General features: G+C 52.9%; 55 protein-coding genes and 1 riboswitch (1 of these 56 running past the window's edge). Of the genes, 32 read left to right on the forward strand and 23 right to left on the reverse strand.

Going from position 1 to position 57,671, the window contains the following annotated elements; all coding sequences use genetic code 11:
• Positions 1-642: 642 nt before the first annotated feature.
• The 4 genes from croR to FC43_RS04070 all read left to right on the forward strand — a co-directional run bounded on the left by croR (position 643) and on the right by FC43_RS04070 (position 3,897).
• Positions 643-1,332, forward strand: coding sequence for a response regulator transcription factor CroR (gene croR / locus FC43_RS04055; RefSeq protein WP_019206619.1), 690 nt, complete (start codon positions 643-645; stop codon positions 1,330-1,332).
• Between the two features lie 23 nt (positions 1,333-1,355).
• Positions 1,356-2,498 carry a sensor histidine kinase gene (locus FC43_RS04060; RefSeq protein WP_040470095.1) on the forward strand — a complete coding sequence of 381 codons (1,143 nt, stop codon included), beginning with the start codon at positions 1,356-1,358 and terminating at the stop codon, positions 2,496-2,498.
• 191 nt (positions 2,499-2,689) lie between these two features.
• Positions 2,690-3,484 (forward strand): AzlC family ABC transporter permease, encoded by a 795-nt coding sequence (locus tag FC43_RS04065; RefSeq protein ID WP_081583837.1) that lies wholly within the window; start codon positions 2,690-2,692, stop codon positions 3,482-3,484.
• Positions 3,484-3,897 (forward strand): AzlD domain-containing protein, encoded by a 414-nt coding sequence (locus tag FC43_RS04070; RefSeq protein WP_056954339.1) that lies wholly within the window; start codon positions 3,484-3,486, stop codon positions 3,895-3,897. The genes FC43_RS04065 and FC43_RS04070 overlap by 1 nt, the downstream gene beginning before the upstream one ends.
• Before the next feature lie 83 nt (positions 3,898-3,980).
• Here FC43_RS04070 and FC43_RS11550 read toward each other — a convergent pair whose 3' ends face one another.
• The 7 genes from FC43_RS11550 to FC43_RS04105 form a co-directional block, all read right to left on the reverse strand.
• Positions 3,981-6,272 (reverse strand): amidase family protein, encoded by a 2,292-nt coding sequence (locus tag FC43_RS11550; protein WP_056954341.1) that lies wholly within the window; start codon positions 6,270-6,272, stop codon positions 3,981-3,983.
• 195 nt (positions 6,273-6,467) lie between these two features.
• A complete protein-coding gene (locus FC43_RS04080) occupies positions 6,468-6,851 on the reverse strand; it encodes a DUF956 family protein (protein WP_019206624.1) in 384 nt (127 codons plus the stop codon).
• An 84-nt stretch (positions 6,852-6,935) separates the two neighbouring features.
• The gene (locus FC43_RS04085) at positions 6,936-7,859 is read right to left on the reverse strand and encodes a PTS system mannose/fructose/sorbose family transporter subunit IID (RefSeq protein ID WP_019206625.1); all 924 of its coding nucleotides are present in this window, start codon (positions 7,857-7,859) and stop codon (positions 6,936-6,938) included.
• Between the two features lie 19 nt (positions 7,860-7,878).
• Positions 7,879-8,682 carry a PTS mannose/fructose/sorbose transporter subunit IIC gene (locus FC43_RS04090; RefSeq protein WP_019206626.1) on the reverse strand — a complete coding sequence of 268 codons (804 nt, stop codon included), beginning with the start codon at positions 8,680-8,682 and terminating at the stop codon, positions 7,879-7,881.
• 11 nt (positions 8,683-8,693) lie between these two features.
• Positions 8,694-9,695: a PTS sugar transporter subunit IIB gene (locus tag FC43_RS04095; RefSeq protein WP_019206627.1), complete on the reverse strand. Its 1,002-nt coding sequence runs from the start codon at positions 9,693-9,695 to the stop codon at positions 8,694-8,696.
• A 247-nt stretch (positions 9,696-9,942) separates the two neighbouring features.
• Entirely contained in the window at positions 9,943-10,788 is an 846-nt protein-coding gene (locus tag FC43_RS04100; RefSeq protein ID WP_019206628.1) for a hypothetical protein, read from the reverse strand.
• 3 nt (positions 10,789-10,791) lie between these two features.
• Positions 10,792-11,205 (reverse strand): helix-turn-helix domain-containing protein, encoded by a 414-nt coding sequence (locus FC43_RS04105; protein ID WP_040470099.1) that lies wholly within the window; start codon positions 11,203-11,205, stop codon positions 10,792-10,794.
• 121 nt (positions 11,206-11,326) lie between these two features.
• Here FC43_RS04105 and FC43_RS04110 point away from each other — a divergent pair, with 121 nt between their 5' ends.
• The gene (locus FC43_RS04110; RefSeq protein WP_040470074.1) at positions 11,327-12,292 is read left to right on the forward strand and encodes an alpha/beta hydrolase; all 966 of its coding nucleotides are present in this window, start codon (positions 11,327-11,329) and stop codon (positions 12,290-12,292) included.
• Between the two features lie 65 nt (positions 12,293-12,357).
• Here FC43_RS04110 and FC43_RS04115 read toward each other — a convergent pair whose 3' ends face one another.
• From FC43_RS04115 to FC43_RS04140, 6 genes are all read right to left on the reverse strand, one after another.
• A complete protein-coding gene (locus FC43_RS04115; RefSeq protein WP_056954343.1) occupies positions 12,358-14,295 on the reverse strand; it encodes a cation:proton antiporter in 1,938 nt (645 codons plus the stop codon).
• 61 nt (positions 14,296-14,356) lie between these two features.
• Complete coding sequence (locus FC43_RS04120; protein ID WP_019206632.1) at positions 14,357-14,722, reverse strand: hypothetical protein; 366 nt, start codon at positions 14,720-14,722, stop codon at positions 14,357-14,359.
• Between the two features lie 55 nt (positions 14,723-14,777).
• A complete protein-coding gene (locus FC43_RS04125) occupies positions 14,778-15,431 on the reverse strand; it encodes an energy-coupling factor transporter transmembrane component T family protein (protein WP_019206633.1) in 654 nt (217 codons plus the stop codon).
• Positions 15,428-16,813: an ATP-binding cassette domain-containing protein gene (locus FC43_RS04130; RefSeq protein WP_019206634.1), complete on the reverse strand. Its 1,386-nt coding sequence runs from the start codon at positions 16,811-16,813 to the stop codon at positions 15,428-15,430. Before FC43_RS04130 ends, FC43_RS04125 begins: the two co-directional genes overlap by 4 nt.
• A 2-nt stretch (positions 16,814-16,815) precedes the next feature.
• A complete protein-coding gene (locus FC43_RS04135) occupies positions 16,816-17,376 on the reverse strand; it encodes an ECF transporter S component (RefSeq protein WP_019206635.1) in 561 nt (186 codons plus the stop codon).
• A 91-nt stretch (positions 17,377-17,467) separates the two neighbouring features.
• Positions 17,468-17,555, reverse strand: a riboswitch (TPP riboswitch).
• Positions 17,556-17,964: 409 nt separating this feature from the next.
• Positions 17,965-18,924, reverse strand: coding sequence for a nucleoside hydrolase (locus FC43_RS04140; RefSeq protein ID WP_019206637.1), 960 nt, complete (start codon positions 18,922-18,924; stop codon positions 17,965-17,967).
• 170 nt (positions 18,925-19,094) lie between these two features.
• On the opposite strand from FC43_RS04140, the gene FC43_RS04145 reads away from it, so the two are divergent.
• Positions 19,095-20,093 (forward strand): NAD(P)/FAD-dependent oxidoreductase, encoded by a 999-nt coding sequence (locus tag FC43_RS04145; protein WP_056954345.1) that lies wholly within the window; start codon positions 19,095-19,097, stop codon positions 20,091-20,093.
• Between the two features lie 35 nt (positions 20,094-20,128).
• Here the strand turns inward: FC43_RS04145 and FC43_RS04150 are convergent, their stop codons facing one another.
• On the reverse strand, positions 20,129-22,255 hold the full coding sequence (locus FC43_RS04150; RefSeq protein ID WP_019206639.1) for an LTA synthase family protein: 2,127 nt from the start codon (positions 22,253-22,255) through the stop codon (positions 20,129-20,131).
• A 274-nt stretch (positions 22,256-22,529) separates the two neighbouring features.
• On the opposite strand from FC43_RS04150, the gene FC43_RS04155 reads away from it, so the two are divergent.
• Positions 22,530-22,733, forward strand: a complete 204-nt coding sequence (locus tag FC43_RS04155) for a hypothetical protein (protein WP_019206640.1) — start codon at positions 22,530-22,532, stop codon at positions 22,731-22,733.
• Positions 22,734-22,736: 3 nt separating this feature from the next.
• Here FC43_RS04155 and FC43_RS04160 read toward each other — a convergent pair whose 3' ends face one another.
• The 3 genes from FC43_RS04160 to FC43_RS04170 all read right to left on the reverse strand — a co-directional run bounded on the left by FC43_RS04160 (position 22,737) and on the right by FC43_RS04170 (position 27,580).
• On the reverse strand, positions 22,737-23,648 hold the full coding sequence (locus FC43_RS04160; protein WP_019206641.1) for a proline-specific peptidase family protein: 912 nt from the start codon (positions 23,646-23,648) through the stop codon (positions 22,737-22,739).
• A 64-nt stretch (positions 23,649-23,712) separates the two neighbouring features.
• Complete coding sequence (locus FC43_RS04165) at positions 23,713-26,112, reverse strand: Xaa-Pro dipeptidyl-peptidase (protein WP_019206642.1); 2,400 nt, start codon at positions 26,110-26,112, stop codon at positions 23,713-23,715.
• 73 nt (positions 26,113-26,185) lie between these two features.
• Positions 26,186-27,580 carry an APC family permease gene (locus FC43_RS04170; RefSeq protein WP_056954347.1) on the reverse strand — a complete coding sequence of 465 codons (1,395 nt, stop codon included), beginning with the start codon at positions 27,578-27,580 and terminating at the stop codon, positions 26,186-26,188.
• Between the two features lie 193 nt (positions 27,581-27,773).
• On the opposite strand from FC43_RS04170, the gene FC43_RS04175 reads away from it, so the two are divergent.
• The 8 genes from FC43_RS04175 (at position 27,774) to FC43_RS04210 (ending at position 33,726) form a co-directional block, all read left to right on the forward strand.
• Positions 27,774-28,199 carry a bis(5'-nucleosyl)-tetraphosphatase gene (locus FC43_RS04175; protein ID WP_019206644.1) on the forward strand — a complete coding sequence of 142 codons (426 nt, stop codon included), beginning with the start codon at positions 27,774-27,776 and terminating at the stop codon, positions 28,197-28,199.
• On the forward strand, positions 28,192-28,761 hold the full coding sequence (locus FC43_RS04180) for a guanylate kinase (protein WP_019206645.1): 570 nt from the start codon (positions 28,192-28,194) through the stop codon (positions 28,759-28,761). The genes FC43_RS04175 and FC43_RS04180 overlap by 8 nt, the downstream gene beginning before the upstream one ends.
• Entirely contained in the window at positions 28,762-29,199 is a 438-nt protein-coding gene (locus FC43_RS04185) for a Fur family transcriptional regulator (RefSeq protein WP_019206646.1), read from the forward strand.
• Between the two features lie 112 nt (positions 29,200-29,311).
• Complete coding sequence (locus tag FC43_RS04190) at positions 29,312-29,707, forward strand: hypothetical protein (protein WP_019206647.1); 396 nt, start codon at positions 29,312-29,314, stop codon at positions 29,705-29,707.
• Positions 29,708-29,718: 11 nt separating this feature from the next.
• Positions 29,719-30,549 (forward strand): DUF6681 family protein, encoded by an 831-nt coding sequence (locus FC43_RS04195; protein ID WP_019206648.1) that lies wholly within the window; start codon positions 29,719-29,721, stop codon positions 30,547-30,549.
• A gap of 211 nt (positions 30,550-30,760) precedes the next feature.
• Positions 30,761-31,405, forward strand: a complete 645-nt coding sequence (locus FC43_RS04200; RefSeq protein WP_056954349.1) for a GntR family transcriptional regulator — start codon at positions 30,761-30,763, stop codon at positions 31,403-31,405.
• A 572-nt stretch (positions 31,406-31,977) separates the two neighbouring features.
• Positions 31,978-32,769: a 2-keto-4-pentenoate hydratase gene (locus FC43_RS04205; RefSeq protein ID WP_019206650.1), complete on the forward strand. Its 792-nt coding sequence runs from the start codon at positions 31,978-31,980 to the stop codon at positions 32,767-32,769.
• 9 nt (positions 32,770-32,778) lie between these two features.
• Complete coding sequence (locus FC43_RS04210; RefSeq protein ID WP_019206651.1) at positions 32,779-33,726, forward strand: 2-dehydropantoate 2-reductase; 948 nt, start codon at positions 32,779-32,781, stop codon at positions 33,724-33,726.
• A 161-nt stretch (positions 33,727-33,887) separates the two neighbouring features.
• Here FC43_RS04210 and FC43_RS04215 read toward each other — a convergent pair whose 3' ends face one another.
• From FC43_RS04215 to FC43_RS04230, 4 genes are all read right to left on the reverse strand, one after another.
• Entirely contained in the window at positions 33,888-34,991 is a 1,104-nt protein-coding gene (locus FC43_RS04215) for a glycerol dehydrogenase (RefSeq protein WP_019206652.1), read from the reverse strand.
• Between the two features lie 122 nt (positions 34,992-35,113).
• Complete coding sequence (locus FC43_RS04220; RefSeq protein WP_056954351.1) at positions 35,114-36,064, reverse strand: LacI family DNA-binding transcriptional regulator; 951 nt, start codon at positions 36,062-36,064, stop codon at positions 35,114-35,116.
• Positions 36,064-36,894: a Cof-type HAD-IIB family hydrolase gene (locus FC43_RS04225; RefSeq protein WP_019206654.1), complete on the reverse strand. Its 831-nt coding sequence runs from the start codon at positions 36,892-36,894 to the stop codon at positions 36,064-36,066. Before FC43_RS04225 ends, FC43_RS04220 begins: the two co-directional genes overlap by 1 nt.
• Before the next feature lie 104 nt (positions 36,895-36,998).
• Entirely contained in the window at positions 36,999-37,826 is an 828-nt protein-coding gene (locus FC43_RS04230; protein WP_019206655.1) for an HAD family hydrolase, read from the reverse strand.
• Positions 37,827-38,034: 208 nt separating this feature from the next.
• On the opposite strand from FC43_RS04230, the gene FC43_RS04235 reads away from it, so the two are divergent.
• From FC43_RS04235 to FC43_RS04305, 16 genes are all read left to right on the forward strand, one after another.
• A complete protein-coding gene (locus FC43_RS04235) occupies positions 38,035-39,843 on the forward strand; it encodes a heavy metal translocating P-type ATPase (RefSeq protein WP_056954367.1) in 1,809 nt (602 codons plus the stop codon).
• A 274-nt stretch (positions 39,844-40,117) separates the two neighbouring features.
• Positions 40,118-41,434, forward strand: coding sequence for an MFS transporter (locus tag FC43_RS04240; RefSeq protein ID WP_056954353.1), 1,317 nt, complete (start codon positions 40,118-40,120; stop codon positions 41,432-41,434).
• A 306-nt stretch (positions 41,435-41,740) separates the two neighbouring features.
• Positions 41,741-42,460, forward strand: a complete 720-nt coding sequence (gene purC, locus FC43_RS04245; RefSeq protein ID WP_056954370.1) for a phosphoribosylaminoimidazolesuccinocarboxamide synthase — start codon at positions 41,741-41,743, stop codon at positions 42,458-42,460.
• A 1-nt stretch (position 42,461) separates the two neighbouring features.
• Positions 42,462-42,707, forward strand: coding sequence for a phosphoribosylformylglycinamidine synthase subunit PurS (purS, locus tag FC43_RS04250; RefSeq protein ID WP_019206659.1), 246 nt, complete (start codon positions 42,462-42,464; stop codon positions 42,705-42,707).
• Positions 42,707-43,378 carry a phosphoribosylformylglycinamidine synthase subunit PurQ gene (gene purQ / locus FC43_RS04255; protein ID WP_019206660.1) on the forward strand — a complete coding sequence of 224 codons (672 nt, stop codon included), beginning with the start codon at positions 42,707-42,709 and terminating at the stop codon, positions 43,376-43,378. Before purS ends, purQ begins: the two co-directional genes overlap by 1 nt.
• 28 nt (positions 43,379-43,406) lie before the next feature.
• A complete protein-coding gene (gene purL / locus FC43_RS04260; RefSeq protein WP_019206661.1) occupies positions 43,407-45,632 on the forward strand; it encodes a phosphoribosylformylglycinamidine synthase subunit PurL in 2,226 nt (741 codons plus the stop codon).
• Complete coding sequence (gene purF / locus FC43_RS04265) at positions 45,608-47,074, forward strand: amidophosphoribosyltransferase (RefSeq protein ID WP_019206662.1); 1,467 nt, start codon at positions 45,608-45,610, stop codon at positions 47,072-47,074. The genes purL and purF overlap by 25 nt, the downstream gene beginning before the upstream one ends.
• Complete coding sequence (purM, locus tag FC43_RS04270; RefSeq protein WP_019206663.1) at positions 47,071-48,147, forward strand: phosphoribosylformylglycinamidine cyclo-ligase; 1,077 nt, start codon at positions 47,071-47,073, stop codon at positions 48,145-48,147. Before purF ends, purM begins: the two co-directional genes overlap by 4 nt.
• Complete coding sequence (gene purN / locus FC43_RS04275; protein ID WP_019206664.1) at positions 48,144-48,728, forward strand: phosphoribosylglycinamide formyltransferase; 585 nt, start codon at positions 48,144-48,146, stop codon at positions 48,726-48,728. Before purM ends, purN begins: the two co-directional genes overlap by 4 nt.
• Entirely contained in the window at positions 48,728-50,263 is a 1,536-nt protein-coding gene (gene purH, locus FC43_RS04280; RefSeq protein WP_056954355.1) for a bifunctional phosphoribosylaminoimidazolecarboxamide formyltransferase/IMP cyclohydrolase, read from the forward strand. The genes purN and purH overlap by 1 nt, the downstream gene beginning before the upstream one ends.
• A gap of 22 nt (positions 50,264-50,285) precedes the next feature.
• The gene (gene purD / locus FC43_RS04285; RefSeq protein WP_056954357.1) at positions 50,286-51,539 is read left to right on the forward strand and encodes a phosphoribosylamine--glycine ligase; all 1,254 of its coding nucleotides are present in this window, start codon (positions 50,286-50,288) and stop codon (positions 51,537-51,539) included.
• Positions 51,540-51,716: 177 nt separating this feature from the next.
• A complete protein-coding gene (locus tag FC43_RS11040; protein ID WP_019206667.1) occupies positions 51,717-51,881 on the forward strand; it encodes a hypothetical protein in 165 nt (54 codons plus the stop codon).
• Between the two features lie 189 nt (positions 51,882-52,070).
• Positions 52,071-52,709 carry a hypothetical protein gene (locus FC43_RS04290; protein ID WP_155818355.1) on the forward strand — a complete coding sequence of 213 codons (639 nt, stop codon included), beginning with the start codon at positions 52,071-52,073 and terminating at the stop codon, positions 52,707-52,709.
• A gap of 45 nt (positions 52,710-52,754) precedes the next feature.
• Entirely contained in the window at positions 52,755-53,555 is an 801-nt protein-coding gene (locus FC43_RS04295; protein ID WP_019206669.1) for a hypothetical protein, read from the forward strand.
• Between the two features lie 69 nt (positions 53,556-53,624).
• A complete protein-coding gene (locus FC43_RS04300; RefSeq protein ID WP_019206670.1) occupies positions 53,625-53,951 on the forward strand; it encodes a hypothetical protein in 327 nt (108 codons plus the stop codon).
• Positions 53,952-54,040: 89 nt separating this feature from the next.
• A complete protein-coding gene (locus FC43_RS04305; RefSeq protein WP_019206671.1) occupies positions 54,041-54,328 on the forward strand; it encodes a putative quinol monooxygenase in 288 nt (95 codons plus the stop codon).
• A 49-nt stretch (positions 54,329-54,377) separates the two neighbouring features.
• On the opposite strand, the gene FC43_RS04310 is transcribed toward FC43_RS04305, so the two are convergent.
• Together FC43_RS04310 and FC43_RS04315 are read right to left on the reverse strand one after the other, a co-directional pair.
• Entirely contained in the window at positions 54,378-55,550 is a 1,173-nt protein-coding gene (locus FC43_RS04310; RefSeq protein ID WP_019206672.1) for a mandelate racemase/muconate lactonizing enzyme family protein, read from the reverse strand.
• A 3-nt stretch (positions 55,551-55,553) separates the two neighbouring features.
• Positions 55,554-56,429, reverse strand: coding sequence for a transporter substrate-binding domain-containing protein (locus tag FC43_RS04315; RefSeq protein ID WP_056954359.1), 876 nt, complete (start codon positions 56,427-56,429; stop codon positions 55,554-55,556).
• A 494-nt stretch (positions 56,430-56,923) separates the two neighbouring features.
• Here FC43_RS04315 and FC43_RS04320 point away from each other — a divergent pair, with 494 nt between their 5' ends.
• On the forward strand, positions 56,924-57,671 hold the 5' portion of the coding sequence (locus tag FC43_RS04320; RefSeq protein WP_081583835.1) for a lipoate--protein ligase family protein. The gene runs 317 nt beyond the window's last position; only the first 748 of its 1,065 coding nucleotides appear in the window; the start codon lies at positions 56,924-56,926; its stop codon lies off the right edge, out of view.

The raw sequence follows: 57,671 nt of genomic DNA on the forward strand, positions 1-57,671 counted from the left end.
TTTCTAACAGCATAAAAGAGTTACTCTTCTATGTTGTTCTACATTTTATATAGCAGAAAGTGTTTTACGCACCGTTCTGTCAAGTTACCCCTGAATAAAATTCGGGGGCTTGTAGACTTCACCCATCAGCTCATCGCTAAATGAGTTACTAGCTACAATTTACCTAGATAGGGCCAGCGTAACAACATCTCAGATAATAAATTATCTTCTGGTCGGAGCACTGCTCGGCTGGCTGGTCTTAGGTGAAACGTTGCAGGCGGGTTTCTTTTGCGGGACCGGCTTGTTGGCGGTGGGAATTTGGTACCAGTTGCGGGCGTAGAACTTTACCATGCGCCCAAAATATGTTAAATTAAACGTTGCGATGAGCTGAGAGGTTTGGTTGTCACCCAAATGGCAACCCCGCATTCGCGGTAAAACTCTCGTGGGGCCCATAACCTGCCGGATTGCAGGGGGCTCGGGGTGAAACGTAGTGGACGACGTTTCACCCCTGCGATCAAAAATTGATCAAGACACTGCACCCAAACCAGCACCAGCTGGGGCGGGTGCTTTTTTAGTTTTGTTTAAAGCTCCGGGCTAAGGACCGTTTTCCCCCGAATTGCGGGTATAATAAAAATATGAACTTTCGTAAAGGGGTGGCCAAAAATGAAGATTTTAGTGGTCGATGATGACAAAGAAATTGTGCAACTTTTGGAAATCTACGTTAAAAATGAAGGCTACGAACCCGTGGCAGCCTACAATGGCAAAGAAGCTTTGACCAAGCTTAATACGACGCCCGACATTGGCTTGGTGATCTTGGACTTGATGATGCCGGAGATGGACGGGATGGAAGTAATCAAGCAATTACGCAAGGACTCAGCCATTCCGGTGTTGATCTTATCAGCTAAGACCGCGGACATGGATAAGATTCAAGGCCTGATTTCCGGGGCCGATGACTACGTGACCAAGCCGTTTAATCCGCTCGAAGTAATGGCGCGGGTCAAGTCGTTGTTGCGGCGGAGCGAAGGAACGGTCACCAACGACCAGCCGGACGTGTTAAACGTCGGGCCACTGCAAATCAACAAGGATTCCCACGAAGTCAAGACTTTAAAGGGGGACTTGATCCAACTGACGGCTCTAGAATTTGGCATCTTGTATTTGCTGGCCAGTCATCCCAACCGCGTTTTTTCGGCGGATGATATTTTCGAACGGGTCTGGCAACAAGAAAGCGTCGTGTCAGCCAAGACGGTGATGGTTCACGTGAGCCATCTGCGGGATAAGATCGAAGCGGCAACCGGGGGCGAAAAGGTGATTGAAACCGTTTGGGGCGTTGGCTATAAGGTTGCGGCGCACTAGCCTAGGCAGAAAGGAAGACCATGTTGAAACTAACGGGGCGCGAAAAAAGCGCGCTTTTTTTTGAAGGCGTCGTGACGGTGGCCCTCCTGATCTTGATTAACGTGGCGGTAATTGGGATCATTCAGGGGGTCATTCAGTCAAATCCGGGGCTGGCCAGTGGGATTTTTATCATTAAGCAGTCACTGTGGTTTGGGCCTTACCATACCCAAATTTGGTCCTATCAGCGGATCGTGATCGGCCTGTTGATGCTGTTAGACGGTTGGGTTGTCTGGTGGCGACTCAAGCGGCGCTATCACCAATACCAAATGGATCACATCATTGCCGAGTTGCACTACATTGCCCAAGGCCACTTGGATCACCGGATTCCTTTTCGCTTGAAGGGGAGTGAGCAACACGTAATCACCAGTGTCAATGCCCTGGTCGACAGTGCCGTCCAGTCGATGAATGATGAACGCCAGATTGAAAAATCCAAGGATGAATTGATTACCAACGTCAGTCACGACTTACGCACGCCGTTGACCTCCATTATCGGCTACTTGCGGTTGATTGAAGATAAGCAGTACCATTCTGAAGAAGACATCGTTAAATATTCCCATATTGCCTACGAGAAGGCCAAACAAATGAAAACCCTGGTGGATGACCTGTTTGAATACACTAAGGTGCAACAACACGGGGCGCCGGTGAATATGATGACCGTGGATCTTTCCCAGTTGTTGGAGCAAGTCAGTGCCAGCTTTGAGTTGGAAGGACAAAAGCGGGGGATTGAGGTTAGCTCGGCAACGCAGCCGACCCCGCTCTTGGTGGATGCGGATCCCGAAAAGTTGGGCCGGGTTTTTAGCAATCTGGTCGCCAATGCCCTAAAGTACGGCAATGGTGCCAGTTATATCAAAATTGATGCCCGTCAGGTCGGTGCGTCAGTAGTGATCGAAGTTGCCAATGATGGGACCCAGATTCCGGCCGCGTCCTTGGGGCATTTATTTGAGCGGTTTTACCGGGTCGAATCCTCGCGTTCCAAAGATACTGGCGGGACCGGCCTGGGCTTGGCGATCGTCAAAAGTATCGTGGACTTGCACCACGGGGAAGTCGAAGTGACGTCCACACCGCAGGTGACGACCTTTACGGTCATTTTGCCGTTGCACCAAACGGCCGTTGCTGCGCAAGTGTGAGCAAAGTTCGCCGCGAATTGTGTTTGAAGATATTCACCGAAAATTAAATATGTTACCATAGAAGGTGAGCGGTAAAAAGGTTACCGCAATCTGACGACTTCAACATAATTTGGAGGAATATCTTCTTGCAACAGAAAGCACATCAATTCAATCCAGGGAACCAGCGGTGGCTGGAGGTCTTGGGGATCTCGATGCCCCTGTGTTTGAGTTACCTGCCAATCGGGGTCGCGTGTGGGATTTTGCTGCACGCGGCGGGGATGAACTTTGTCCTTACCTTTTTAATCTCGATTATGGTGTTCTCTGGTGGGGCCCAATTTATCCTGGCCTCGTTGTTGGTAATTGACGCCCCAATCAGTACGATTTTTATGACCCTGTTCTTCCTAGAATTGCGGTATGCCTTGCTGGGGTCCAGCCTTTCCAAGTACTTCCGGTCCTCAAGCCAGAAGTTTGTCCTCTTGTTTTCAGCGTCAATGAACGATGAAAACTACGCGGTTAACTATCTGAAGTTTGCGACCGATAAGAAGTGGACTCCCCAAGATGCGTTAATGGTGGAGCACTATTCGCTGATTTCTTGGGCGAGTGGGAACCTGATTGGGGGCTTAATCGGCAGTACGGTCACGATTGATTTAGAAATCGTTGATTTTGCGTTAACGGCCTTATTCATTTACATGATCGTGATGCAGATGCGGAGTCACTTGAGTTTGATTATTTGCTTGACCTCAACGGCCCTCTCCTTGTTCTTCTTAACGTTAACCAAGAGCACCCTGGGGATCATTATTGCCACTTTGATTGCCTCTTTGATTGGGTTTGCCATTGAAGATTGGGTCCGCAAGCACAGCAAGGATCCGAAGAACGCGTGGGTCTTAAAGCGGCTCTTTAGGCCGGCGATGACCCGGCATACCGTCGAGGATCGGCAAATGTTGAGTGAAAAAAAGGCCCAACAGGCCGCCCAAGTAGAAGCAGCAAATGATAGTGGAGAAGAGTAATGGATACGTTTGTGACTAATTTAGCGGTGGCGTCGCTTGTCCCCAGCCATCATAATACGGTCTACCATTTGATTGTGATTGTGGTGGCCGCGGTGGCCGCCTTTTTACCCCGGTATTTCCCCATGCGGTTCTTTACGAACCGGAAGATTCCGGAGTGGTTTAATGAATGGATGAAGTACGTGCCCGTCAGCCTGTTTACGGCGCTGGTGGTCAAGGCCCTCTTTTTGGACGGTAAGTACCAGTACTTCTTTGATCAGGTCAATGCCCTGGGGACGAATGTAACGGTCTTTGGCCATGCCAGCTATTTGATTGCGGCGGTCTTAGTGGCAATTGTGGCCTACTTTACCCGCTCGATGCTGTCATCGGTGGTGGTCGGCTTGGTGACCGTCTGGTTGTTAACCTTTGTGCTTTAAAAATTAATGAATGAACCAGCAAAAGCGGCTGACGAGCGTGGTGAAGGCTCGTCAGCCGCTTTTTAAAGTCCAGTAAGGAAAGCTTAGGGGCGAAGTTGCCGGCGCAGCCAGCAGTGACTAAGGACTGCGAAGAGACCAAGGCTCCCCAGGGCCCAGGCCAGGTGACTGATCCGGTTCCCGGTTTGTGGCAAGCGGACTGCGCTTGCCGGGGTCAGGGTGCGGCTTGGCTGCTGCCCAGTGGTAAGGGCAGCCGGTTTGCGGGCAAGGGTTTCCCCTTGCGTTTCGGTTTGGCTTCCAGTCACATTTGGCTTAGTGGCAATTCGCTCAGGCTGCTGGGCTGCGGTGGCCAACTGATCCGTGAGAGTTGGGGTCGGTTGTTCGCTAACTGCAATGGCCGGCTCGTGATCAGCTGGTTGGCTTGCTTGACCGGTTGACACCAGGTCATTGCTTGACTTTGGTCCCGTGGTGGCCGGTTGATCCACTGGGGTGGCAATTTGCGGTTCGTCAGGGGTGGTTCCAGGCTGTTCTGCGGCCGGTTGGCTAGGTTCGGTTTGTGTTTGCGCCTGCTTTGTGTCGGTTACGGTTTGGTCAGCAGGGGTGGCTGGTGGTTGAGGCTCCTCGCTGGTTGTGGGTTGATCAGCGTCACTGCTTACCTGTTGGTCCAGCAACTTGAATTGGTGGTGGTCTTCAAAGAGCTTTCCGACCGCCAGCAAGGTCTGGTCGCTGCCCTTGGCGCCTTGCAGTTGAATCCCGAGGGGTAAGTTGGCCGCAGAAAGGTAGGTTGGCAGACTGAGGGCCGGTTCCCCGGCCAAGTTAGTCAACTGGGTAAACGGGGTCTTGGTTAACCCGTGGAGCCAAGCATCGTAGATTAATTGCATCTGTTGATCAAACGGCAGGTCACCGCTGGCCTTTAATTTTTCCACGTCAGCCGGCAGAAAGGCCGGATCTGCGTTTAAAGGTGCTACGACGGCGGTAGTAGGAGTTAAGTAGAGCGGATATTCTTGGTGAAACGCATCCATCGCTTGCTTGACTAAGGCCAATTCACCTTTAAAGGCAGCCCCAACGGTCTGAGGGGCTTTTTTGCTGGCTTCGTACAGGGCGTAGGTCATCGGACTGATGACGTGATTGGTAACATCATCAGCCGTTAGATTGCGGTGCAAGAAGTGATTGGCCAGGTAGTTGGCGGTGGAACCATTGGACAAGGCGCCTAAGAAGTAGGCTTGCATCAGCTGCACGCCATCAACCGGAGCCGGGTGTTCTTCGACCTGGAAACCCTGCTGGCGCAAAAAGGCCACCGCCTGTAAGACGGCTGCTTTAGCGTCCGGGCTGACTGGCGTCCCGACCGGTGAAGTGGTGGAATAAGCAATCTTTAATTGGGTTAAATCTTGCGGGACTGGCTGTAACATGTCCCGGTGGGCAGGATTCATTAAGCCAGTGAGAAGGGCTTGAGTGTCAGCAATACTGCGGGTTTCGGCAAAGTTAACCACTGATGGGGTGGTCGAATCCCCAAGAATCAGGCCCTGCGTTGGTTTGAGGCCGATAACCCCGGACCATGAAGCGGGGATGCGCAAGGAACCGCCGGCATCGTTCCCGGTGGCTAAACTGACCCACCCCGCCGCGACGGCGGCTGCCGAACCCCCAGAGGAACCGCCCGGATTCCGGGTGGCGTCCCAAGGGTTGCCGGCATTCCCGTTTAAGTTAGACTGGGTTACGTTAATCAAGCCCAGTTCTGGGAAGTTGGTTTCGCCGAGGATGATGAAGCCCATTTTTTGTAATTGTTGGACGAAGTTTTTGGTGTAGGTGTACTTATTATCGGCTTCAAAGGTTAACCCGTTGGTCCCCGGGTAGCCCTTCATCGCTTGGCCCAAGCCCTTGATCAGAATTGGGACCCCAGCGAAGGGGGCGTTGGGGTCAACTGCTTTCACCTGGGCGGCCGCCCCAGTCGGATCCGTATAGATGACGTCGTTGAGGGCGGGATTTTCCGTCTTAATTTGCTGGAAGGCTTGCTCAACTAGTTCCTGAGCGCTCACCTGACCGGTTTTGATCATGGCGGCCATTTCCGTGGCGGATTTGCCCTGGGTCAGGGCCTTGAGTTCAGCGGGCGTGTGCGTTGGAGCTTGCGGTGCCGGGCTTGGGTCCTTTGGTGGGGGTGTTTGATCAGTTGGCGAAGTTGACGTTGGGGTCGGTGTTTCACTTGAATCATTGAGAGCGGTGCTTGCCGTTGCGGCCGGGGCCGACGTTGTTTCCGTTACCGCTGGGGCGGTGGCATTCGCCGTGGCAGCGTGGGCGGCCAGCGGAAAACCGCTGAGGGCGCTGGCCACCAGGAGGGCGGCTAAGGCTTCTGCGGATAATTTACGAATTCGGTGATTGTGCATAATAAGTCTCCCATAAATAGTCATTTTTAGCTTAATTATACTATTTTAGAAAGCGTTTTCAATCACCTGATCAGGATTTTTTGCCGGTGGAATGGTGCAGGAACTCACGAGCAGAGGCGTTAATTGCCAGCCGGGGGATAAAGAAAGCCCCGGTCCTTGCGCAGTTTTGCACGTGCGTGAGAACCGGGGGGAAAATTATTTGTTTTGGCGCCGGTGCCAGAGGGTCTTGAGGTTCCGGGTCAAGTTCTGGGTAAAGGTTAGGGCGCGGACGACGTGGTTCGGATCGATATGGTTGGTCATCGCCTTTAGGACCCGCTTGGGTTCGCGGGCGGCAAAGATAAAGCTGCCGTTGCGTTTGGTTTGGATCTTGAAGCGGGGGATCCATTTGCCGCCAAACAGAAGTGAAGCCACCACCAAGTCAATTTCATCCCACGGAATTTGGACGAAGTTTTGGACGTTGCGGTCTTCGTAAAATTCGAACCCCTCGTCGCCAATCATGATCTGACCGTAGGCGCTAAAAGTGGTAAAGTAAGTCCCCTTGGCGATTAATTCGGCTTTTTTGTTCAATGATTCAACCATAAAATCTTCCTCTCTGACTGAAATATGTATAAACGCCAGTCCTTCCCAATGAAGTACTGGCGCATTAATGATTAAGGAATCAGCTTAGCCGAGCAAGCCGATGACCCGACCGATAATCCCGACCACAAAGAGGCCTAAGATGATTACGATTGGGGAAACCTTCTTCTTCAACAGCCACATGCACAACAGCGTCAGCAGCAAGGCCGCTAAGCCTGGAATCAGGGAGTCAAGGTTGTCTTGCAAGGTCGTGACCTTGTATTCCGTTAAGGACATCCCTTTGCCCATGTTCCATTGTTCCAGGACGGTCTTGATGGCAGTAGGGTTGTTAGGCAGCTTGTCCCAGTCGATGTAAGCCCCAGAAGATTGCTTGATCCGGGAAACTTCGGGGGTGAACTTGATGGTAACCCACCGTTCGATTAAGGTCCCTAAGACAAACATCCCCATCATTGCGGCCCCCCGGGTGACCTTTTGCAGCAAGCCCCCGGATACGTCGTCGGTAATCTTGGTCCCAGTTCGGTAACCAAATTCTTGGGTGTACCACATAAAGGCAATCCGTAAGATGTTCCACAAAACGAAGAACAGGATTGGACCAAGGATGTTCCCAGAGATGGCCAAAGAAGCCCCTAACCCAGCGATAATTGGCCGCGCCGTAAACCAGAAGACGGGGTCACCAACCCCAGCCAATGGGCCCATCATCCCAACTTTAACCCCGGACATCGTGGCGGCGTCAATCGGCGTCCCGTTGGCATTGTCTTCTTCCAAGGCCAAGCTGACCCCCAGAATTGGCGAGGCAATGTAAGGGTGGGTGTTAAAGAATTCCAGGTGGCGCTTTAAAGCCGCTGCCCGGTCTTCTTTCGTCTTGTACAATTTCTTGATGGCGGGAATCAAAGCGAAGGCGTAGCCCCCGTTTTGCATCCGTTCGTAGTTCCAAGAACCTTGGAGGAACGTTGAACGCCAGCAGACACTCCAACGGTCCCGCTTTGTTAACGTAATTTTCTTTTCAGCCATTAGTCTTTGCCTCCAAATTCTAGTAATCGTTTAAGATATCACCGAGCGGATCACCGCTACCGCCGTTGCCGCCGTTACCACCGTTCCCGGCCTTACTTTCCAAGTCCAGGTAAATCAGGGTGAAGGCCAAACCTAAGGCCCCGATGGCGATCAGCGTCAATTGCGTAACAGCGGCGAGGACAAACCCGATGGCAAAGAATGGCCAAACTTCCCGGTTGGCGATCATGTTGATAACCATGGCGTAACCAACGGCCACAACCATCCCACCACCGATGGTCATCCCTTCGTTTAACCAAGCTGGCATCGCGCTTAAAGCGGCCCGCACTTGGTCAGCTGGAATGATTAACAGCGCAACGGCTGGCAAAGCAATCCGCAGCCCTTGTAAGCAGATGGCAACGATTTGCCACATGTCAATGGCCCGCAGGTTCCCTTTGGCAGCTTCCTTATCCATGATGTGAATAATTGCAACTGAGATCGTCCGAACAATCATGGTTAAGAATAATCCCGCTACGGCCAGGGGAATGGCAATCGCCGTCGCCGTCCCCATGCTCTTGGTAGCGGCCCCACTTTGAACAAAAATAATAGCAGAAGCGACCGAAGCCAAGGCAGCGTCTGGGGCGACGGCTGCCCCGATGTTAGCCCACCCCAGGGCAATCATTTGCAGTGAACCACCGAGAATTACACAGGGAATCAGGTGGCCGGTAACTAAACCGATCAGCGTACATGCAACCAGGGGTTGGTGGAATTGAAATTCATCCAAGATCCCTTCCATCCCGGCTAAGAACGCTACAATCACAACTAAAATCATTGAAATCGCAGACATAATAATCTCCTTTAGTTCTTTTGCTGGTCAATCAGCGTTTGCGCCTTCTTCAACAGTTCATCCATGTTTTCTTTCCCACTGGATGGGACCTTTTGGACGTTGAAGGTGACGCCTAATTGCTTCAGTTCCTTGAACGTATCGACGTCGTTTTGGTCCATGGCCAAGACTTGGTTGACGTTGACCTTCCCGTCACTATAAGCCATCGAACCAACGTTGAGTTCCTTGATGTCGACCCCACCCTTGATGGCAGCGAGGGCATCTTGCGGCGTTTCAAACAGCAGCATGGCCTTGGTATTCCCAAAGCGGGGATCCTTGGCCACTTCGATCATCTTCTTGATCGGCACCGTGTTAGCGTGTACCCCGGACGGAGCGGCCTGCGCGATCATGTTCTTGCGCAGCTTGTCCTTGGCCACATTGTCAGAAACCACGATGATGCGGTTGGGATTAGTGGCCTTAGTCCACCCGGTGGCAACTTGCCCGTGCAAGAGTCGGGTGTCGATCCGAGCTAAGACGTACTTGATCTTACCGTCGCCGATGACCGTGCCTTCAGGAATCGCCCCTTGCGGAGCCGCTGGTTGGGCGGCTGCTTGTGAGGTCGCTTCTTCTTGAGGCATCAATTCTTCTGGCAAGGTCTTGATCCCTTCTTTAGCCGTTTCGACGATGTGGGTCGCAATTTCCCGGGCCGTGTTCATGGAGAAACGGGAAGCATAGGCTTCGATGACCATTGGCAAGTTCATCCCAGAAACAATTGCCCAGGAGTCCTTGTGTTGGTCAAAGAGGTCGCTGGCTTGGTTGAACGGCGTCCCGCCCCACAGGTCAACTAAGAATAAGACCTGGTCCTGATCTTCTAAGGTACTGACGGCATCTTCCATCTTCTTGTGAATGTCTTCAGGCCCTTCATCAGGCTTTAAGATAACGTGTGCCACATTGGGTTGTTCGCCAAAGATCATTTCCCCGGACTGGAAAATCCCATCGGCGAAGGCCCCATGACTGGCTAAAACAATTCCTACCATGTTGTCCTCCTTAATGAGAATGGATAGCGTATCCTTTTCGTGATGGAAGCGAATACATTAGGTAGTATACCATATTTGTTAAACGATGGACTGGAATTTGGATAAAAAACCGCAAAACAAGGGAATTAATGCAGGGAAATTAAAAAAATCATCGGCAAATGGTCAGCTTTTGAATTTTTGAAAACGAAAAAAATCTCGCTAAACCAAATTTTAGTTCGTTGGTTTAGCGAGATGCAATGCGACGGCGTTATTCCGCTAGGTATACCTGTTCGTCAATCAAGTCAAAGCTCTTTAGACCGGCATTTACCGGTGCTAGAGCAGCGGGTTGGCTTAATTGGGCCAGGTGCCAAAATTTCGGCGAATTGGTGGCCCCGTCGCGTTCACCGATGACTAAAAGGCGAACATCCGGGAAGCGTTTTCGCAACAATTCCAGCACTTGATAATCGTTTTCATCTTTATCCGGAGCCCAGGACATGAGGACGTAGTCGACCTGGTCCCCATATTTTTCGATGGCGGCCAGGGCATCAAGGGCTTCAATGGTCGTGACCGGGTGCTTGCCGGTTTCGTTTTCCTTAACCCAGGCTTGGCTGTCCGTAGTGAAAATCGTTTGCAGGGGATTGTGATCCCGCAAACCTTTGGACAGGTAGCCGTTGCCAGCCATGATTTCTAACACCGGCGCCCCAGCTAAATAGTCACTGAGGGCACTGATAAACGAAGTGTTGGTGTAAGACCACATCCCGTACGTCGTCTCTAAGTAATCGCGAAAGTTGCGTAAGAGTCGGTCTAACTTGGGTAAAGCATTGGAATATTGTTCCCACAAGCGGTCGCCTTGCCGATCCCCCCGTGGGTATTGGGCGTTGACGGCGGTAAAAATTTGATCTTGAATGTCATCAGGGAGCAACAATTTGGGCAGGGCCTGGGGGATCAACCCGCGCTTTAAGAGCCGGTCAGCCTCTAAAACGTTATTCACCAAATACTTAATGACCGGGAATGGATCAAACAGTTCCCCATACTGGGTCAGTTGCGCGATATAAGGCGCTGGGCGGTGCTTTTTAACGCGTTGTTTTAGCTTTTTGAGTTGTTTTTTCTTCATAACTTACTTAAATTTGAGGTTCAATTCTTCTTGTTGACTTTGGGTCGGTTCACTTTCCCGCCGGTTGTCTTTACCTTTGAGGTAGCCGTCAATTAATTGGAAGATTTCGTAGCGATCTTCACTGGACAAAATCGTATTGTTAAACCGTAAGTCGCGACTGGAAAAGAAAAGTTTCGCCAGATCGTAATCGTTCCGGTCTGATTTCCCGGTCAAGTAGTCGAGACTAACGTCAAAAAATTCGGCCAATTTGCGGGCTTCCACATACGACGGGGTCCGAATGCCCCGTTCCCAATTGCCGATTTGCGAGGCCGTGTTGGGTTTTTCATTCGGCCCTAAGTTTTGATTTAATTCCGTGGCCAGCGCCTTCAGGGTAATTTTTTGCCCGCGGCGCAAGGCCCGTAGTCGTTCTGGGAACATCATCCTCACATCCTTTACCAATTCATTTTAACATTTTTCACCACGGAGCGTGGCAAATCGCGTCGATTTCCCAAATGTGGTAAACTAACTAAGATTTTGAGAGAAAAGAGTGTAGTTGTTTATGAATAAGACAGATAAAAAGAAACGTTCGTGGTGGCGCTGGGGGCTGGCGCTAGTGGGAATGCTGCTCGTAGCTTGGGGGGCCGCGGGGGCCTACTTTTTCCACGTGGCGATGGTGCCGAGCCATAAATCCTTTGTCAGCAACCCTACGACGGTGATTAAAAAGAGCGATCCGCTCTACCAACAAAAGCGTTGGTTTCAGCAAGCGACTAAGCAAAAGTGGACGATGACGGCGGCCGACGGAAAAACCCGCTTGGTGGCGGCTTACCTCCCGGCGGCGCAGCCAACGACGAAAAGTGTGATTATCTTACATGGCTTTATGCAAAATAAGGAAAGCATGGGGGCCTACGCGGCGCTGTTTCACCAGTTAGGCTACAACGTTTTGTTACCGGACGCACGGGCGCATGGGCAAAGCCAGGGCCACTACATTGGTTATGGTTGGCCGGAACGCTACGACGTCCGTAAGTGGGCCAAGCGACTGATTCGCGACCATGGCCCGAAAAGTCAAATTGTGATTTTTGGGGTCAGCATGGGTGGCGCCACGACGATGATGACCAGTGGGTTGCAACTGCCAGCTCAAGTCAAGGCGCTGGTCGCGGACTGCGGCTACAGCAGCTTGCAAGCAGAATTGGATTATCAAGCGGGTCATTTGTATCACTTGCCAATGTTAGTTCGAATTCCGGTTGAAGGGGCCTTAAGTGTGATCAACCGGGTGGCCAATGGCTTCTTTACCCAAAGCGCCTCCAGCACGCGGGCCCTTCATCACAATCACCGGCCCTTACTATTGATCCACGGGGCCGCTGATGATTTCGTGCCAACTAAGATGGTGTGGCAAAATTACCGGGCCACCCAGGGACCTAAACAAATTTGGGTCGTCCCGCACGCGGGCCATGCCAAAGCCTATGCGACGAGCCCGGCAGCTTACCGGGCCCACTTGCAAGCCTTCTTAGCTCGTTACGTAAAATAATTTCCCGGGAAATAAGGAACTTAAAACGGGACGCTCCTACCAGGTTGGTGGAGCGTCCCGTTTGCTTAGTTGGATTGCATGTAGACCAATTCATCAATCGAAATGTGTTCGTTGAGGGCTTTGGCCAGATCGGCGTTAATGTCACCCGCTGCGAGGGCTTGTTGAATGAAACTATGTTCATCCTGGAAGGCGCTGACGAAGAGCTGGTGCATTACCTCTTGGTCCAAGCGCTGTTGGCGACTGAGGGCCCGAATCCGGTTGAGGTAAAGCCGACGGACCATTGCCACTTCATTGACATTCGTTGACGTTTGAACCTGGTTTAAGTGGTTGTTGACCGCCCAAGTGGTCCGCGCCAAGAGATTCCGTATTTCTTTTTGGACGGCATCGGTGGCGGTCGTCACTTGGACTTGGCGCAACTTGTGGCGAATGCGGCGCCACTTCCACCGGTGATAAAAGGTCCGGATAAAGGAACGGAGGCCATGGTTGGTGTGGTTGACTACGCTTTGGGTGATCAAGTGCTGATAGAAATCAAGTAAGAACTGATCGATCTGCCCTTCCTGGCTGAGTTCATCAATCAGTTGCATTTCAACCTCATGGCAGTCAGCCAAGATTTTTTGGTAGGTGGCGGAGTTCACTTGGTAGGTTAAGGTCATTTGCGAGCTGAGTTGGTCAATGACCGCGGCGCGTTCCCGGGGGTGAGCAGCGGCTTCTTCAATTCGCCCAATCGCCGTTTGGACGGCGGCAATCAAACCATTGGCAAATTCCGTCGCCGTGTAGGTATTGCGCTTAGGGGGCAACAGTTTAGGAAAGAGCAGGGCCCCGTTGATGATACTGATTAAAATCACTAAAGCAGCAATCAAGATCATCGTGTTGCGCAGGGCCAGGGGCCGACCGTTGATGAGGGTCGGAATGGAAAAGGCCATTGCCAGGGTAATCGTCCCGTGAATCCCTCCCAGGGCTAAGACGAGGGCATTCTTGCGCTGATCTTCGGTGGACCCTTTAAGATCGACAAAGTTCAGCCGCGCCCATAAGTAGCGAATCCCCGTGGTGATCAGGTAGAGGAAGATGGCGATCAAGGTCAGGTTACCCAGGCTTTGGGGGGTCGTAGCGCCTAATGCTTCGGGGAGACTTAACCCCAAAAAGACGAAGACGATCCCGTTTAAGGTATCACTGAGGATTTGCCACAGGGTGGTCGTAGCAATTTGGACCTTGGCCGACGTTAAGCGCAACCGGTCGTTGAGCAGACTGTGCATGATCCCAGCGGCTACCACAGCCAAGATTCCCGAGCAGTGGAGTTCTTCGGCCAACCAGTAGACGATGACCGGCGTCATGACGTTCAAGGGAATGACAATTTGACCGATGTCGACGTTGGTCCGCATCAAAAAGAGGCGCAGTTCAATCATTAGCCAGCCGGCCAGGGCCCCGAAAATAATCCCGCCTAAGAAGACGTACAGGAAGGTGGTTAAACCATGGACTAAGGAAAATTGTCCCGAGGCCAAGGTTGACGCGGCCAGGCTAAACAGGACCAAGCCGGAAGCGTCGTTAAACAACGATTCGTGCTCTAAGGTCCGGTGGACGTTGGCAGGCATCGCGACGCCAGTGGTTAGCGATTTGACGGCAACCGCATCCGTTGGGGTAATGATGGCCGCCAGCATGAAGGCCAATGGTAAAGAGAAGGCCGCGACGGCGAAGTGCAGGCCAATCCCGGCGACCAAGACGGTAAAGATCGCCAGGTAAACGGTCATGGAAATAATTTGCTTCACGTTGCGCGAAATCGCCCGGAAGGAGGCGTTTTGGCCATCATTAAACAAGAGGGGGGCAATAATTAAGAGCAGGAAGGTTTCCGGCTCCAGGGTAAAGGTCGAGATACTTGGCCACAGAGCCAAAAAAAACCCGACGAAAATTTGGTAAAAGGCCAGCGGAAGGCGGGGAAAAAAGAGGTGGGCAATATTGGCAATGACCACCGCGACAATCAGGGTCAAGACCCCAAAAATGGTTGACATTAAAATCCTCCTTATAGTAATTATGTACGAAAAACGGTCGGGAACTTCCCGGCCGTTTTGGTTAACGATCCAATAAAACAATAATCCCCATCACGATATTGTAGAGCCAAAAGAGCAGGCCAGCGAATAATAAGAGCCCTAATAAGAGCAGCCAGAGCCAAGCGACTTGCCCAAAGCCCTGGTCACCAACGGCCAAACCGGTACCGGCAATGATGATAATGACAGCAATGCCCAATAAAGTTGGCAATAATTGCGACCAAAAGGCCCGCTTCGCGTGGTAAGCAATCGCAAGGTTGGGCTGCTGGATGTGGGTGGCTGCCAGCCAGGCAATTAACGGGAACAGCACCGGCATAAACAGGATGCTGAAGTAGCTCAAGCAGGCCAACAATTTCGTGGGGGTGTCCATGATAACAGGTTGGTTCTTCATTGGCGCCTCCAAAATTCGGGTGATAAAAGTAACTACTCCTATCTTACCGAAATTATTATGGAAAGGCAATTAAGACGACCTGAGCCAAACCGAAGCTCCCCACAAAGCGCAACCAATCAATTTTTGAAAGCGGGATCGGTTGGGCCACCGTCCGTGGTTGATTTTCCACAAAGCCGTGCGATTCCATTGCTTGGGCTAATTGTTCCGACCAGGTAATCGCGCTGAGGATTGCTTTGAAATACAAACGTGGCGACCAAAAACTCAGGGTTACGCCCCGCATTTGCCCGGCGGCTTTAATCGTTTTAACCGCCGTTACGATCCGGGGCAATAAGTTGATCGCCGCTAAGGTGCCATAGGCAAATTTCGCTGGCAAGTGAGCGTTTTGTTCGAGCGACCGCGCCAAGCGTAAGGGCGGGGTACTTAGGGTCACGGCGCTGCCCAAGAGGACGTAAACGTAGACCCGGCTGGCCAATACGGCCGCAAAAAACCAATCGTGCCCCGGGGTAAACAGCCCGATGGTGATTGAGAGCGTTGCTGCCGGAATGGCCGGCACGACCAGTAAGCGCAGCAGGGTTAGCAGCCCGGGCCGCGTGGCGATGACTAATCCGAGCCCCACGGCGATCAATAGGAGGTTGACAACCAATTTTTGGGTAAAGGAGATTTCTAACGAGAGTAACAGGACTAATAATAACTTGAGACTTGGGTTCATGAGCGTACCTCGGCAAGATCTTGGAGCTGCTGGTGGCTTAAGTGCAGGTGACAATCCACCCACCCCGCCAAGCCAGCCAACTGGTGAGAAACCACGATGATGGTGGCCGGTTGAACGGCTTGGCAAGCCGTGATTAACTGCCGGACGGCTTGGGCCGAGGCGGCATCCAGCCCGGCAAAAGGTTCATCTAACAATAGGACCGGTTGGCCCATCATCAGCATGACTAATAATTGGAGCTTCTTTTGCTGCCCCCCGGACAAGGAGTAGACGACCCGGTCTGCTAACCCTGTGAGTCCTAGTAGGTCAATGGCTGCCGTTAGGTTGGCGGGGGTGAAGTAGGGGTGGCGTCCCTGCGCTTGGCTGAGGGCTAATTCTTCGGCCATGGTGACGTTTAGGAATTGGTCAGCGGCGTGCTGGAAGACCAAGCCGACTTGCCGGCCCCATTGCCGGGGCCGATACTTTTGCAACGAGCGCCCCTGCAGGGTTAATTCGCCTTGGTAGGGAACTAATTTGGCCAGGCACTTTAAGAGCGTCGATTTGCCACTGCCGGATTCGCCAGTCAGCAGGGTAATTTTGTTAGCCGGAATTTGGCAGTTGGCCTGGTCTAATAAGCGTTGGTGGGGGCGCTCAAGGACCAGCTTGCGCCCCACGATCGCGGCCGGCCAGGTCCTTGCGGCTTGGGTGGGCAGGGCAATCGGCTGAGCGGCGGCCGTTAAGAGGGCTTGCGCCGCCGCTTCAGGCAGCTGGGTTGCTTGATGGGCCCGGTCAAAGCGGATGATTTGTGGTTGCACCGCTTGGTAATTGGCCAGGTCGTGGTCGGCAATAATCACCGTTTTACCAGCGGCCACTTGGGCTTGTAATTGTGCTAACAATAAGGCCCGGTTCTTGGCATCGAGGCTGGCGAAGGGCTCATCTAATAAGATGACGGGCCGGTGCATAGCAATCACGACTGCTAAAGCCGCCCGTTGTTTTTCCCCCCCGGACAAGGTCGCAAACTGGCGGTCCGCCAGGTCACTGATGCCCACGGTCGCAAAGGCGTCCCGGATGCGATGGCGCATTTGGTGCCGGTGAACTTGCAGATTTTCGAGGGCAAATTCGGCCTCGTGTTGGGGCGTATCCAGGGCAAACTGGAGACTCGGGTCTTGAAAAAGCATCGCCGTTTCTTGTGGGGCCAAGTTAATCGCGGCCTGCGCGTTTAAGTGACCGCCGTATTTTGGCAACAGCCCGGCCAAGAGGCGCAACAGGGTCGACTTGCCACTGCCTGAGGGGCCATAAAGGAGGGTAAAGCTGCCCCGGGGAATGGTCAGGTCGGCGAGCTGAAGCACTGGTTGGTGGGCCTGGTAACTAAAGATCACGTTTTGGATCGTAATTGGGTCAGTCATAATTAAGCGGGTTTAATGACGTGGGCGCGTTCCAGTAAGTTGGCAATCAACTTAACCAGCACCCCGCAGAAGACAAACATGGAAATAAAGCGTGCGACTAGCAAGATCAAGTTGAGCCCCAGGCTAAAGTGGGCGTAACCGTTCCGGAACCAGTCCCACCCGAAGGTAATCAGCGTCGCAAAGAAAGTTGATGAAGCCAGCCCGAGCCAATCGTAATGCTTGTAGCGCGTAACGGCGAACCCAAGCTCGGTCGCAACCCCTTGGACAAAGCCGGAGATCAGATTAGCGGCCCCCCATTGGCCACCTAAAAACATTTCACCGGCGGCCCCGAGAAATTCACCGAGAAAGGCCGCCCCGGGCCGGCGTAAGAGCATGGCTGCCATCGGACCGGCCATGCACCACAGGCCCATGGTTAAATCATTGGCCATGGGGCCTAAACCAACGGGCGTTAAGAGAATGGAAAAACCATTGTAGATAAAGTCCCCGGCGTAATAGATCACCCCGAAGATGATCCCGATTAGCGCCAGTAGGATAATATCCTTTAAGTGATAACGTGTCGACATAATACTTCCCCCTGGGAAAAAGAAATTTCAATCCCATGTAAAAACGCTCCCAAGCATTCGTCTGGGAGCGCGGGTTAAATTCGTCTTCAAAGATCTACCGAATGTAACTCCCTACGCTGGTACTAACCAGATCAGGTTAATGGGTATCATCTCAGCCAAAGGCACCCCAGACATGGTAATTGATGCCTTCATTGTAGCGAATCACCCGGGAAAGATCAAGCCGAGGGAGCTACTAAATGTGGTAACCGGGGCTTTAACGCAATTGGGGAAAAGCGGCGGGACAATTATGCACAGACTGTGGATAAATTTGGGGACAACATGGTGAAGGATTGAGGATAATAAGAATGATAGGCTATTTGCAAGGTGTGGAAAAGGTGGGAGTTATCCCCAAGATTTGGTGGATAAGTCGGTTACTTTGGGGATAAGTTGGGGATAAGTTATAACCATCAGTCCAATTTCAAAACCACGGAATGTGGTTAAAAAATTGGCTGGGAAAATATCCCGTCTGCTGATACCACGTTCCGTGACTTTAACGACAAAAGAAAAAGCTGAGCGGGAATTGCTCAGCTTGTGATGATTCAGCGGAGATTAGTGTTGTTTGAACAAGTTAGTCAACAAGTCCATAAAGGTGGCCAGGTAACGGTCCTTATCAACGTTGACTGCGACTTGCACATTCGGGTTCGGTTCGTTGAGCCGGTCCTTGTCCCCAATCGTGCGGGCGTAGTTGTGTTCATCGTAGATCACCTTCATAAAGAGGCTGATCGTTTGAACGAAGGATGGGTCCAAAGAAACCCCAACCGCCAGTGGGTCGTGCAGAGCACAACCATTCTTGTCGATGTCTAAGTTGTAGTAGGCATCGATGTAGAAGTCGGTAATGTCGGCAAAGGCTTGACCGGCCTTCGTGCCAAGGTCGCGCCATTGTTGGGTTTCCTTCTTGGTCAAGAGGGTTCGCAAAGTAACGTCCAAGCCGACCATCGTCAATGGTAAATCACTGGTCAAGACGTCGTTGGCAGCCTTGGCATCTTGGTTGATGTTGGCTTCCGCCACGTCCGTCACGTTCCCTTCGACAGTCAGTGCCCCACCCATGAAGGTAACGTTGCCGATCAAGTGGGCAATTTCCGGATCCTTCTTTAAGGCCGCCGCTAAGTTAGTCATTGGGCCGGTTGGGATGATGATCAAGTCCTTGCCGTACTTGTGGGCGGCTTCAATGTAGAAGTCCACCCCAGACATTTCTTCTAAGGGGCGCTTTGGGGCCGGCAGGTCGACGTCGCCGATCCCGTTGTCACCGTGAATGTCCTTGGAAACTTGCATCACCTCAAAGTGATCGCTGGTGCTGGAATGTGGCAAACCTAAGAAGACCGGTACATCTTCTTGGCCTAACAATTCCAACAACTTCAAGCTATTTTCTGCACAAACATCAAGCAAGTTGTTCCCGTAAGAAGAAACGATCCCGATCAGATCTACGTCGGGAGCGGCCACGGCGTAAGCGATTGCTAAAGCGTCATCCACCCCAGTATCTAAGTCGAGAATCATTTTCTTTTGAGCCATATTAGTCCCTCCAAATGTTTTCTATGCGTTTGTTCAAGTAGTAACGTTTTACTCCTTAATCATACCGAATCATGAAAGGGAATACAATTGGCAATTGCGGTTTTTTGCGCCGGTGGGGGGCCAATGCTACAATAAAACTACTGAAAATTAGCGGAAATGAGGCAAAAAAGATGACCGAAAAGATGTATGACGTCACCATTGTCGGTGGCGGGCCAGTGGGGATGTTTGCGGCCTTTTACTGTGGGCTGCACGAATTAAACGCACAACTGATCGAAGCCTTGCCAACCTTAGGGGGCCAACCCGCCGCGCTGTACCCAGAAAAACAAATCTGGGATGTAGCCGGTAAGGCGGGGGTGACCGGGCGCCAACTTGCGGCGGACTTAGCGGCCCAGATGGCGATTGCCCCGGTGGACACGGTGGTCGGCCAGATGGTCACCAACGTGCAAAAAGATCCGGATGGTTGCTTTACGATTACGACCGACCAAGCCACCTACCGGGCCAAAGCCGTTTTAGTGGCGCTTGGCAAGGGCGCTTTTACCCCCCGGTCCTTAGCGCTGCCGGGTGCCGCTGAACTTGATGACCAGCAGTTGAGCTACTTTGTCACGCAGAAGGCCGATTTTGCGGGGCAAGACGTAGTGGTTCTCGGCGGTGGGGATTCCGCGATCGACATGGCCTTGATGTTGGAACCAGTAGCCAAAAGCGTTAAGTTGGTTCACCGGCGCGACCAGTTCCGGGCGCTGCCTAAGATGGTGTCGGACTTGCAAACGTCAGCGGTAGAAATTTTAACGCCCTATTTGCCAAAGGAAATCAGCAGTCAAGCAGATGGCAAGGTTAGTTTGACCCTCAAGAAAATGAAGAGCGAAGAAGGATTGACCCTTACCCCGGATCGGGTGTTGGTCAATTACGGTTTTACCTCCAATAATGCCGCCCTCAAGGACTGGCAATTAGACCTGGCGAGTGAACACCATTTGATTCAGGTTGATTCGACGATGCAAACCAGTGTGGCGGGCGTGTACGCCATTGGGGACGGGGTAACCTACCCGGGGAAAGTTGCGCTGATTGCCAACGGCTTTGGGGAAGCGCCAGTGGCCGTAACGGCCCTGGCCAAAGCGCTCTATCCCGATAAGCGCCTGGCGATGCACAGTTCATCAATGAAGATCAAGGCATAGAAAAAAGCCCCCGCGCGGGGGCTTTTTTCTATGCCTTAATTGTTGCCATCGGGGTTGGTAATCTTAATCCGGTTGGAACTGGTTGACGAGTGGTTCAACTCTGGCGCATCGGTGGAGAAGAGATCGGCGGTTGTCTTCTGGCCGTTTTGCGCAAAGAGGCTGGTGGATTTATTGCCGAGCTTGCGGTCCTTTTGCTCCAGTTTTTGCAACCCGTTGGAGTAGTTGTAATCACTAGCGTTGACCTTCTTAAAGCCCTTCGGCGTGTAGAAACGTAAGAGGTTCTTTTGGTTGAGGGCATCCGAGAGGTGCAATTCCTTAGTGACAAAGCGTTGGTCGGCTTCGACTTGCTTTTGTTCTTTGGCCGTTAAGTGGGCAATCTTCCCCGTGGTCGTATCATAGATCGTCCCGTTGACGCTGGTGTACTTTGGTGTCACAAAGTCTTGATTGCGAAAGGCCACCAACTGCCGGTGTTGACTGGAGAAGAGGTCGGTCCCAAACATAATGTAGCGCTTGGTGGAAATCCCCAAGAGGTGCAGCAAGGTCGGCAAGACGTCGATTTCGCCTCCGTAGGTTTGGTAGATCTTCCCCTGGTCGGTTCCGGGGATGACAAACATCAAGGGAACCCGTTGCAGCATGGCGTTGTCGAAGTCGGTCCAATCTTCGTTGGAACGCCCTAAGACACTGGCCAGGTACTTGTTTTCAGAGTTGGAAATTCCGTAGTGGTCCCCATAGATCATAATCAAAGAGTGCTTTGCCAGGCCGGATTTGTCCAGGTAAGCAAAGAATTCCTTGAGCGACTGGTCCAGGTAGTGGGCAGTGACAAAGTAGTCATTGACGGCGGTATTACCCGTGTCAACAGTCGTGAAGTTCGGGTCCTTGTCTTCGCTGTCCAATTCGTACGGGAAGTGGTTGGTAACGGTGATGTACTTGGCGTAGAACGGTTGTTGCAAGTGTTCCAAGTACTTAATCGAATCCGCAAACAACAACTTATCCTTCAAGCCATACCCGGTGGCCTTGTCGCCGGAAGTATCGTAATACGAAGCGTCGAAGAAGTATTGGTAAGCCAGGTTCTTATAGACGTTATTACGATTCCAGAAGGAGGCGACGTTGCCGTGGAAGACCGCAGTCGAATACCCACCCCGTTGCTCTAAGATGGCCGGCGCGCCTTCGAAGGTATTGTCGTTGCCCAGCGTCGCAAACAGGGAGCCTTGTGGCAGGCCAAAGGTGCTGGTTTCCAGCATGTTTTCGGCATCGGAGGTCTTCCCCTGACCGACTTGGTGGAAGAAATTGGCAAAGGCGTAGGTGCTGTTGCTGTGGTAGAGCGAGTTTAGGAAGGGGGTAACTTCTTGGTTGTTGATCTTTTTATCAATTAAGAACTGCTGGAAACTTTCCAGGTGGATCACAATCACGTTTCGGCCCTTAGCAATCCCGTACAGTTGGTCGTTGGGTTTGGCGTAGTTGGTATCGGTAAACTTCTTTACCTTTTCCAGCTGGGCTTTCGTAGCCGACTTACGCATGTTGTAAGTGTGTTGGGACCGTACCAGATCGTAACCAGTAAAGGTATCGATCCCCAGGTATTTTACAATGTAGGTCCGGTCAAAGGTCCGCCCTAACAACTGTGGGCGATCAAATTCGGCGACCATGATGTTGAGTCCTAAAATCAAGAGACCGACCGAAGTAACGGCAAAGGCCAGCCGGTGGCCCAAGGCCCGCGGGTCAAACTTGATTTTTTTCCCTAGCATCAGTAACAAAATAATGACGATGTCCACCCAGTACAAGAGGTCGTGGACATTGGTTAAGGCTAACGAGGAACCGGACAGGCCTTGGTTGACCTTGGAATAACCGGTCATGGTCGCGATCGTCATAAAGTCAGTAAATTCCCGGAAGTAGATCACATTGAGGTACAAGAGGACCGTATTGGCAATATAAAGCCCCATGGTGACCGGGTAAAAGAAGCGCGAACGCTTGAAATAAAGGCCGATACTCAGCAGGATGATCGTGGTGGCCAGGGGATTGAAAAAGGTAATTACGCCCTGGATAAAGCTGGTATCACCGAGTTTAAAGTCCATCACGTACGCAAACAGGGTTTTGAGCCAAAACAGGCCCACCAACAGGGCAAAAAAGCCCGTCCGCGTATTGACGAATTTCCCTAGTTTTCGCATTTCGGGTATCCTCACAAACATTAAATTTCGGCCGGGGAACGGCCGAGCGGCACTAGTTTTCACCGGGGATTTCCCGGGAAATAGTTCAACGTCCCCCATTTTATCACATTCTAGATTGCTGGTCGGGTCCGGCGGGGATTGTAGCAGAAAATTAACGGTTTGCAGCCGGAAAAAGAAAATAACAGCGGGACAACGTTGGTGAAGTCGAACATAAGTTGATGTTTAGTGGTAAAATGATGATATTGATAAAAATTAGTTCGGGGGGAGTGCAACAATGCAAATTAAAATTTATGATGATCAACAAGCGCACGCGATGGCGACCCAGTTTTTCGGTCATGATTACCAAGACCCGGGGGTAATGAAATGGGGTGGCTTTTTGCTAAGTGAACATACCGCTTGCTTGCAGGCGGCAACCGCGGCTGCCGACATAAAAAAACCGTCATCCCAAGCCCCCCGGGCTGGTGATGACGGTAGGTAAAGGTTATTGATTAAAGGTGCCGGCTTCGACTTGGCGAATGAAGTCAGCGAGGTGCCGGTAGTAAACGGCCGGGTTGTCGACCATGTGGTGGTGGCCACCATTTGGCGTCGTGACCAACTTGGCGTTTGGAATCAAGTCAGCCATGGTTTGGGCTGTGGCCAACGGCATCGTTTCGTGTTCCCCGAAGGTCAGCAAGGTTGGCACCTTGATGTTCTTCAGTTGGTCGCGGAAGTGCCAGTCCTTTAGCTTCCCGGTAATGACAAACTCATTATCCCCTTGGAAGGCGTTGTAAACCGCTGAGCCAGCGATGTCGGCCAAGTGGTAAAGCTTCGATGGCTGCTTGCGGTCAACGTAAGCTTCGTTTAAGGCTTGGACGTTGGCTTGGTAACGCGCGTTGGCGTAGTCGTTGTTGGCTTCGCATTCCTGCATAAAGGCCACTTCGGCGGCAGGCAACAGAGCTTCCCGACATTGGTTGACGTGGGCGACGTATTCGTCGATTTCATCAACCATCGAAGAAATAATGGCCCCTTTGAGGTGTTGCCCGTACTTAACGGCGTATTCTTGGACCAACAAACCACCCCAGCTTTGGCCGATTAAGTAGAAATTGTCGATCCCCAGCTTTTGCCGGACTTCTTCGACTTCATCCAAAAAGTATTCGTAAGTCAAATACTTGGCGGCAATGGCGGGATCTTGGTAATCCGGTTGGTCTGAATATAACGAACCTAACTGGTCGTACATATGAACTTGCACGTCTAAGCCTTGGGCCTGTAATTGCTGGGCCGTATCTTCCCAGTACTCGTGATTGCCCCCGGGACCGCCGTGCAAGGCGAGTAAGTGGATCGGGCCATCGCCTTGCGTGTTGGTCCACAAGTGATAGCCGTTATCCAAAGTTAAAATGGTTGTCCCTGTTTTCATAAATTATCATCCTCTCTTTTGCCCGATAAAATTAAGTATACGCCTTCAAACCATAAAACGACAATTAATCCCGTCCCGCGTGGGGCAAAGTCAAGTGACAATGGGACAGGTCGAGGGTGTAGGTCAAGGCTTCATTGCCCCGCAAGGTCATTAAGTAGTCGGTGGCAAAGAGGATCAATTCCCACTGGTGACCAGCAGCTAAGTGGTGGTAGATCGGCTGCAGCGGGAAGGTGACGTCGACAAATTGGTCGGGACGCAATTCGTCAACTTGACTGGCGGAATGCCGATTTTGCAGGTTGATATGGCCAAAGGCGATCACTTTGGCTGGCGTCGGCTGCTTAGCCAGTTCAAATTCCCGCAGGTCATCACTACCGAAGTGCCACCCGGCCCGCAGACTTCGCGGGGCGATGACAACCGGACTGGTCGTTAAGCGTTTGGCCTGTCCCCGGTCAACCAAAAAGGCGGATAACAGCCCGTGGTCGGCATTGACCTTGACCCGGGCTTGGACGACCGGGGTCCCTTGAAAGACTTGTGGTTGCGTTTGCGGCGGGGTCAGGAAATGAGCAGCAAAGGTACCATCATCGGCCAAGAGGGCTTGTTGCCATTGCGCGGGATCCTGACACCACTTTTGGTAGGTGGCAGTAGGGTGACCATCGGTAAAGAATTGGGTAGTAGCTTCAACGGCGTGGGGGGTTAAACGCCCGGTACCCAGGTTGTAGGTGGTAGTGGCGGCACCGTCCCATTGGTCCGCCGGGTGCCAAGTTTGCGGCTGGCGGTTGTCTTGGACCAGGAAGTTAGGCAATAATTCGTCCGCCCCGTTGGCCAGCCCCCAGAGGTGGTGGGCCAGCCAGAGGTTGACCATTTCTGCAAAATCCAGGGACTGAAAGGCGTTGATGTAGATGTGTTGGCCTTGGTGGAGAATCACTTTCGGGTGGGCCCCCTGGGCGATCAGACCATCGTAAAGGGCTTTGGCTTGGTTGGGTTTGACGTTGTCATCATTGAGACCGTGGACCAACATGACGGCACACTTGATGTTTTTGATCGCGGGGCGGTAGTTGCGTTTGGCCCAAAAGGCATTGTAATTCCCCGTTTGCCGATCCTGGGCGGCGGCCATCACTTTGAGGTAAACGTCGTTGGTTGGTTTGATTTTGAGGTAGTCGGCTAAGTTGCCCGTCCGGCTAAAGGTCTCGGCCGCTAAAACGTCGGCGTCCTCCCCTTGGAAACCACCGGGCGCCATTACCAAGCCGTTTTCCCGGTAGTAGTCATACCAGCTCGAGATTGCGGCTTCGGCGATGATGGCTTTTAAGCCGGCCACACCGGTCGTGGCCACCGCGGTTGCCAGGGTGCCTAAATAAGAACGGCCCGTCATGGCGACGTTACCGTTGCACCAGTGGGCTTTAATCACTTGACCGCTGGTCCGGTCGGTAAAGGCCCGGCGGTCGCCATGGAGCCATTCCACCACGGCTTTCATCGCGGCGGTTTGTTCAGGCGACCCACAGGTTTGCAACCCATCGGAATCCTTGGTACCAATCCCGGCGGCGTAAACAATGGCGTAGCCACGGGCTGCTAAATAGTTGTTTAAGCTGTAAGCCGGCGTTTCGCTAAAGGTTTCACTGGCTTGACTGGTTTCACCGGTGACGGTGCGGTAGTGCTTGGGCGCCGGAAATTCCATTTCGGTTGGGGCCTGAAAGGTAGCTTCCTTATGGGTCAAAGGATGATTGACTGGGTGGGTCAACTGTTGGCCCCAGTGATCATTGGTACCCTGGTTGTAAGGGCTGGCCGTAAAGACAGCTGGGACGGCCAGTCCTTGGTCGGATTCGGCCGGCCGCATAATTTCAGCCTTGACGAGGTCTGCTTGCCCGTCAAAGTCGGTATCGAGGTCGGTTTCAATGTAGACGACTTCGCGAATGAAGCGGGCCGGGTCAAAGCATGCGATGGGCTGACCGTTGAAGGTCAGGGGTTTTTCAGTGGCCGGCAGTTGGTAGGTCCAAGCCAAGGCCCCTTGGGTCGCCAGTTGGTCCAAGTAGCGGTATCCGTGCTTGGTTCGGCTGACCAGCAGGGCATAGAAGGCGGTAACCACGGCTTTAGCGGTCCACTTGGTCGGGCTGGGCAGGGGGAGGTTGATTTTGGCAACGGCCGCACTTGGCGCTTCGACTTGATAATCAACGTCAGCTTCAAAGCCCAATAGTTGGAGGGCTAAGAGGTGAAAAGCCGCCGTGGTCAGGGATTGCTCGCTGGCAAGCCAATCAGCTGCCGAAGTGGCCGGATCAATCGCCAGGCCGGCTAGCCATTGCTGTCCGGCTGGCGCACTCTGGGCAGCGGGGTGGCTGTTCAGCAATAATTGCCCCAAGAGGGCTTTGGGGGCAAGTTGTTCCCAATTCGTTGGCAGGAACTTTAGCCGGGTTAATTCAGCGACTTGGGTTGCCAAGTCGGTCGCTTGGATTGCAAATTGATGGTTTCGCATGGATCTGACACCTCAACTTAAAATAATTACCCCCATTATCGCACGTTCGCGGATAATGGGGGTAATGATCAACTTAATTTTCAGTTTTGTTCAATTTACTGTGTTGGTAACCGTAGGCAAAGTACAGCAGTAAGCCAAAGGTAAACCAGATTCCGGCCCCGATGAAGGTTTCCAGTTTTAACAGGGTAATCATGGCCAAGCAAGCGATCCCGGAAAGAATTGGCAAGATCGGGTACAACGGCACCTTGAAGCCTTGCGAATTGTCAATGTCGGTCCGCTTGCGCAGCGGGATAATCCCAAAGGAAACGAAGGTAAAGGCCAGCAGGGTCCCGATGTTGACCAAGCTGGTCAGGTTATCTAAGGAGACCAGCCCGCCCATGAAGGCGATGATCACGGCCACGACCCACAGGGCATTTTTGGGAACCATTGTGTGAGGATCTAATTTCGCCAAGAAGGTCGGCAACATCCCGTCCCGGCCGATTGAGTAGACCAACCGGGAACTGGAGTAGATCATCGTGAACATCATGGTGAACATCCCCACCAAGGCCCCGATGGACAGCAGGTCCGCCAACCAACCTTGGTTGACGCTCTTTAAAGCAAAGGCAACCGGGTTGGCGACGTCTAGTTTGGTGTACTTGACCATTCCGACCAAGACGGCGGCAACGGCCATGTAAAGGACGGTCGCAATGACTAAGGTCCCAATGATCCCAAAGGTCATATTTTTCTTAGGGTTTTTCACTTCAGCGGCTGACGAAGAAACGGCGTCAAAGCCAAGGAAGGCAAAGAAGACCGTCGTGGCCCCCGTAAAGGCCCCACCCAACTTGTAAGGCAAGAAGGGGTGGTAGTTGGCGGGCTTGATAAAGAAGACCCCGACAGCCACGAAGGCGACGATGATGATGATCTTCACCAGGACGGCCAGGTTGTTGACCCGGACCGAAGCTTTCATTCCGTGAGCCAACATGGCGGTAATCCCCAGGACAATTAAAACGGCCACCAGGTTGATGTACGTTCCGTGGGCCGGGTCAAAGGGACCGGTTAAAGCATGGGGCAGCCGGATTCCAAAACTTTCCAGCAAGGATAGGAAGTAGGCGGCCCACCCGGTCGAAACGGCGGCGACGGCCAGCATGTATTCCAAGATCAAGGCCCAGCCTAAAATCCAGCCGATGATTTCACCAAAGACCACGTTCCCGTAGGAGTAAGCACTCCCGGCGACGGGCAGGGCAGAAGAAAATTCGGCGTAACACATGGCGGCCAAGGCGCAGACAATGGCGGCTAGTAAAAAGGATAGGATCACGCCGGGACCGGCATCAACGGCGGCCACGGTCCCGGGCAAAATGAAGATCCCGGTCCCAATGACGGCCCCGATCCCGAGCGCCATTAAGTCGAAAGCTGATAGCGACTTGACGAAGTTTTTATCCGTTCCCAAGTAGCGATCGAGGCTTTCTTTACGCATGATATTCAATTTCATTGGAAAGTCCTCCGTGGGTATTCTGCGATAATTGCTAATCCAATTTTATTTAAAATTAAATGAGAAGTCAATTAGAACGTTTTGTGAAACCGCTTCTTTATGGGGTTGAACGGAATGGTTGCTTTTTAAAGCCGATCCGTTGACAATAGAGGGCGAAGACAAACTGACAACAATCAGGAAGGAAAATGAAATTATGGCAATTGAAAAAACCAGCGGCGCTGTCGTGTACCGGGTGCAAGATGGCCAATTGGAATACCTCTTGTTACAAAGCACCAACCGGGGGAACTTTTGGGGCTTTCCGAAGGGCCACGTCGAAGGCGCCGAGGATTTAATTACGACCGCCACCCGCGAAATCAAAGAAGAAACCAGCCTCGCGTTAACGGTCGACCCGGCCTTTTCGGTCTACACGGAGTACGACTTGCCCAATGGCAACCGCAAGGAAATGACGTTGTTTACCGCGCTGGTCCCAACGGAGACGACCTTGCAACTGCAAGCGGCGGAAATCAAAAATGCTGCTTGGCTGCCTTACGAACAAGCGCGGCAACGGTTAACCTATCAAAATTTGAAACAACTCTTAGATCAAGCCCACGCCCATTTAAGGGAGCAAATCAATGCCTAAGCCACCGGTAATTATCCTTTGTGGGGCGGCGGGAACCGGGAAAACGACGGTGCAGCAGTACTTGCGCCAGCGCTTTAACTTAGCCCGGGTGATCACGCACACCACCCGGCCGCCGCGCCCCGGTGAAGTGGCCGGGCAAGACTATTACTTTGAGACGCCGGCTTCCATGGCCAAATTGCACTTATTTGAGCAGGTGGAGTACGATCACTATCGCTATGGTTCATCGCAAGAAGGCCTGCAACGGGCCTTGGCTGATCATCCGGGGGCGGTGATGGTCTTGGATACCAAAGGGGCCGTGACCTATCGAAAAGCGCTTGGGGATCAGGTAAAGGTGCTCTTTTTAACGGTGACGGATCACCAGCAACTCCGGCAGCGTTTGACCCACCGGGGGGATGCCCCCGCGGCGATCGCTTCCCGGCTGGCCAGCGAAGAATTTCAGCGTGATTTGACCCTGCCGCCAGCTTTACAAGCCCAGGCCCTGATCTTAAGAAATGATGATTGGGCCGCCACGGTCGTCCAATTAGAACGGTATGCCACCCAATGGGGATTGAAGGGAAAATAAATGAGTGAATCAATCGCAACGGCTTTGCAGACATTAAAGCAGGCCAACTACCGGATTACTAAGCAACGCCGCCACTTGTTGGCTTTGTTGGCAGCGCAATCGGAACACTACATCGATATTACGACCTTAGATGATCAGATGCGCCAAGCTTTTGCCGGGGTCAGTCACAACACGATCTACCGCAATTTGGCGGAGTTTGCGGCCTTAGGATTAGTGGAGATTACGCGGCGGTCCAACGGTCAGGCCGTCAAATTTCGCTGTGAGCGGCCCCACCACCACCACTTTATCTGCCAGACGTGCGGGCGGGTCTTGGAGATTCAGATGCCGAAGTGGGATCCCAGCTATTATGAGCAACAATTACCGGGGGCCAAGATTACCGGCCATAATTTTGAATTGTATGGCCAGTGTCCGAAGTGTGCCAACCGGCAAAAGTCGTAAAGATTTACGATTTCTTTAATGTTTGCCCGGGTGGGAATTTAGTACAATGAGGGATAAAACAAAGTTAGCAAGCACCGGGGCGGCTGCCTGTCAGGTGCTTGGGGAGGAAAAAATGGCCAAGACACCACCGTTTGTCACCCCCTTTGCCTTGGTATCATTAGTGTTGGCCCTTGGCGCGACCAACGTGGTGGTTAACAAAACCACTCATACCAATGAAGGGGCGAAGGTGACGACCACCACGACCAGTACTGATTCAGAGCGTCAAGTAACGCCAAGTGACCGGAGTACTTCGGATCGGCCCAAGGATGACCGTGACGCAAGTGATGATCACAGCCAAGCGGATCATTCAGCGACGGCGCCGAGTCAAGCGGACCGGACCAGTACGACGTCGCAAACAACGACGACGGATCATTCAGAGCCAACAGACGATACCACCGCAACGTCAACGTCGGCTTCGCAGGCCAGTTCAGCCGCCACCAATAACGCGTCGACCGCGTCCAGTAACTAGGGGGGATGACGATGTTTAGCTTCTTAGACATGATTAACAGCTCGCTGAGTTACTTTAACATCAAGCCGACGCTGAAAAATAAGATTTACATTGCCATTGCCACCTTGGGGGATGGCTACTTAATTTACGTTACTTGCCGGCTCTTTTTGAACCAAGTTTGGTTGCGGGGGCTCTTGTATTGTTTGGCCGTGGTTTTTTTAACGTACTATCTGTATTTAAATTTTGTCTACTACTTCTTAGATCGGACCTCGCGGTTTGACTTCTTATCGCCGTGGCTAAGCAAGGTGACCGGGACCGCCCCGGATGCGACGACCGGGAAAATGCCGCGGCAAAGGCGCCAAGCGGCTTTGAATCAAGCGGCGGGCTATTACGAAGACCACGACACGGTTCGGGCGGCGGTAACGATTGATGCCACGGAACAAGCCAACTTGCGGGCCTTGGTGGACCAACTGGTGGCTGAGCACCTTTTGGTGGCCGAATATGATGGTTTGAGTGAAGCGGAAATTTTGGCGCAGTACCGGGCCAAAAATGAACCAGTCCCGGCCTTAAATTCGGGCCAAACCCTGCCGTATTATGAATTGGTCCATGAAGCGGCTCGCCACCGCTTGACGATTTACGCCGGGATGAACGCGATGGACAAGCAACCGGTGGGGCACATTACCAAGGTGGGCTTAACGGATGCGCATGATGCGCGGGTGCAATACCAACTGTATTTGGCGAAGCTCTTTGTGACCGGCGGCCCCCATAAGATTGCCGGGCGGCGCGACACCACGATCTTAACCGATGGGGATTTTGGGCTTGTAGCGTACTTAGCCTACCGGGAAAAGCAGCCTAAGGGATAGAATTAGGAAATTCATAAGGGAAACGTCATGGAATTCAAAGCTGTTGCTGGGGACTAAAAAGTCAACGCAAGGCTGACGGACGCGCCTGGAAAGCGTTTTTTCGCTTGCTGGGCGCGTTTTGACTATTCATAAGTAAATGATTGTGTTCAGTTTAAATTTAACGTGCGATAATAAAAACAACAACTTTGGTGAAAGGGAGGGGCGGTTGAACGTGAAAAAAGACCAAACCTATACCGAAACAATTATGCACAGTATTCGGCGCGACATTATTCTGGGGACGTACCGGCCGGGAGATAAGTTAGTGATTTCGGAGTTGAAAAAGTACTATCAGGTATCCTTATCAGTCATCCGGGAAGCGTTAACGCGCCTGACGGAACAAGAAATTGTCACGGCGACTCCCAACGTCGGCTTTCGGGTGGCTCAGATCAGTCCCCAGGGGATTCAAGAACTCAAACAGGCCCGGTTGATTAACGAAGGGACGGCGATCAAGTTGGCAATTGAACGCGGCTCGATTGAATGGGAGGCCAAACTGGTGGCGGCCTACTATAAATTAGTCCATACGGAGATTTACCTGCCCAAGACCCAACAATTAAATCTGGAATGGTTTATGGCCCATAAGCACTTTCACATGACCATTGTCGAAGGTGCGGGCAATCGCTTCCTATCCAAAATCTGCTTGCGCTTATGGAACCAAAGCGAGTTGTCTCGGAGTCAAGCCTTGGTGGGGCATAAGGTTGCCCCCGGAATCGAAGAACACCGGCAGTTAACCAAGGCGATTACGGACCGGGATGTTGACCGGGCCTTAGAAATTCATGCGGCGCACTTAACCAACGGGATTAATCACCGGCAAAAGTAGCAGTGCTGACGATAAAAAAATAAGTTGACCCGGGTAGGCACTGACCCATTGGGCCACGAAAAGTTAAATTAAAAAAATCTCATGTTAAGGGGTTGACGAAACCGTCAAAAGCCCCTATACTCTTAACCAACAATTAAAGATCAATGAGAAAGACGCGGAGGGAACCCGTTCTGGTGCCTTGGTTAAGAGAGTCAACGGTTGGTGTGAGTTGATCCAAATCTCCAGTAACATATCATTCCTGAGTTACCGGCTGAATTGCAGTAGGCTTGGTTGGGGGCCACCCATTACAGTGGTCGCGGATTCAATCAGAGTCCGTAGTAAGATGGTCGTTAATGACGACTAAGTGGGATGGTACCGCGCGGCAGCGCTCCTATAATGACAATGGTCATGATAGGAGCGCTTTTTGTTTTTCCGCCGGTCCCCAGGAATTGAGCCCAGAACACTCCATCACATATTTGCTAATCTTTCCGCTCACCAGAGCCACATATCCCGGCGCGGCTTTCTTAGTAGGACTGGCTGCGATCTTTGATGACATATTTTATTTACACTTAGCTTTTATGGAGGTAATGATAATGACTCAATTAAATGCCAAACAAACCGAATTTGCCAACGCGCTGTACCAAGCTTACGCCAAGAACGAACCGTTAACCGAAAGTGATTGGACAGGGGTGGTGACTGACGATGACACGGCCTATGCCGTCCAAGACCAGGTTATGCAACTTAAGGGGCAACCAGTTGCGGGTTACAAAGTATCGTTGACCAGCAAGCAGACCCAAGACATGTTTGACGCGGATTCGCCGCTGTATGGTCAGCAAGTGGCTGAACGGTTCTTAACGGCGCCGGCCGACGTTAACTTGGCGGACTTAAATGAACCCTTAGTGGAAGTTGAACTCGCCTTCCGGGCAAAAGAAGATTTACATAGCAATGATTCCCTGGACGATCTTTTACATAAGGTAACGGTGGCAGGCGCGTTAGAAGTGCCGGATGCCCGCTTTAAGGATTGGTTCCCGAGCCTGGGCAAGTACAATGTGATGTCCGATTGTGCCGTTGGGGGCCTGGTGGTGTTAGGAACGGAAAAAGATGCCGACTTGGTCTTTAGTGATGTTGCGGCGGCCGCAACGGTCAATGCCACGCTGGTTAAGGATGGCAAAGAATTGGCCAGTGGGACCTCAGCCGAAGTGCTCGGCAACCCACTGGAATCCTTAAAGTGGCTGGTCACCAAGTTGGAAGCCCAAGGCAAGGGCTTTAAGGCGGGCCAAGTCGTTTCTTCGGGGACCTTTGTCTTGCCGCCTCACCTGACCGCCGGAAAGTGGGAAGTGCACTTTGACCACGAATTGGGTGACGTGGTCGTAAATGCTAAGTAGGTAAAAGAGATGCGAATTGCAGTTGCCGGCGTGGGCGGGATGGGCACCCGCTTTGCGCTGAAGTTAGCTCAGGCAGGCAATGACGTCACGTTGGTAGAAACGTGGTCCGTGCGGCTGAAGGCCCTGAAAACCCAGGGGTTGCAAGCTAAGCTGGACGGGCAAGAAGTAACCATGCAGTTGCCGGCCTATGCCCCTGATGAAGTCCCAGCGACCCCAGGCTTTGACCTGGTCTTGTTTTTGACCAAGAGTATGCAACTAGCTGCCTTGGCCAGGACCCTACAACCCCTGTATGGTCCACAAACCTACGTCTTATGCCTGATGAACGGGATTGGCCACGAGCAAACCCTGGGTAAGTACGTTCCCCAAGAACGCTTACTGTTAGGCAATACGATGTGGACAGCTCAAATGGCGCGGCCCGACCACGTCTTATTGCAAGATGATGGGTCGTGTGAACTGGGCAGTCTGACGGCGGACCCTACTCAGGCCCAGATGGCCCAAACGGTCGTGGACGTGTTCACCCAAGCCGGCTTAAAGCCCCGCTTGCTTGATGACCCTCGCTATTCCGTCTTTCGCAAGGGATGTGTCAATGGGACCCTCAATACCTTGTGCACCCTCTTAGAATGTAATGTGGCGGAGTTTGGGCAAACCACCCCGGCCCATGCCTTGGTGGAAGCAATTGTCAAAGAGTTTGCGGCTGTCGGAGCCAAGCAAGGCTTACACTTGGATGTCGCAGAGGCGGTCGCACACGTGGAATCATGCTACACTGTGATTGGTGAGCATTATCCCTCGATGTATCAGGACCTGGTGGTCAACAACCGGCCAACGGAAATTGACTACATTAACGGCTACGTAGCCCGACACGGGCAGGCAGCGGGCGTGGCGACCCCGTATTGTCAGTTGTTAACGGCGCAAGTGCACGTTAAAGAGCAGTTGCGTCACGCCCACAATGATCAATAAGCGAGCGACTTTGGCTGCCGGCGACCAACCTAAGGCGGCCAAGTAAGGGGCAGACCATTTGATGTACCAACCATCGGTACTTGCCCTAACTTTTTTCCAAATTCGAGCTATTAAGAAAAGGAGCGCAGTCCTGCGGGGCGGCGCTCCTTTTGTCAGTGAGGTTATTTTTCTTGGTAGGCGCGACTGTAAGCGTCGGTAGCGCGCATCGCGTCCGCAACATCGGCAGGCGTAACTTTAAATGGCATCCGGTCCATCGTATCGCCAGTGGCACAAGCCAATTCCCCGACTTTTAGCAAATTGGCTTCACTCGGGTCATCGATCCCGACGGCTTTAAAAGTGGTGGGCAGCCCGAGCGCCAACATTAACTTGAGGTACTTTTCAAAGCGGGTTTGGTCCGCTCCTTCCAACATTAATTGGGTCAGGGTCCCGAAGGCCACCTTTTCGCCGTGGGTCATTTCGTGGATCCGCCCAGTCAACGCGCTTAGGCCATTGTGGATGGCATGGGCGGCCGATAAACCGCCACTTTCGAAGCCGACGCCGCTCATCAAGGTGTTGGCTTCGACGATCTTTTCCACGGCCTGACTGATGGTCTGGTTGGCGACCGCACTCAGGGCCATTTCACCGTAGGCAAAGAGGGTTGCTTCACACCGTTCAGCGATGGCAAGGCCGACTTGGGTTTGTTGGGCATCAAGCATCGTTTTGCCCGCTGCTTGGTGCACCGCTTGGGCTTCCATATTGGTCGCCAAGGCATCGGCAATTCCGGACGCGAAGTAGCGGGCGGGAGCCTGGGCGATGACCTTGGTGTCGACTAAGACCAGGTCTGGGTTATGGCTGTAGAAGCGGTAGTTGGCAAAGGAGCCATCCTCGTGATAGATCACGGAAAGCCGTGAACATGGGGCATCGGTGGAGGCTAAGGTTGGCAGGATCGCCACCTTGCAGCCGAGGTTGTCGGCGATCGCCTTAGCGCTGTCAAGGGTCTTTCCGCCGCCCAGACCGACAATTACGTTGGCTTTAAATTTTTGTCCGATGGCCGTAATTCGGTTGATTTCGGCCTCTGAGGCTTCCCCTTGGAATTCAACTTCTTGGAGGGTAAAGCCCTGGCCCTTTAAATAAGTGAAGAATTGAGCACCTAACAAGTCAAAGACGGTCTGCCCACCCATTACCAAGAGGCGGTCACCGAGTTGGTGTAGGTACGGTGCGCTTTGAAAGAGCACGTCGCTACCTTGCACATAGGTCGCCGGACTGGCGAAAACAGTTGTTGCCATGAAAAATTCCTCCTTAAATTAGCTGGCTGATTTACGCAACGGTAACATGAACTTTATTATACACTTATGTGAATTATTGCACAATATCAATTAAGATAAAGGCGCCACAGGGGCGCACCAAATTAGCGTTCCGATGGTAACAAAAATTGGGCTGGAATACATAGCCGAGGCTGGGGGCTGCGTGGTTCGGTTGCCAACCGGAAGGCCTGCTGCCCGATCTCGGTTAGGTGATTGTCAATCGTGGGCAAATTCAGCAGGCGGCCAGCGAGCTGATTTTCTTGTCCGATCAACTGGGGAGCGGGCTGGTGGGCCGCCGCAAAGGCCGCTTGCAAACCGGCCGCGGGCGCATCGCCATTGGTGAAGAGCGCTTGGGGCCAGTTGCCTTGTGCCAACAAGCGGGTCCCGATTTGGTAGCCATCTTGGTAGGTTAACACATCGGTCACCACCAGGGGCGCTTTGGTGGTGGGCCAAAGCGTTCGATAGGCGGCCAGCGCAGCCGCAGTGGTCGCAGACTGGTCAGCGGGGCGGGCAAACAAAAAACCAATTTGGTGGATCCCGCCTTGCTTTAACCATTGCAGGGCGGCTAAGTACCCCGCTTGGCGATCCGGGTAAACCGCGGCCAAAGGTAAGTCACCCGGGTCTTCACAAACCACCACTGGTCCCCAGCTTTGGCGCTCGGTCAGATATTGTAAACTTGCTTCGTGGGAAGCGAAGATCAGGCCATCAAATAACTTGCGTTTGAGTTGGGTCAGATATTTGGTTTCAACAGCGACATCGTAACGTGAGGGCAAGAGACTGATTTGGTAGGCCGAAGAAAAAGCCGCCGTTAAAATTCCATGGACTAACTGATTGAAATAGGGATGGTTCATGTGGGGCAAAACAACCCCGATCGTAAAAGTCTTGCCCTGACTGAGGTCTTGGGCGACCCCGTTTGGGACGTAATTTAGGTCTGCAATGGCGGCTTCAATTTTGGCTTGGGCGGTCTCAGACACGTAACCGTGGTGATTTAAAGCGCGCGAAACGTTGGCGACCGAGTAGCCACTGCGCTGAGCCACGTCTTTGATGTTAGCCATTAACTCACTTCCTTTAAAGCTGGGTGGGTAAACAGGGCATGGGCTACACCGTCGTCGTCATTTGACTTGGTAACGAAGGCGGCTTGAGCTTGGACGACGGGAGTGGCGTTTTCCATCACGATTGGCAGACCAACACTCTCTAACATTGGCAGGTCATTTTGTCCGTCGCCAAAGGCCGCGGCAGCGCTAGCACTGAGCTTTTTTTGCCGTAAGATGAATTGGACCCCGTGGGCTTTCTGGGCGTTACGATGCGTGATTTCAATAAAATCATAACCATAGGCGTGCCCCGATTGTTGGACGGCGATGTCCGGTAAATTTAAGCCGGCCAACAAGGATTGGAGGGGTGCCACCAACATTGCATCTGGGATGGTCAGCATGATTTTTAAGGGCTTAAAACTTGGCTCCGCGCAGGCCGCCGCGGGTGATTTTAGCCGGGGTACTAAACCATTGCGGGCCTGTTCCTGGCGGACAATGTCATTATAGTGCGGCACATACCAGTTGAATTGATCGTAGTAGCTCAGACTGACTTGCGGAAAGTACATCATCACTGCGGCCATGATTACTCGCGCACTGAGCTGGCTGAGGGCCATTTTTTCCAGCACGCGGTAGCCCTTTTTGGTCGCGATAAAGACCAGCCCGCCATTAAAGGCGACTTGGGGGCCAGTTAGGTTCAGTGAACGCACGGTACTAAGCATTTCTTGCGGTGCTCGCGCTGAAACCAAGGAAATATCGCATGAAGTTTTTTGGATGGCGGCTTGGTTAGCGGGGCTGACGTGGCCACGGGAGTTTAATAACGTCCCGTCGAGATCAAAAAAGAGCTGTTTAATCATGAAAAATCCCTCCTCTTAGGCCGTGAGTTTAATTTGGATCAAGGTTGCCTTGATCATGTCTCTAGCCTACGGTGTGGAACGCGTTACAGGTCAAGCTTTTTTGATCAATTCTTTTGAAAGGCCGGGTGAGTCAAGACCGCGTGGGCCCAACCGTCGGCCGTATTCGGCTTGGTGACGTACTTTGCGGCGGCTTGGACTTTGGCGCTGGCATTGCCCATTGCAATTGGCAACCCGACGGCCGCTAACATAGGCAGGTCATTTTCACCGTCCCCGAAAGCCGCCGTCTCCGTACGCTGCAGCCCTGCCTCCGCCATGATCGTTTGGACCCCGTGAGCCTTGTTGGCCTGGCGACTGGTGATGTCAATAAAGCTGACGCCCTGTTCGCTGGCGGGGATTTGTAAGCTGACGTCGGTCAAACCAAGCCCTGCGATCAATTTTACGACGGGGGCCGGCTTTTGCGGCGCTTCCATGATCAGGGTGACTTTGATTAAGTTAAAGTCGGCTTGGCTCAGCAATGGTTCGACCGGGGTGATGGTCGGGGCCGCCGCGGAGCGGGCGGCTTGGCGGGCTACCCCGCGGTCGGCCTGGGGCGCATACCAGCGGAAGGGATCGTAAAGGTTGATGCTGACGGCCGGAAAGTGACGTTGCACCGCCTGAATGATTTGCAGGGCACTATTGGCAGCTAAAGGGATGGTGTGCAGGGGGTGAATTTGGTGGTGGTGTAACTGGTAGATCAGCGCCCCGTTAAAGCCAATCTGGGGACCAGTGAGGTGCAGTTGGGTGGCGAAGGGGGCCATGTCAACGGCCGAGCGCGCCGAAACCAGGGTGACGGGCAGGTCGACTTGGTGAATGGCGTGGCGAGTGGCGGCGGAGATTTGTCCCGCAGGATTTAACAAGGTACCGTCCATGTCGGTAAAAATGTGTTTGATCATCAGGAGTTCCTTTCCATTTTTTTAAGACTTATTATACACTTTGTATGAAAACGTTCTCTATGCTGCATCAGGATAAAAAGAATTTTAAGATATTCCAAGAATGGGTAACTGCTTGGTCCGGAAATAGCGGGAAAGGCCAGTGTAATTAGATTAGATGCGTTATAATGTAGATAAAGAACAACTGGAATTTAAAAAGGGGGGCGCCATCATGGGTCACAAGCAAAAATTGATGTTACTAGGCGGGGTAGCCGTGGTAGCGGCGGTTTGCCAATGGGGCTTTGGCCACCCGGGCGGGGCCCAATTGATTAATACCGTCGCCGGCGGGGTCATCGCCCTGTCAATGCTGGTTGAAATGATCAAGAAGTTGCGGACCGGGGACTACGGGGTCGACCTCTTAGCGGTAACGGCCATCGTGGCGACCCTGGCCGTGGGAGAATATTGGGCGGCAATGGTGATTTTACTGATGTTGATCGGGGGTGACACCCTGGAAGACTACGCCAATGCCAAGGCCCACAGTGAGTTAAAGACCTTGCTGGATAACAGTCCCCGGACGGGGCACGTGAAGGTTGACGGGCAGTTGGTGGATCGGCCGGTTGAGGCGTTAACCGTTGGCCAAGAAGTGGTCGTACGGCCGGGCGAGCTGGTCCCAGTCGACGGGACGGTCCTGGAGGGGGAAAGTACGGTTAATGAATCTTCGTTAACCGGGGAATCCAAGCCCTTGGACAAGGAAGTCGGCGACCAACTGTTGTCTGGTTCGGTCAACGGTGATGCGACGCTGACGATGCGCGTTGAGCGGACGGCGCAGGACAGTCAGTACCAGCAACTGGTGGAATTAATCAAGCAAGCCGACCAAACCCCGGCGGACTTTGTTCGGTTAGCCGACCGGTACGCCTTGCCGTTTACGTTGGTTTCCTACTTGATTGCCGGAATTGCCTGGTGGGTTGCCCAGGATCCGGTCCGTTTTGCCCAAGTCCTGGTGGTAGCGTCGCCGTGTCCGTTGATTTTAGCGGCGCCGGTCGCCTTTGTTTCGGGGATGAGCCGGGCTTCGCACGCGGGGATTGTGGTCAAAACCGGGGCCGTGATTGAAAAATTAGCGACGGCGAAGACGGCCGCCTTTGATAAGACGGGGACCCTGACGAAGGGGAATCTAGCGGTCAGTCAGGTGGTGCCGGCGGCTGGCCAAAAGGCAAGCGAGTTGCTGCAGTTGGTAGCCAGTGCGGAACAGACCTCCGGGCACGTCTTGGCCCAATCGATTGTAACCAAGGCTAAGGAAGCAGGGTTGCAGTTAGTCGAACCAACGGCGATGAGTGAAGTGACGGCCAAGGGGATTGTGGCCACCATTGCGGGCCGGGAAGTAAAGGTGGGCAAGCTGGCGTTTGTGACCACTGATCCGGCTGTTCAAGAGGTCGCAACCACCGCGGTTTACGTCGCGGTCGACGGTCAGTACTGGGGCCGGATCGAATTAGCCGACCAGCTGCGGCCTGAAGCTTCCATCACCTTGCAACGCCTGCAAGCCGCTGGGGTCGCTCATTTAATGATGGTCACGGGAGATCGCCAAGCGATTGCTGAGCGGATTGCCAGTGAAGTGGGAATTACCGAGGTCTACGGCGATTTACTGCCTAAGGACAAGGTCGCCCATTTAAATGACTTGCCCCAGGATCACCGGCCCAGCATCATGGTCGGGGACGGGGTGAATGATGCGCCGGTCTTAAAAGTAGCGGATGTGGGGATCGCAATGGGGGCGCACGGTTCAACGGCAGCCAGTGAATCGGCCGACGTGGTGATTCTGACCGATAATTTGCAAAAGGTCGCCGAAGCCGTGTCAATCGCTGAAGATACCTTAAAGATTGCCAAGCAGGCGGTTTGGATTGGGATCGCGGTTTGTACCGGGTTAATGCTGATCTGTTCGACGGGCTGGGTGCCAACGATCGTCGGGGCAATGCTGCAAGAAGTGGTGGATACTGTCTGCATCCTGTGGGGCTTAAAGGCTAAGCGCGCGGGAATGCTGTTGGAATAGGCAAAAGGAAGCGGGGCACCCCCCGCTTTTTTCTTTTGGGGATGACCGCCCAGCGGACGATTGGCAAAAATAAGAAAAAGGCGTGAATTTCTCAGAAATCGCCGTGAAAATGAGGGTTTTCTCACCACTTTAGAAAATCTTAAAAACTTAGCATGAACCCTATTGCTAATGCGGTCAGGGGCTGTTCGAGAAAGGACCGTTGATTTGCTTGGTTTCAGAAATCCTGTTACGGTATTATTAACAATTACGATAATAAACGAACGTAAAGGAGTAGATGCGTATCGATGCAGCGGTGAGAAAGCTGAAAAATTTTAAGTTGGCCCCCTTTCTGAAGGTCCATGCCCTGATCTACTGGGCGGTGGTCCTTGGGCAATTCACGTGTGGGTATACCCTGGGGATTGCGGGGACGGCCTTTGACCTGGCGCAAACTGAGTTGGGCTTTAGTTCAGCTTGGTTGGGCTTGCTGGGGGCCGGGGCCTTGATTGGGCTGGCCGGCAGTTTAGTTATGGGGAACTTGGCCGACCGCTTTGGCCGGAAGCAAATGTTGATGGGAAATATGTACCTGTTCACCATTTTGGCACTCTTGCAGTTCTTCACGACGTCACCAATGCTGTTATTTTTACTGCGGATTGGGTTAGGTTTGATGATGGCAATCGACTATACGGTCGGCAATGCCTTATTGATTGAGTGGTTACCTAAAGAGCACGGTACCCAAAAGCAAACCAACCTGTTGTTATATTGGGCGTATGGGTTTGCCCTTTCCTTTATCTTAGGGTCCGTGTTGGCGGACTGGCGCTTGTTGTTAGCCTCGTCCGCGGTCTTTAGTCTGATTACCGCCCTCTTTCGGACGGTCGTCAAAATCCCGGCCTCCCCGGCTTGGTTGGCCAGTCAGGGGAAGCCTAAGCGCGCCCAACGGGTGGTCCAAAAGCGGATGGGGAAAAAGTGGGGCTTGCCGAAGCAATGGTTCCACGTGAAACAAGCGGAAGCGGCTTCCTGGCGACTCCTCTTTTCCAAGCAGTACCGGCGGGGAACGCTGGTCGGTAGTGCCTTTTATGCCACCCAAGCCTTTGCTTTCTTCGGGGTCAGCATCTTCTTGCCGGTCTTGTTAAAGAGTTTAGGGGTGGCCAATGCCTTCTTATCGGGAAGTTTGTACAACCTGGCTTTAATCGGCGGGACGGTCTTGGGGCTGGTGACCTTTAAACGGCTTGGTCGGCGGGTCTTTTTAATTACGACCTTTGGGGTATCGACGGTTTGCTTATTCTTAATGACCTTTGGTCGGCAAATGAGCAACCCGTTGTTGTTGACCATTTTCATTATTTTTGCCGTGACCCTTTCGGCGTCCTTATTGTTGGATTATACCTATACAACTGAATTGTTTGACATTAAGGTCCGCGCAACCGGGGTGGGCTTTGTCATTACGATGAGCCGGTTTGGGGCGGCCGCTGGGACCTTTGTGTTGCCAGTAATTATTGAAGTGGCCGGCCCATACGTCACGATGTTGGTTTGTGGAGTCGTCTTATTGCTGGGGACGGTAATCTGTGCCTGGCTGGCGCCGGAAACTAACCCGAAATTAACTTCAGTTAAAGCCTGATTGACTTTAGCGATCCTTACCAGAATTAACTGGTGGGGGTCGCTTTTTTGGTGCCGTTTTCTTGGCGGCTGGACCAGGCTTGTGATCGTGATCGGCTGACCAGCTATTGTTCGTTATTGTTGTTTGGTTGCCGAGGTAAAACCATTTAAATTCCCGTAATTATCGAACGAACTTAATTATTTTAAGTTTTAAAATCCGGGTTTTTAATTGACCCGCTAGCTAGATTCTGCTATTCTTAGCTTGAAATCGCGAATAAAGGATCCGCGAATGTTGTTAATGTTCGGAAATTATGAAGGAGTCGCGTTCATGGAAAAGTTGTTGTACACCGGAAAGGCCAAGCAAATGTGGCAAATGGAAGATCCCGAAGTGCTGCGGGTGGTTTATTTGGATCAAGCTACGGCCCTAAACGGGAAACAAAAGGATCACTTTGCCGGCAAGGGGCAAGCCGCTAAGGCCATTTCGGACCTGGTCTTCGGCTACTTGATTGACCACGGGATTGAAACCCACTTTATTAAGCAGCTTTCGCCGACGGAAGACCTGGTAAAAAAATGCGAAATGGTCCCGCTCGAATTTGTGACCCGCAACGTGGTCGCTGGCCACTTCGCGTCCCGCTACGGGTTAGCAGAAGGGCAAGTTTTAGCGGCACCAGTAGAAGAGACCTTCTATAAGTCAGATCAATTGGACGATCCCTTCATTAATAATTCCGCTGCGGTCGGGCTGCAGTTGGCCACCCCGGCGGAATTGGACCGGATGTGGGACTTGTGTCGGCAAGTCAACGCCTTATTGACCCCGCTCTTTGCCAAGGCCGGCATGCAGCTGGTTGACTTTAAGTTGGAATTTGGGCGCCTGGGCGATGGTCACATTGTCTTAGCGGACGAATTTTCGCCCGACAACTGTCGCTTATGGGATACTGCGACCAAGGATCACTTGGATAAGGATGTTTACCGGCGCCACCTCGCCGATTTAACTACGACTTACGAAACTGTCTTTACCCGGCTGCAAGCCGCACTCAAGGAGGAAGCCTAGCATGAAAGTTCGGATCTTTGTTACCTACAAGCAATCAGTCTTTGATCCCCAGGGGGAAACGATTAAGGATGCGATCCACGCCTTGGGCCACCAAGGGGTCACCGGGGTCACGGTCGGCAAGTTCTTTGACGTGACCTTTGCACCCGAGACGGCTGATGTGGAAGCGGCCGTCCAAGCGATTGCGGACCAACTGCTGGTTAACTTCAACATGGAAACCTACACGTACCAAGTGATGGAGGAAAAGTAATGAGACTGGCGGTAATTGTTTTTCCGGGTTCCAACTGTGATTTGGATCTCTATGAAGCCTTGCACACGGTCTGCGGGGCCGACGTTGAATACGTATCACATAAAGCCACCAGCTTGGCCGGCTTTGATGGGGTGATGATTCCCGGGGGCTTTTCGTACGGGGACTACCTGCGGGCGGGCGCGATTGCGCGGTTTGCGCCCGTGATGAAGGAGGTCATTCGGCTCGCCAAGGCGGGGGCGCCGGTCTTTGGTACCTGCAACGGTTTTCAAATCCTGACGGAAGCGGGGCTCTTGCCGGGGGCGCTGAAGAAAAATGACAGCCAACGCTTTGTCTGCAAGACGGTGGCCTTAGAAGTCGTGAACAACCAGACCCGCTTTACCCACCAATACACCGCTCATGAACGGATCAACTTGCCGATTGCCCATGCCGACGGCAGTTTTTACGCTGACCAAGCGACCTTGGACCAACTGGAAGCCAACGGTCAAGTCGTTTTCCGCTATGCCGAAGAAAATCCCAACGGCAGTTTAAACAACATTGCGGGGATTACCAATGCAGCCGGCAACGTCTTGGGGATGATGCCCCACCCCGAACGGGCGGTGGAAGCAATTTTGGGCAATACGGATGGTTTACGCCTGTTCAAATCGTTACTGACGCCGGCAGCTGCCGACTAGCTTAGCACGCAGGAAGGATAAATGACCGATGAAACAAGCAATGACACCGGAAGAAATCAAGGCGCAAAAGCCGTACTTGGATTGGAGCCTCTCTGAACGCGAATACAATTACATTGCAGAAGAGTTGCTGGGCCGTTTGCCAAATTACACGGAAACGGGACTGTACTCCGCCATGTGGAGTGAACACTGTTCTTATAAGAAGTCTAAGCCGGTCTTGCGCCTGTTCCCTAACAAGAACGCCCGCGTCCTGCAAGGGCCGGGAGAAGGGGCCGGCGTAGTTGACATTGACGATGGCCAAGCGGTCGTTTTTAAGGCCGAAAGCCACAATCACCCGTCGACGGTCGAACCCTACCAAGGGGCGGCCACGGGGGTTGGTGGGATTCTGCGGGACATCTTCTCGATGGGCGCGCGGCCGATCGCCTCACTGGATTCGCTGCACTTTGGCGAGCTGGATAACCCCACGATGAAAATGAAGGTCCAAGACACCGTCAAGGGGATCGGGGATTACGGCAACTGCATGGGGATTCCAACGATTGCGGGGGAAACGACCTTTGATCCCTGCTATTCCGGTAATCTGCTGGTCAATGCGATGAGCGTGGGGTTGATGGACCAAAAGCACCTGCAAAAGGGGACGGCAAACGGGATTGGCAACGCCGTGATGTACGTAGGCGCCAAGACTGGTCGGGACGGGATCCACGGCGCGACCTTTGCCTCAGCGGATTTCTCGGATGAAAATGCGACCCAGCGTTCTGCCGTGCAAGTCGGGGATCCCTTCATGGAAAAATTGTTGATGGAAGCCTGCTTGGAATTGATTGAACAACACGCCGACTGGCTGGTCGGCATCCAAGACATGGGGGCGGCCGGGATTGTTTCCTCCAGTGCCGAAATGGCTAGCGAAGGGCAAGCCGGGATGGAATTAAACTTGGATTTGGTTCCGCAACGTGAACCCAACATGTCGGCTTACGAAATCATGCTGTCGGAATCGCAAGAGCGGATGTTGCTCTGTGTGGTCAAGGGGCACGAAGCAGATGTGCAAGCGATCTTTAAGAACTACGACTTGGAAGCCGTGGTCATTGGTCGGATTACCGCCGGTCACGACTATGTGCTGCACCACGACGGTCAAGAAGTCTGCCACATTCCGGTTTCGACCTTGACCGATGACGTCTTGGAAGAAGCCAGTGAAGAACGCGAGCCCGCCCGCCTAAAAGCGGCTAAGCAAGCGCCCGCTTGGGTGCCGGGAATCAAGGACGCCGGCGCGACCTTGCGCCAACTGTTGGCGCAAAGCACGATTGCTGATAAGTCGGTCTTTTTTGAACAATACGACTCGATGGTCCGGACCTCAACCGTAGTGGGGCCAGGTTCGGATGCGGGGGTTCTGCGGGTGCGCGGCACGCGCAAGGGGCTGGCGATGACGACCGATGGCAATGGGCGCTTTGTCTACCTCGATCCCGAAATCGGGGGCAAGATGGCTTTGACCGAAGCGGCTGCGAACTTGATTGCGACCGGGGCCGAACCATTAGCGATTACTGACTGTTTGAACTACGGGGACCCGACCGATCCAGAAATTTTCTGGGAACTTCACCATTCCGTCATGGGGATGGCGGAAGCCTGCCGGGTCTTTGATACCCCCGTCATTTCCGGGAATGTCTCCTTATATAACGAAAATAACGGTCAGGCGATCCATCCCACGCCGATGGTGGGGATGGTCGGCTTGATCAAAAACCTGGACCGGGTGATCCCAATGGCCGCCCAACACGCTGGCGATGCCGTTTACCTGCTGGGGCAAACTGGGGACGACTTTGCGGGTTCTGAATTACAAAAGCTGCTGACCGGCGACATTGCCGGGGCCTTAGCGGACTTTGATCTGCAGGCCACGCGGGACAACTTCCACCGTTTGTTGGCGGAAATGCAAGCTGGTCACATCGCCAGTGCGCACGACCTGGCTGAAGGGGGTCTGGGGGTCGGCTTAGCCGAAATCCTCTTTAAGACTGAACTGGGGGTTAACTTAACGTTAACCTTGACCAAGGACCAGTTCTTTGCCGAAACGGCCGGGCGGATGATTGTCACGGTGCCGGTTGAACACACGGCGGCCTTTGAGGCGGCCTTAGGGACGGCCGTCACTAAGGTCGGGGAAGTTACCAACAGTCACTGGCTGCAAGTTCGGCTGGCCGATGGGCAAGTCAACGAAAACGTTCAAGCATTGCAAACGATCTGGGAGGAGGCGATTCCGTGCCAGCTGAAATCAAAGGATTAAATGAAGAGTGTGGGGTCTTTGGGGTCTTCGGGGCGCCAGAAGCCAACCACCTAGCCTACCTGGGCTTGCATACGTTGCAACACCGGGGCCAAGAAGGGGCCGGGATCGTCACGACCGATGGCACTGAAATGTATCAGTACCGCAACCGCGGGCTGTTGGCCCAGGTCTTCAAAAATCAGGCCGACTTGGACCACTTGGTGGGCGAGGCAGCGATTGGGCACGTGCGCTATGCCACGGCGGGGCGCCACACCCTAGCCAATGTCCAACCCTTCTTATTCCGCTTTCACGATGGGGACGTGGCCCTGGCCCACAATGGGAACTTGACCAACGCAGTGACCTTGCGGCGGCAATTAGAAGATGAAGGGGCCGTCTTCCAATCTGACTCGGACTCCGAGATTTTGATTCACCTGATTCGTAAGCACATTAAGCAGGGCTTCATTCCCGCCCTCAAGCAGAGTTTGAACGAATTGCGCGGGGGCTTTGCCTTCTTGCTCTTACAAAAGGACCGCTTGATTGCAGCCTTGGACCCGAATGGCTTTCGGCCCTTGGTCTTAGGCCAGCTGCCGGACGGGGCCTACGTGGTGGCCAGTGAATCGTGTGCCTTGGATATTGTCGGGGCCAAACTGCTCCGGGATGTCCAACCCGGGGAACTGTTGGTCATCGACCGGGCTGGCTTGCATGAAGATCACTTTACGACCAAGACCCAATTGGCAATCTGCTCGATGGAATACGTCTACTTTGCCCGGCCGGATTCGATCATTCACGGGGTGACGGTGCATAACGCGCGCAAGCGGATGGGCAAACTCTTGGCGGCAGAACACCCCGTCGACGCCGATATTGTGATTGGGGTGCCGAATTCTTCACTGTCGGCCGCTTCCGGGTATGCCGAAGGGGCAGGATTGCCGTATGAAATGGGGTTGATCAAGAGCCAATACGTCGCCCGCAGCTTTATCCAACCAACCCAAGCCCTCCGGGAACGGGCGGTGGCGCTGAAGCTGTCTGCCGTGCGGGGGGTCGTGGCTGGTAAAAAAGTCGCCGTCGTTGATGATTCGATCGTGCGGGGGACGACCTCGCAAAAGTTGGTCAAGATGCTGCGCGACGCCGGGGCCAAGGAAGTCCACTTGCTGATTGCTTCCCCACCGTTCCGTTTCCCGTGCTTCTACGGGATTGACGTGTCGACCCGGGCGGAATTGATGGCGGCCCACTACTCAATCGAAGAAATGCGCCAGCAGATCGGTGCCGACTCGCTCCACTTCTTGAGCGTGGCTAATTTGATTAAGGCCATCGACCTCAAGGACACTGGCGATGCGCCTTACCAAGGCTTGACGGTGGCCTACTTCAATGGGGATTACCCGACGCCGCTGTATGATTACGAAGCAAGCTACCTTGCGTCATTTAATGCGCAGGAACAACGGATGCGAAAGGAGCAACTCAAGTCATGAATCGGTACCAAGCCGCCGGGGTGGATGTCACCGCCGGCTATGAACTGGTAAAAAAGATCAAGGCCGACGTGGCCTCGACCAAGCGGCCCGGCGTCCGCGGCGGAATCGGCAGTTTTGGTGGGTTGTTTGATTTAGGAAGTTTGAATTACCACCACCCGGTCTTGGTCGCCGGCACCGATGGGGTCGGCACCAAATTGATGATTGCCCAGGCCGTGGGGGATCACACCACGGTCGGTATCGACCTGGTGGCGATGTGCGCCAACGACGTTCTCGCCCAGGGGGCGGAACCGCTCTTCTTTTTGGATTACATTGCGACCGGGAAGAACGTACCGGCCAAGATGGCGGCGATCGTCAGCGGGGTAGCGGCAGGCTGTCGGCAAGCGGGATGTGCCCTGCTTGGTGGCGAAACGGCTGAAATGCCGGACATGTACGCGCAAGATGAATACGATTTGGCCGGAACCCTGACCGGCGCGGCTGAAAAGGAGCAGTTGTTGACGGCTGACCGGCCCCAGGCGGGCGATGTCTTATTGGGATTAGCATCCAGCGGGGTGCACTCGAATGGCTTCTCCCTGGTCCGCCAAATCGTCCAGGAGGCCGGGATGACCTATGCCGACCGGCCGGCCGCCCTTGCTGGCGCCAGCTTCGGCGAAGCCCTGCTGACACCGACTAAAATTTACGTGCCCGCCGTCTTACCATTGGTTCAGGCCGGTCAGGTTCACGGGATCGCCCACATTACTGGGGGCGGGCTACCGGAGAATTTACCACGGATGTTTGGTGACGCGCTCCAAGCGGTGGTTGATCCGGCCACGTGGTCCCGCCCGGCGATCTTTGATTGGTTGCTGGCAGCCGGCGACTTGAGTTTGGCTGATGCCTTTGCAACCTTTAACATGGGGCTTGGGCTGATCTTAGCGGTGGCGCCGGACCAAGTGGCTTCGGTGCAAGCGGTCCTAGCCGCGGCCGGGGAACCTGCCGTTGAAGTCGGTCGCTTGCAGGCCCGACCAGCTGGCGCGGCCAAGCTGGTCATCAAAGGGGTGACGGTGAACGGCACGGAAGAGAAAGAGGAAGAGAAATGAGAGTAGCAGTTCTTGCGTCCGGGAACGGGACCAACTTTGAAGTCATTGCCGAACGCTACCAACAACATGCGTTGCCAGGCGAATTGGCCCTGCTGTTTTGCAACCACCCGGACGCCCCGGTGATGCAGCGGGCCGCTCGGTTTGGCGTTCCGGCGGTCAGCTTTACCGTTAAGGAATGTGGTGGCAAAGACGCCTATGAAGCCCGCTTGCTGCAGGTGCTCAAGGATTACCAAATTGATTTCATCGCCTTAGCGGGCTATTTACGGGTGGTCGGGCCAACGATTTTAGCGGCCTACCCGAACCGGATCGTCAATCTCCACCCGGCCCTTTTGCCGGCCTATCCGGGCTTGCACTCGATAGAACGGGCCTTTGAAGCTGGCGATGCCCAAACCGGGGTGACCGTCCACTATATCGATGCCGGGCTGGATTCTGGGCCGATTATCGCCCAAGCGCCGGTCCCGATTTTGCCGACGGATGATTTAGCGACGTTGGAAGCCCGGGTGCATGCAAAAGAACATGAGCTGTACCCAGCAGTATTGCAGGATGTCTTGACCCAACTGGAAAATGAGGAGGAAAAGTAATGCGTGCCTTAGTAAGTGTATCGGATAAGACGGGATTGGTACCTTTTGTCAAGGGCCTGGTGGCAGCCGGCTTTGAAATTGTCTCCACTGGTGGGACCAAGCGGGCCTTGGATGATGTGGGCCTGCCCACGATCGGCATCGAAGAAGTCACGGGCTTTCCGGAAATTATGGACGGCCGGGTCAAGACCTTGCACCCGAAGGTTCACGCCGGCCTCTTAGCCCGGCGTGATCGGGAAGACGACATGGCGACCCTGGCGGAAAAGGAAATTACCCCGATCGACCTGGTGGCCGTGAACCTCTACCCCTTCAAACAAACGATTGAAGATCAGACCAAGGACTTGGCCGATGCAATTGAAAACATTGATATTGGCGGCCCGTCGATGATCCGGGCGGCGGCGAAGAATTACCGCGATGTGACGGTCGTCGTCGACAGTGACGACTACGACCGGGTGCTGGCGGAATTAAAGACGGCGGGACACACCAGCGCGGAATTGCGGGCCGATTTGGCCGCGAAGGCCTTCCGCCATACCGCCGCTTACGACGCCGTGATCGCCGGTTACTTGACCAAGCAGATCGCCACCACGCCAGCTAAGACGCTGACCTTGACCTTTGATAAGGAAGCGGACCTACGTTACGGGGAAAACAGCCACCAAAAGGCGACCCTCTACCGGGATGCGGTCCCAACCACCAACTTCTCCCTGCTTAGCGCCAAGCAACTGCACGGCAAGCAGCTGTCTTACAACAACATCAAGGATGCCGACGCGGCGATGCGGACGGTGCGCGAATTTACGGCGCCAACCGTCGTGGCGATGAAGCACATGAACCCGTGCGGGATCGGGACGGCCGAAACGTTAGAGGCCGCGTGGGACCGGGCTTACCAGGCAGATTCGGTCTCCATTTTTGGTGGGGTAATTGCCCTCAACCGGCCGGTTGATTTGGCCACCGCCGAAAAGATGCACCAAATTTTCTTGGAAATCATCATTGCACCAAGCTTTGATGAAGACGCCCTGGCCGTTTTGACCAAAAAGAAGAACCTGCGCTTGTTGCAAGTTGACTTCAAGGCGCCCGAAACGCCGGAACCTGAATTAGTCTCTGTGATGGGCGGATTGTTGGTTCAAGATGAAGACGTCTTAGCTGAAGACCCGACCACTTGGCAAGTCGCCACTGAGACCCAGCCAACGCCAGAACAATTGCAGACGCTGGCCTTTGCTTGGAAGGCGGTTAAGCACGTCAAGTCCAATGCGATCGTGGTGGCCAACGGTGAACGGACCCTCGGGGTCGGGGCTGGCCAACCGAACCGGATTGATTCGCTTAAGATTGCCGTTAAGCACGCTGGGGAGGCGATTGACGACACGGCCGTGATGGCCTCAGATGCCTTCTTCCCGTTTGACGACTGCGTGAAGTTCGCGGCCGAACACGGTATCAAGGCGATCGTCCAACCAGGGGGTTCGGTCCGGGACCAAGAATCAATCGACGCGGCCAACGCGACCGGGATCGCGATGGTCTTTACCGGGATTCGCCACTTCCGCCACTAAAATTGGGGCTGGAGGAATGATCATGAACAAACAAAATGTGTTGGTAATCGGCGCGGGGGGCCGCGAATTTGCGATCGCCAAGGCCTTAAAGCAAAGCCCCCAGGTGGCAGAAGTCTACTGTGCCCCGGGTAACGTCGGAATGGCCAGCGTCGGTGTCCAAACCGTGCCGCTGGCGGAAAATGACTTTGCTGGTTTAATTGATTTTGCCCAGACCCACCAAGTCGCCTGGACCTTTGTCGGCCCGGAAACCGCCCTGGTGGACGGGATTGTCAATGAATTTCACCAGGCCGGCTTAAAGATCTTGGGGCCAACGGCACGGGCCGCTCAACTGGAAGGGTCGAAGGATTATGCCCTGAACTTTATGAATAAGTACGGGGTGCCAACGGCTAAGCACACTACCTACGATAATGCGACCGCCGCTTTAGCGGCCGTAGCCCAGTACGGCTTCCCCCTGGTGATTAAAGCCAACGGGCTGGAAGGTGGCAAGGGGGTCGTAATCGCCCCGGATCAGGCCAAGGCGGAAACGACGATCAAGGAGATGTTTGCCGCCGGCCAGGACCGCCTGGTGCTGGAGGAGTGCTTGACGGGGCCGGAATATTCCCTCTTTGTCCTGATTGAAAACGGCCAGTACCGGATCTTACCGATGGCCCAGGATCACAAGCGGGCTTACGATGGTGACCAGGGCCCCAATACCGGGGGGATGGGCGCTTACAGTCCGCTGCCCCAATTGGCGCCGGCTGATCGGCAACGAATGATTGATGAAGTCGTTGAACCCACCATTCAGGGGCTGATTGCCGGGGGCTATCACTACCACGGGATTCTCTATATTGGGCTGATGCTGACGCCAACGGGACCGAAGGTGATTGAATATAACGTCCGACTCGGTGATCCGGAAACCCAGGTGATTCTGCCACGGCTGGCCACCGATCTCTTTGATCTGGTCGACGCCTGCTTAAACGATCGTGAAATGCCGGTGATCGAAGAAAAGGCGGAGGCGGTCTTGGGCGTGGTCTTAGCGGCCAAGGGTTACCCACAAGCCCCAGTTCATGGCCAAGCCTTGGGCCCATTCCCTGAAGCGCCGGGGATCGCAATTGATTATGCCAACGTCGCCGGGAGTTTGGACGCCTTGACGGGCGCTGGCGGCCGGCTGCTGATGGTGATCGGCACGGCCACGAAGCTAGCTACGGCGCAACGGCAAGTGTACGATTATTTAGCGCAATTGGATGAACCAGCCTGTGAATACCGTCATGATATTGGTGATAAGGCGCTGAAATAATCTTATAAATACCCTCACGTCAGATAACTGACGTGAGGGTATTTTAGTAGAAATTATGTAATGAAAAAAAGATCGAATCCACTGATAAACCAAAATGTATGTAGATTAGATAAAAATAATTTGGTAAAACTTCTCTGAAGAATTTAAGAAATTATGAAATTTAAGTGAGGTTCGATTATGGATAAGAAACAAGCGATTATTGCCGCTGCTGCCTTAGCTGGAACAACGGTGATTGGCGTTCAGACTGCTCAAGCTGATACAGCTGATCAGCCGGTTCAACTTAACCTTAGTGGGAGCCTTAGCCTTAAGTATGGTGGGCCTGTTAGGCTTAACAGAAACTAGTCGCAAATTTAAGCTATTTAAGTGATGATATTTTTACTGTGTTACTGACATAAACTAAGCTCGATTACCAACTCATTATAATGTTGAGTGGTAACCGAGTTTTTGTTTTACAGGGATGAATTAACTGAAAACGCTCACTAGTTCTGATATGATGAATAAAAGTTTGCTTTATTGGAAGGAGTGGGGAACGTGTCGCGAAACATAAAGATGAAACGGCCGAAGTTTGAAGGGAATCGCAAAGAACAAGTGGCGCAAGCAAAGGAACGCCGGGTGGCATTATTACAACGGGCGAAACAAAAACAGGCTCAGCCGTCAGTTGATCACGCCCCCCAAGTTAAAGCGGCCCCGCAGTCTAACCAACAGGTCCAGCACTTGGAGCGGCAAATCGCAAGTTTAAAGCAACGACTAAATCAACAGACCGCCCAAGCCGCTCGGCAAGTTCAAAAGCAAGCGTGTCAACTGCGTAAACTGCGGCAAACCAATCACCAGTTACGTTTGGCTAATCGCCAACTACGGCATCAAACGGACGCTGAGCTAGCTCGACAACAAGCTCAAAGTGCTGCTGAATTGGCCCGTGCCCAGGAGGCATTGGCGCAAGTGCAAAAAGAACGGGAATTTTTAGCGGCGTGTGGTTGGGATGGCTCAGAAACGATGCATTCGCTTCACGAACGGCAGGCAGCGCTGACGACTTGGTGGATCTTGGCTTACCAAGCATCCGCCCGGTGTTTTTATGAGCAACGCCGGCTGGTTGCCGATAGCTTGGCACGCCAGGAACGATACCGGCGTGAGCGGAAAGAATGGGAAAAGAAATATAAGGCTGCCAAGTAAAATAGTGACGGTACCCGTCACCAACTAAAGCGCTTGAAGCAGGAAATGGCTTGGGAGCGTGCTCAACATGCCAATACTCGGGGCGAAGAGTGGCTGGGGCGCTTGATTAATCACCTTGATCCGACAACGCTAAGTCAATATGATCGTTTGGCGGAATTAAATGAAAAAATGTTGGCAACGTTTAGTGAGACCAGTCAATTGACCCTCGGCGGCCAGCCGGCGGCGCTTAAGTTTGTTTATGGTTACTTAAAGATTGTTGATGATCAGTATTTTATTCATGATGTTAATCATCAACGAGAATTTCCGCTGTTGGTCAGTGATAGCCAACAGCAAAATCCTAAGTTGGCGGATGGGGTGGCAATTAAGGCCCGGCGTGATTTGGCGACGGGAACGTATGCCCTGGTGCGGGTGCTGCCAGTAATCAATCAGGTTGACCACCATCAACAAAAGTTGCGAGCGACGGTCAAACGAAAGCGCCAGCCTGGTCAAAGCGAGCAAGGGGGGATCAAATTAACTCAGCCGGCCCAGCTAGCTTGGCTGGCTCAACAGAAGGTCTTGGTGGTGGGCAATAAGCCGGCCCAAGCCTTTGCGGATGAATTAAAACCGTACGTGGAAGTAAAGCTGATGGATGGTTATGAGGATCAACCGCGGGCGATTTTTACGGCAATGCAGGCGGCCGACTTTGTTTTTATTCTGATCGATAGCGTCCCGCACGCGATTACTGATTATACGAAGACGCAGCCGAGCTTGGCGCCGACCAGTCGTAAGGTTCAAATTTTTCGCAACCCGCGCCGCGAAGCAGGGGTGATTCGGCTTAGTTACTTGTATGCGACCCGGAATGACTAAAAAGGCGGTTGGTGAGCAGGATAATTTGATACACTTAGAAGAAATGACTGTTAAAGGGGAAATGAGATTATGAAGTCTCGGTTTGGCTTAATGGTTTTATTGGTACTGGGGTTATTATTATTTGGCCTTAGTCAAACTGCGTTACTAGTTGCAGCATCCGACACGTCCCAAGAAACGGCCATCAAACGGGCTGTCGTCAAGAAGGGGAAGCTTAGGTACCTAAGGGCCCGTTTTCCCGCCCTATACCAACGGGAATGGGAAATTGAGCAGAATGATGATGGCGACTATGAGGTAACCGGCTTCTTTAAGTTGCGCGGACATTTACGGCATTTTGAAGCGGTCGTGGAAGAAGAGGCGGGCGAGTATCGGTGTACCGATTTTCAACGTGGCTATTGACTGCTTGGCAAATCAGTTGAGCTTGACCAGATTGAGCTTGTATAATGGTAATGTAAGCGATATCTCGGTAAACAGAAAGGGGTCTTTCGATGATTTTGATTAATGTGCACTGCGATGTTGATCCAGCTAAGCGCGACGCCTTTAAGGACTACTTAAAGAACCTAGTCGAAAAGTCGCGCCAGGATCAAGGAAACCTCTTTTACACCTACTTGATTGATGGCCTCGACGAAAATAAGTTTATGATCGTTGAAAATTGGGCGGATCAAGCTGCCATTGATGCCCACAACAAGACGGCGCACTTGCAAGACTTCTTGCAAAACGCCCGCTCCTATTTGACGAAAGATTTCGTGATTCGGATCGCGGAAGTTGCGGAATAATCGAACGTAAAAATCGGTCACTTTGCTTGCTGGCAAGGTGACCGATTTATTATTCCACGACGGTTAGCTTGGCCTTTTCCATCGCTTGTTCACTGAGGGCTTGACCGATCCCAGGACGGTCGGGTACGTGGTAGTAACCATCAACGGGTTGGTAGTGGAAGCGGCCGCTTTGGTAGTTGTCAGGCTTTAAGTTAATCTCGTGTTCTTCGTGGATCACGAAATTGCTAATGGCAGCTTCAACTTGCAGCGTTGCAGCGGTCGCAATTGGCCCGCCACAGGTGTGGAATTGCACCCCGACGCCGTAGGCACTGGCGAGGTGGGCAATTTTTACCGCTTCAGAAATTCCACCGCAAACGCCAAGATCGGGTTGGACGATGCCGACACTTTGGTGTTCTAAGAAGGGTTTGAACTGCCACCGGGTCGTTAAGCGTTCACCAGTCGCCAAGGGGATCGCCGTATGTTGAGCGACGGTCGCAAATTCTTGCTGCTCTAAAGAACTAAAGGGTTCTTCATAGTAATAAATGTTCAGTGGAACGAGGCGCTGAGCAAATTGAATGGCCGCCTGGGGTTCTAATTTGCCGTGACATTCGACGATCAGATCAGCATTAGGGCCAATCGTTTCACGCACAGCAGCAACCCGCTCAACGGCTGCTTGGAGCTGGTGTTGGGATAAGAGGTAACGGTTCGCCACAAAGCGTTGCTCTTCTTCAAACTGGAGCGGATCCAGTTTGAAAGCCGTATAACCTTCTTCCACCGCCGTTTTCGCCACTTGAGCAAATTCAGCGGGGGTTTTAACCAGCCGAGACTGAGCTTCCCAACCGTACTGTAATTGGCTGGCATACGCGCGTAGTTTAGCATTGGTTTGCCCACCTAACAATTCATAGACCGGGACCCCGAGGACTTTCCCCTTCAAGTCCCAAAGGGCGCAGTCCAGGGCACTGATGGCGGAATAAAAGATCGCCCCACCGCTTTTGGCCCAAAAGGTATGCTGATAGAAGCGTTGCCAGTGATGCTCAATTTGCAGTGGATCCTGGTGGATTAACATTTGCCCAAGGTCTTTGAGGGCGGCGACTGCGGCGGTTTGACCATGGCCATAAGCAATCCCCGCTTCGCCAAAGCCACTTACCCCAGTGTCAGTAATGAGGCGCACAACGACGGGATGCCAGTACTTCTTCAGCCGGGCCCAGTGTAGTTGATAGATTTCGACCCGTTGGATTTGCATAGGTTATTCCCCCTTGACCGAAGCTGGCACCTTAAAGTACTTCACGTCCTTATCGGCCGGCTTTTTCGTTAGATCGTGGCCGTAGTACTTAATCATAATCTTAGAGAGGGTCCCATCTTTTTGGAGTTTGGCCAGTTCCTTGTTGATCTTTTTTTGCAGGCCGGGTTCATGCTTGTTGATCAAAAAGCCGATCCCTTTGCCCATCAGGTTGGTCCGGTAGTACAGTCCCTTGGCCATGGTCAAGCCTTGGATCTTACTGCGCTTCATGCCAGTGCTTAAGCCGTAGTAGTCATTTGGAATGAAATCGGTCTTGCCGTTGGCCACGTCATTCATTAACCCATTGGCACTATCGTAGTTGACCAATTTCGCACCCATGAATTGAGCGAAACGTTGGTTGGAAGTCCCGGCTTCCCCTGCGGACTTCTTACCCTTTAGATCACTCCAAGAGTGGATGCTGGATTGGTCTTTGGCCCGGACCAGCAATCCCCCAAAGGAGTATTTGTACGGGGTTGAAAAGAGGTACCGTTTGGCATAAACGGAGGACAGATTAAAGTTCCCGGCAGCTAAATCGGCTTTCCCAGACGCGACGGCGGTTAGTTCACCCGCGACATTCAACTCTTTGAATTCCACTTTCATCCCTAATCCCTTGGCAACTTGGCGGGCGATTTCAACTTCATAGCCCGTCAGGTGCCCCTTCTTATCATGGAATGAAGAAGCATACATATCCCCAGGAGTTGCAACGACCAGGGTCTTTTTATCGTTGGTTGCCGCTTGGGCGGCTTTTAAGTGTTGCCAGCCCAAGGTTCCAGCCAAACTAAAGCCGACCACTGCCGCCGTTGCGGCTAAGGCGGTGAAGAAACGTTTTTTATTCCAGTGCATGATCAAGACTCCTTTAAAAATTTAATGGTTATTGCTTTAATTTTAATCTTGTTGAAAACGATTTCAACAGTTGGCTTGGCGGGTGATTTGTAATTATTTTCACAGTTTGATAGACGAAAACTAGATAAATGTCTATTTAAACCCGTCGGCTAGGAGTTGGCGGGTCAGCAATTTATGGAAAATTATATGAAAAATTAGGGTGACAAAGTTTCTTGTATGAATTTTTCGTCGAATGTCCTTAGAAAGGCGAACATAACAGGGACGAGCTAAGTTTAGTCTAACCATTGCTGAAACGGAGATAAAAAAATAAATTACAGTGCAATTAACGAACAATAAGATTCCTGCTAAGTTCAAGCCGCTAACGATTGGCTAAACTAGGCGGGCCAAGTGAAAGGGCATACCCGGGGTTCCGTTAGTGATTTTTTGTATATAAAATCACAAAATTGCTCATTTTTTTAAATTAGTTCAAATCAGCCGGCGGAACGCTTACAATAATGGCAATAGTTATTGAGGGGATGAAAGCAATGCTGTACTTGGATTTACAAAACGGGGGCGAATTGTTAAAGGACATGTTGACCTTTCAAGCGTTACCGGAATTTTTACAGCAACACCCGCGCTTTGTGGGGCAGACGTTGCTGTACTTTTATTCGCCAGCCCGGCCAACGGTGATTTGTGGGCACTTTCAAAACGTGTACCGTGAAGTGGATCTGAGCTACTTGCGCGCGCACGAAATTGCATTAGTGCGGCGCAATTCTGGTGGTGGGGCCGTTTATGTTGATGCGGGTGATTTAACCTATGTCTATATTGCCCCAGCTGGCGCAGACAAAAACGCGCAGTTGAAACAGTACCTGCAGCCAATTTTAGCGGCCTTACGGGAGCTGGGGATTGATGCTCAAATGACGGGCCGGAATGATTTAACGTATCGGGGACGAAAATTTTCCGGGATGTCCTTTGCCAAGGTCGGCAAGCAAATGTCGTACGGGGGAACGTTGATGTTTGACGTTGATACGGCAACGGCCAGTCACGTCTTGACGCCGTCACCAGCCAAGTTGGCCAACCGGGGGATTCATTCGGTCCACCAACGGGTCATTAATCTCAAGCCGTATTTGAAGCAAGCGGAGTTTACGGTTAAGGATTTGCAAGTGGCGATTTTGCGGCAAGTGGCAAGGGTAAACGACCTTCAAACTACTCAGCTGACCTCTACGGAGTGGGCAGCGGTGCAAACCCTGGCTCAGCAAAAGT

The organism is Limosilactobacillus ingluviei DSM 15946 (assembly GCF_001435775.1).
Taxonomy (GTDB): Bacteria; Bacillota; Bacilli; order Lactobacillales; family Lactobacillaceae; genus Limosilactobacillus; species Limosilactobacillus ingluviei.

Coding starts and splice junctions, on each gene's coding strand:
- purQ (WP_019206660.1), top strand. CDS start 42,707: ATGAGACTGGCGGTAATTGTTTTTCCGGGTTCCAACTGTGATTTGGAT.
- FC43_RS04220 (WP_056954351.1), bottom strand. CDS start 36,064: ATGGCTAACATCAAAGACGTGGCTCAGCGCAGTGGCTACTCGGTCGCC.
- purD (WP_056954357.1), top strand. CDS start 50,286: ATGAACAAACAAAATGTGTTGGTAATCGGCGCGGGGGGCCGCGAATTT.
- FC43_RS04160 (WP_019206641.1), bottom strand. CDS start 23,648: ATGAAAACAGGGACAACCATTTTAACTTTGGATAACGGCTATCACTTG.
- FC43_RS04205 (WP_019206650.1), top strand. CDS start 31,978: ATGACTCAATTAAATGCCAAACAAACCGAATTTGCCAACGCGCTGTAC.
- FC43_RS04120 (WP_019206632.1), bottom strand. CDS start 14,722: ATGAAGAACCAACCTGTTATCATGGACACCCCCACGAAATTGTTGGCC.
- FC43_RS04145 (WP_056954345.1), top strand. CDS start 19,095: ATGACCGAAAAGATGTATGACGTCACCATTGTCGGTGGCGGGCCAGTG.
- FC43_RS04190 (WP_019206647.1), top strand. CDS start 29,312: ATGGCCAAGACACCACCGTTTGTCACCCCCTTTGCCTTGGTATCATTA.
- purL (WP_019206661.1), top strand. CDS start 43,407: ATGAAACAAGCAATGACACCGGAAGAAATCAAGGCGCAAAAGCCGTAC.
- purC (WP_056954370.1), top strand. CDS start 41,741: ATGGAAAAGTTGTTGTACACCGGAAAGGCCAAGCAAATGTGGCAAATG.
- FC43_RS04085 (WP_019206625.1), bottom strand. CDS start 7,859: ATGGCTGAAAAGAAAATTACGTTAACAAAGCGGGACCGTTGGAGTGTC.
- croR (WP_019206619.1), top strand. CDS start 643: ATGAAGATTTTAGTGGTCGATGATGACAAAGAAATTGTGCAACTTTTG.
- FC43_RS04070 (WP_056954339.1), top strand. CDS start 3,484: ATGGATACGTTTGTGACTAATTTAGCGGTGGCGTCGCTTGTCCCCAGC.
- FC43_RS04170 (WP_056954347.1), bottom strand. CDS start 27,580: ATGAAATTGAATATCATGCGTAAAGAAAGCCTCGATCGCTACTTGGGA.
- FC43_RS04185 (WP_019206646.1), top strand. CDS start 28,762: ATGAGTGAATCAATCGCAACGGCTTTGCAGACATTAAAGCAGGCCAAC.
- FC43_RS04305 (WP_019206671.1), top strand. CDS start 54,041: ATGATTTTGATTAATGTGCACTGCGATGTTGATCCAGCTAAGCGCGAC.
- FC43_RS04125 (WP_019206633.1), bottom strand. CDS start 15,431: ATGAACCCAAGTCTCAAGTTATTATTAGTCCTGTTACTCTCGTTAGAA.
- purM (WP_019206663.1), top strand. CDS start 47,071: ATGAATCGGTACCAAGCCGCCGGGGTGGATGTCACCGCCGGCTATGAA.
- FC43_RS04230 (WP_019206655.1), bottom strand. CDS start 37,826: ATGATCAAACACATTTTTACCGACATGGACGGTACCTTGTTAAATCCT.
- FC43_RS04115 (WP_056954343.1), bottom strand. CDS start 14,295: ATGTCAACCATTTTTGGGGTCTTGACCCTGATTGTCGCGGTGGTCATT.
- FC43_RS04155 (WP_019206640.1), top strand. CDS start 22,530: ATGCAAATTAAAATTTATGATGATCAACAAGCGCACGCGATGGCGACC.
- FC43_RS04315 (WP_056954359.1), bottom strand. CDS start 56,429: ATGCACTGGAATAAAAAACGTTTCTTCACCGCCTTAGCCGCAACGGCG.
- FC43_RS04150 (WP_019206639.1), bottom strand. CDS start 22,255: ATGCGAAAACTAGGGAAATTCGTCAATACGCGGACGGGCTTTTTTGCC.
- FC43_RS04310 (WP_019206672.1), bottom strand. CDS start 55,550: ATGCAAATCCAACGGGTCGAAATCTATCAACTACACTGGGCCCGGCTG.
- purH (WP_056954355.1), top strand. CDS start 48,728: ATGCGTGCCTTAGTAAGTGTATCGGATAAGACGGGATTGGTACCTTTT.
- FC43_RS04105 (WP_040470099.1), bottom strand. CDS start 11,205: ATGTTCCCAGAACGACTACGGGCCTTGCGCCGCGGGCAAAAAATTACC.
- FC43_RS04080 (WP_019206624.1), bottom strand. CDS start 6,851: ATGGTTGAATCATTGAACAAAAAAGCCGAATTAATCGCCAAGGGGACT.
- FC43_RS04300 (WP_019206670.1), top strand. CDS start 53,625: ATGAAGTCTCGGTTTGGCTTAATGGTTTTATTGGTACTGGGGTTATTA.
- FC43_RS11550 (WP_056954341.1), bottom strand. CDS start 6,272: ATGCACAATCACCGAATTCGTAAATTATCCGCAGAAGCCTTAGCCGCC.
- FC43_RS04180 (WP_019206645.1), top strand. CDS start 28,192: ATGCCTAAGCCACCGGTAATTATCCTTTGTGGGGCGGCGGGAACCGGG.
- FC43_RS04240 (WP_056954353.1), top strand. CDS start 40,118: ATGCGTATCGATGCAGCGGTGAGAAAGCTGAAAAATTTTAAGTTGGCC.
- FC43_RS04135 (WP_019206635.1), bottom strand. CDS start 17,376: ATGTCGACACGTTATCACTTAAAGGATATTATCCTACTGGCGCTAATC.
- FC43_RS04140 (WP_019206637.1), bottom strand. CDS start 18,924: ATGGCTCAAAAGAAAATGATTCTCGACTTAGATACTGGGGTGGATGAC.
- purN (WP_019206664.1), top strand. CDS start 48,144: ATGAGAGTAGCAGTTCTTGCGTCCGGGAACGGGACCAACTTTGAAGTC.
- FC43_RS04090 (WP_019206626.1), bottom strand. CDS start 8,682: ATGTCTGCGATTTCAATGATTTTAGTTGTGATTGTAGCGTTCTTAGCC.
- purS (WP_019206659.1), top strand. CDS start 42,462: ATGAAAGTTCGGATCTTTGTTACCTACAAGCAATCAGTCTTTGATCCC.
- FC43_RS04165 (WP_019206642.1), bottom strand. CDS start 26,112: ATGCGAAACCATCAATTTGCAATCCAAGCGACCGACTTGGCAACCCAA.
- FC43_RS04210 (WP_019206651.1), top strand. CDS start 32,779: ATGCGAATTGCAGTTGCCGGCGTGGGCGGGATGGGCACCCGCTTTGCG.
- FC43_RS04215 (WP_019206652.1), bottom strand. CDS start 34,991: ATGGCAACAACTGTTTTCGCCAGTCCGGCGACCTATGTGCAAGGTAGC.
- FC43_RS11040 (WP_019206667.1), top strand. CDS start 51,717: ATGGATAAGAAACAAGCGATTATTGCCGCTGCTGCCTTAGCTGGAACA.
- FC43_RS04095 (WP_019206627.1), bottom strand. CDS start 9,695: ATGGTAGGAATTGTTTTAGCCAGTCATGGGGCCTTCGCCGATGGGATT.
- FC43_RS04195 (WP_019206648.1), top strand. CDS start 29,719: ATGTTTAGCTTCTTAGACATGATTAACAGCTCGCTGAGTTACTTTAAC.
- FC43_RS04100 (WP_019206628.1), bottom strand. CDS start 10,788: ATGAAGAAAAAACAACTCAAAAAGCTAAAACAACGCGTTAAAAAGCAC.
- FC43_RS04225 (WP_019206654.1), bottom strand. CDS start 36,894: ATGATTAAACAGCTCTTTTTTGATCTCGACGGGACGTTATTAAACTCC.
- FC43_RS04175 (WP_019206644.1), top strand. CDS start 27,774: ATGGCAATTGAAAAAACCAGCGGCGCTGTCGTGTACCGGGTGCAAGAT.
- FC43_RS04295 (WP_019206669.1), top strand. CDS start 52,755: ATGGCTTGGGAGCGTGCTCAACATGCCAATACTCGGGGCGAAGAGTGG.
- FC43_RS04110 (WP_040470074.1), top strand. CDS start 11,327: ATGAATAAGACAGATAAAAAGAAACGTTCGTGGTGGCGCTGGGGGCTG.
- FC43_RS04065 (WP_081583837.1), top strand. CDS start 2,690: ATGCCCCTGTGTTTGAGTTACCTGCCAATCGGGGTCGCGTGTGGGATT.
- FC43_RS04130 (WP_019206634.1), bottom strand. CDS start 16,813: ATGACTGACCCAATTACGATCCAAAACGTGATCTTTAGTTACCAGGCC.
- FC43_RS04235 (WP_056954367.1), top strand. CDS start 38,035: ATGGGTCACAAGCAAAAATTGATGTTACTAGGCGGGGTAGCCGTGGTA.